This is a genomic window from Streptococcus sp. 596553 (assembly GCF_900411395.1).
In the GTDB taxonomy this organism is placed as follows: domain Bacteria; phylum Bacillota; class Bacilli; order Lactobacillales; family Streptococcaceae; genus Streptococcus; species Streptococcus mitis_BA.
The window spans coordinates 1-55,036 of the sequence record NZ_OXCQ01000003.1 but is presented as its reverse complement, the minus strand read 5'-3'; the positions used below and the strand labels follow the sequence as shown (position 1 = coordinate 55,036).

Here is a 55,036-nt window from a genome sequence, read left to right as displayed (position 1 = left end):
CTTTGGTTTGACAATATGGTCATTCCCAAAACAGTTAAAAACCAAGACGCAGCCTATGCCTTTATCAACTTTATGTTGAAACCTGAAAATGCTCTTAAAAATGCAGAGTATGTCGGTTATTCAACACCAAACCTACCAGCCAAGGAACTACTCCCAGAGGAGAAAAAAGAAGACAAGGCCTTCTATCCTGATGCTGAAACCATGAAACACCTAGAAGTTTATGAAAAATTTGACCATAAATGGACAGGAAAATATAGCGACCTCTTCCTACAGTTTAAAATGTATCGGAAGTAGGAGTAGAATGTCCGAAAACGAATCAGTCAAGCTGGTTCGTTTTTTATATAGAAGTCAGTTTTTACAGCCCTATATTTTCTATTTTATACTCAATGAAAATCAAAGAGCAAACTAGTAAACTAGTCGCAGGCTGTACTTGAGTACGACAAGGTGACGTTGACGTGGTTTGAAGAGATTTTCGAAGAGTATTAGTTGCTTATTTGTTTGCCTAGTAGTATACTAAGCTTAACATTACAGAAAGCGGTAACAAATAATGAAAATATCTACTTTTTTCAAAAAATTTTTTTGGCCAGCCTTTTTGACTATTCAGCAAACATATATACTATTTTATCTAAAGGATGGTTTGGATCGACAATACCTAACGACTGAGTCTATATATTTGGTGATAGGAAACTTTATATTTGCAAATATTTGCGTAGCTATATTTAGCAATTCGAAAACTTGGAATAAAAGTTGGGATAAAAAGAGTGATAATAGTAAGAAAAAATATATTCTGAAAAAGTAATCTGAGATGTAGGGAATTGGTTTGATTCAAGGGAGATGATTTCCAGTTGACGCAAGCTTAAAAAAACGATATAATAAGAAAGTTGAGAATTGATTTTCTCTTGTCTTAGTCCAGAGAAATGGCGGTGCTGCGAGCCATCTAAGCTAGGAAGTCATGCTACTCAATCATACAATTGCATAAGAACAAGAGAATGACAAGTTCATTGAATGAAGGTGGTACCGCGGTTTTTCGCCCTTCGTGATATGAGCTTGTCTTTTGATTTTTTGGAGGTGTTGATGAAAACATTTCTTGTCAAACAAAAGTTTCGTCTTGGAGGCGAACGCTTCGCTATCAAGGATGACAGGGGAGAAATCACCTATCAGGTAGAGGGATCATTTTTTAAGATTCCCAAAACTTTTACCATCTATGATGCTAATGGTGAACAAGTCAGTCAGATCAGTAAAGAAATCTTGACCTTGCTACCTCGTTTTGAGATTCAGCTTCGGGATGGCTCGAGTTTTGTCATTCGCAAGAAGTTGACCTTCTGGCGAGATAAGTATGAGTTTGATAATCTAGGCCTTCGTATCGAGGGCAATATCTGGGATTTGAATTTCAAATTGCTGGATGATCGCGATCAGCTGATTGCGGAAATTAAGAAAGAACTCTTCCATCTGACCTCTACCTATACCGTAACGGTTCTTGAGGACGCTTATGCAGACCTAGTCATTTCCCTCTGCGTCGCAATTGACTATGTGGAAATGCTGGAAAGCCAATCACATTAAACAAGTAAATAAGGAGACAATATGAAACAACTATCTAGTGCACAAGTACGCCAAATGTGGCTTGATTTCTGGGCAACCAAAGGTCACTCAGTAGAACCATCAGTGAGCTTGGTTCCTGTAAATGACCCAACTCTTTTGTGGATTAACTCTGGGGTAGCAACTCTTAAGAAATACTTTGATGGGACTATTATCCCAGAAAATCCACGTATTACCAATGCGCAAAAGGCTATCCGTACCAACGACATCGAAAACGTAGGGAAGACTGCACGTCACCATACCATGTTTGAAATGTTGGGGAACTTCTCTATCGGTGATTACTTCCGTGACGAAGCGATCACTTGGGCTTATGAGCTTTTGACAAGCCCTGAGTGGTTTGACTTCCCAGCTGAAAAACTTTACATGACTTACTATCCAGCTGATAAAGATTCATACAACCGCTGGATTGAAGTGGGAGTGGATCCAAGTCACTTGATTCCAATTGAGGACAACTTCTGGGAAATCGGTGCGGGACCTTCTGGACCAGATACAGAAATCTTCTTTGACCGTGGGGAAGCCTTTGACCCAGAAAATATCGGTCTTCGCCTGCTTGCAGAAGATATTGAAAACGACCGTTATATCGAAATCTGGAACATCGTTTTATCACAATTTAACGCAGACCCTGCTGTTCCTCGTAGCGAATACAAGGAATTGCCACACAAGAACATTGATACGGGAGCTGGTTTGGAGCGTTTGGTGGCCGTTATCCAAGGGGCTAAGACCAACTTTGAAACAGACCTCTTCATGCCAATCATTCGTGAAGTAGAGAAATTGTCTGGTAAGGTCTATGACCAAGATGGCGACAACATGAACTTCAAGGTCATCGCAGACCACATTCGTTCTTTGTCATTTGCCATCGGTGATGGTGCCCTTCCAGGAAATGAAGGTCGTGGTTATGTCCTTCGTCGTCTCCTTCGTCGTGCGTCTATGCATGGTCAAAAATTGGGTATAAACGAGCCTTTCCTTTACAAACTCGTTCCAACCGTTGGAAAAATCATGGAAAGCTACTACCCAGAAGTGCTTGAAAAACGTGACTTTATCGAAAAAATCGTTAAGAGCGAGGAAGAGTCATTTGCCCGTACCCTTCACTCAGGTCAACACTTTGCCCAAGGAATCGTAGCAGACTTGAAAGAAAAAGGTCAATCTGTCATTGCTGGTTCAGATGTCTTCAAACTCTATGATACTTATGGGTTCCCAGTTGAATTGACTGAAGAAATCGCTGAAGAAGCTGGTATGACTGTAGACCGTGAAGGTTTTGAAGCAGCCATGAAAGAACAGCAAGAACGCGCGCGTGCGTCAGCTGTCAAGGGTGGTTCAATGGGTATGCAAAATGAAACCCTCCAAAACATCACTGTAGAAAGTGTCTTCAACTACAATGCTAGCCAATTGTCTTCTAAATTGGTAGCTATCGTGGCTGACAATGCAGAAGTAGAAGCTGTATCTGAAGGAACTGCCTCTCTTATCTTTGCGGAAACTCCATTCTACGCTGAGATGGGTGGACAGGTGGCTGACCACGGACAAATCTTGGATGAGTCAGGTAAGGTCGTGGCTACTGTGACTAATGTTCAAAAAGCACCAAACGGACAAGCTCTTCACACTGTTGAAGTCCTTGCACTGCTTGCCTTGAACCAAGAATATACCTTGGCAATTGATACAAATCGTCGTCACCGTGTTATGAAAAACCACACTGCGACTCACTTGCTTCACGCTGCTCTTCACAATATCCTTGGAAATCATGCGACACAAGCAGGATCTCTTAACGAAGTTGAATTCCTTCGCTTTGACTTTACCCACTTCCAAGCAGTAACTGCAGAAGAATTGCGTGCTATTGAGCAGCAAGTCAATGAAAAAATCTGGGAAGCACTTGAAGTGAAGACAGTTGAAACAGATATTGACACTGCCAAGGAAATGGGAGCGATGGCCCTCTTTGGTGAGAAATACGGCAAGGAAGTCCGTGTTGTTACAATCGGTGACTACTCTATCGAGCTTTGTGGTGGTACCCACGTTGGCAACACTTCTGAAATTGGTCTCTTCAAGATAGTCAAAGAAGAAGGTATCGGATCAGGAACTCGCCGTATTTTAGCAGTGACTGGTAAGGAAGCCTTTGAAGCCTATCGTGAACAAGAAGACGCACTTAAAGCTGTCGCAGCAACCTTGAAAGCACCTCAAGTCAAGGAAGTACCTCATAAAGTAGAAGGACTTCAAGAACAACTTCGTCAATTGCAAAAAGAAAATGCTGAGTTGAAAGAAAAAGCCGCAGCTGCAGCTGCAGGCGACATCTTCAAGGATGTTAAGGAAGTCAACGGTCACCGTTACATTGCTAGTCAAGTGTCTGTATCAGATGCCGGTGCTCTTCGTACTTTTGCGGATAACTGGAAACAAAAAGACTACTCTGATCTTCTTGTCCTAGTTGCCGCTATCGGTGACAAAGTCAATGTCCTTGTAGCAAGCAAGACAAAAGACCTTCATGCAGGAAACCTTGTCAAAGAATTAGCACCAATCGTCGATGGACGTGGTGGTGGTAAACCAGACATGGCCATGGCAGGAGGAAGCAACCAAGCTAAAATCCAAGAATTGTTGGATGCCGTAGCAGGTAAATTGTAAACTCGATTATTAATTCTTTGATAATTTTAAAAATTAAGAGTTGAAAAGATATTGTTAAGAGAGTATTCTTATGAAAAGAAAAATTTATGTTGCTTTAAGTATATTTTTTGGTATGGGAACAATTGGATTTATATTTGATTCCAAAAAAATTATTGACCAACTAGGCTTCCAACAATTTATATCTCAAATTATTTTTAGTTCCGTATTTACTTTCCTTTTCTATTGGTTGTATATTAAAGATAGTAAAAAAGCTATAGCTGTTAATAGTAACAGAGATACAATAAATAAACCGATAGATGAAATATACTCATCGACCTCATCGATTGAAATACCAATAAGTGTAATAGAAGAAGAGCGCAATAAAATAAAATTAAATAAATTCAAAAGAAAAAATAATGAAATTATCAAGTTTATTGTTGCATTCTTTATTCCTTGGATTGGTTGGATTTATTTAATTTATAGGCTTGTTCGTTATAATATGAAAAAACATTACTTTTTAAGTGATGAATTTATTCGGAATAAAATACAAATCGATTCTTTTGTTACAGAATATAATGAAATAGCTAAATATGTTGAGAAGTTTGATGAGGTAAGCTTACAATCTATAAGTTTTGATAAATATAAGTATGCTCATGTAGCTAAAGGACAAAATACAAGTTTGTATAATATTCAACGTGATAGGAACGTTATTGATTATCAATCTAAATATGTTTATAATGCTTCACTACAAGTTGTTAGAAATGCAGAGTTAGAACCTTTTAAGTATTTATGTAAGTATTTTGATTTTAAGCCTAACGAAGAAAATCTACAGCGTATTCAAGAAATTGGTGAACAAGTATCACGATTTCTTAATGCTAAAGAGAATCTTGATAATAGATTGGCAAGAATTTTAAATAGTTTAAATCCTCCACAGTTTATTTTAAAGTATTATAAAGAAGAATTTTTATATTATATAAACATTGAAGTTCCCCAAATTAATTTTAATTTTCCTACCTATACTTTTCAATATGTTAGTGCAGGTGGTAATTCTAGTCAAGTTACTTCAATTACACTAAATGAGGAAATAATTGAATTATTAATTACTTATATGGATGAGCAAGTTAAGTATAAGAAAAGTGCTAAAGCTCAACGTGCATTAATGACTAAAAAATTACGTGAGTATGTCAAAGAAAGGGACTGTTATACTTGCCAATATTGCGGAGCATCTACTGCTCAACAAGATTTATTATTGCTAGAAGTGGACCATATTATTCCAGTTTCAAAGGGTGGAATGTCTACGGAAAGTAATTTACAAACATTATGTTGGAAATGTAATAGAACAAAATCAGATAAAGTTCTATAGATTTAGATGAAAATTGTAATGTTTGAGAACAGGATGTGTCAATTAGTGATATAATTTTTACAAAAATATAGGTGTTCAAAGATCTATCCATTTGGGTAGGTCTTTTTGTGAATGCAAAAAAGCCAAATCCGTTTGGACCTGGCTTGATTATTATGCACTATTAGATTGTATTGGCTGCCCAGACACTTACGGATCTAGCTGAGACTGGGAATTGTCCATAACCTTCCTCATCGATTGTAACTTGATCTTGGTGGTTTCCAAGTAAATCTATGAAAGTTTGGTTAGCCCATTCTTGGCCGACAAACATTGATTTGCTGTTTTCTTGGTCATTTGAGATAAGGACTGCGATTGGGGATTGATGTTCAGCACCTGAACGTACCCAACCGATACAGTTAGGATCATCAAAGTAGTCATTTTGTTCTCCATAGGCCAAATCTTTTCGGATGGCTAGGAGGCGGTCAAGGACCTCTTTGAAATCTTGTTGAGCATATTGTCCTGAAATCCCATAGTAGTCTCCGTAAAAGACACATGGAAGGCCATTTTGGCGTAACAGAATGAGGGCATAGGCTGCTGGTTTAAACCATTCTTCAACGGTAGACTCAAGAGCCTGACCTCGTTGTGTATCGTGGTTGTCGACAAAAGTCACAGCCTTGTCAGGCTTGAGTTCAACCAGGCTATCTGTGAAAATACCACGAAGGTCATAGTTGGAACCTGCTCGGCTAGCATCAAAGAGATTCTGGTGGAGACGAACATCGACAAGGTCAAAGCGTTCTTCCGTTTTTTCAAGATAGTCCAGATTGGCTTCCTTGTCTGGATTCCAAAATTCACCAAAAACATAGAAATCCTCACCGTATTTTTCCTTCATATCGCGGATAAAATTGCTCATGAAGAAAGAGTCAATGTGCTTAACGGCATCCAAACGGAAACCAGCAATACCAGTCGTCTCCATGAACCAGTCAGTCCAGTCATAGATATTTTTGATAACTTCAGGATGCTTAAAGTCTAGGTCGGCATACATGAGGTAGTCGTAGTTACCATTTTCGTTATCGACCAATTCCTCATTTGCCCAGCCCTTGTTGTCCCCTTGGATGAGATAAATCCCAGACTTACGGCGTTTTGCATCATAGTCAGTACCTGTGAAGTGGTACCAGTGCCAGTGGAAGTCATTGTAGGTATCGTGGCGACCATCGAAGGTAAAGCTAGTCCAGCCATTGATGGTGAAAGGTTCTCCAAGTTCGACTGTACGGTCTACAGGATCCACTTCGATGACCTGAAAGGCTTCCATGTGATCAGCCGCCGCCTTGTGATTGAGCACCACATCGGCCATAGGTTGAATTCCCTGTGCTTTTAGGGCTTGAATGGCTTGAAGATAGTCTTCTTTGAAACCATACTTGGTACGGACTGTCCCTTTTTGGTTGAACTCTCCTAGGTCGAATAAGTCATAGACCCCATAGCCTACATCTTTTTCATTGGTAGCCTTGAAAGCTGGTGGCATCCAGACATGGCTGATACCGAGATTAGCTAGGTGTGGAGCATCTTCAGCCAGACGCGTCCAGTGCTGACCGTCGTGGGGCAGATACCATTCAAAGTATTGCATGAGTGTTTGATTTTGCATGATGTTTCCTCTTACTTGTCAATCTTGTTCTTTATTCTATCATAAAGTATCTCTTGGCGCAAACGTTTGCGTAAGAATAGAAGGAAACTATTGTATCTACTTAAAATAAAGTGTTGATTTTTTTGTATCAAAGCGCTAGTATAATAGTATGTAATATAGATAAAGATAGGAGTCATCCCATGATTGAATTTCAAAATGTTAGTAAGTTGTATGGTGATAAAGAGGCTTTGAGCAATCTCAATTTGCAGATTGAAAATGGGGAGATTATGGGCTTGATTGGCCATAACGGTGCTGGAAAATCGACTACCATAAAATCCCTAGTCAGTATCATTTCGCCCAGCAGTGGTCGTATTTTGGTAGATGGTCAGGATTTATCGGAAAATCGCTTGGCTATTAAACGAAAGATTGGCTACGTTGCAGACTCGCCTGACTTATTTTTACGCTTAACGGCCAATGAATTTTGGGAATTGATTGCCTCATCCTATGATTTGAGCAGCTCTGACTTGGAGGCTAGTCTAGCTAGGCTATTGAACGTTTTTGATTTTGCTGAAAACTGCTATCAGGTTATTGAAACCCTTTCTCACGGAATGCGTCAGAAAGTCTTTGTCATCGGAGCACTCTTGTCCGATCCCGATATTTGGGTCTTGGACGAACCCTTGACAGGTTTGGATCCCCAGGCTGCCTTTGATTTGAAGCAAATGATGAAGGAGCATGCGCAAAAAGGCAAGACAGTCTTGTTTTCAACCCATGTCCTAGAGGTGGCAGAGCAAGTCTGTGATCGGATTGCCATTTTGAAAAAGGGGCATTTGATTTATTGTGGTAGCGTAGAGGACTTGAGAAAAGACCACCCAAACCAGTCTTTAGAAAGTATCTATCTTAGCCTTGCTGGTAGAAAAGAGGAGGTTGCGGATGCGTCTCAAGGTCATTAAAAAATTAGTTGATATCAATATCCTCTATTCATCTCAAGAAGCTAATCTGGCTAACCTACGAAAGAAGCAAGCTAAGAATCCTGAGAAAAAAGTAAATGTTTCCGCTAGAGTCCTAAGTTCTTACATTTTTTCTAGTCTCTTGATGCTTTTCATGTTTATAAATATAGCCTTTCGTTTTCCTTTTGAGGAAATACCAAGTTTTTTTAGTAGCATGGTTGCTATTTTACTGGTGCTTGCCTTTTCAACTTCTTTCACTGCATTTTACAATGTCTTTTATGAGAGTAAGGACTTGGCATCGTATAGGCCCTATGCCTTTAAAGAATCAGAGATTATAATTGCTAAAGGACTGTCTGTTCTCTTGCCAGCTCTAGCTGGAATTGTACCAATCCTAGCTTATTTTCTAGTCCTCTATATTAGGCTAGCTCCTTCTCTTTGGCTGGGCTTGCCTTTGATGCTGCTGTCCTTGGCCTTATTATTTGTCTCTGTTACTTTAGTGATGGTAGTGGCAGTACATTTCTTGGCTCAGACTAGGGTCTTCAGAAAGTATCAGTCTATTTTTTCGAATGTGATGATTGGGATAGGAGTTCTCATACCTTTAATATTTGTCCTCTTTCTACAGTCGACTTTTGGAAGTATTGTTGACAAAGTTAGAGACATTCCATTTCTCCTTTATCCTCTTCATATCTTTTACAAAATAGCAGTGGAGCCTTTTTCGACAGAAGCCATACTGGGTCTGCTCGCTTGGATAACTCTAACTGTCTTCTTACTTTACCTGACCAAAAAGAAGGTTCTTCCTCATTTTTATGACGTGATTCTGCTTAACAGTGAGGAGAAGGTCAAGAAAGAACGTCGCAGTAAGGAGAGAATTTCAACTACTAAAAAAGGATTTTTCCGTATGGTTTTACGCTACCACCTCACCCTCTTGGGACAGGGGACTGGCGTGATTACAGTGCTTTTTACAAGTGCTTTCCTTCCTTATCTCATGATGATTGGTCTGATTTCCAAAATCCGAGATTCTCAGATAGTTCCAGACATTCATCCTCCATACTGGTTACCCTTGTTTTTTGTAGGAGTGTTTATAGCAGTTGTCAATAACAATATCACCAGCCTGCATTCAATTGCCTTGTCCTTGGAGAGAGAAAATGTTGATTTTCTTAAGAGTTTACCCTTTGACTTTGCTCGTTATGTGAAAGTGAAATTTTGGATTATATTTGCTGTCCAGTCCTTTTTACCAGTCCTGACTTTACTTGGTCTTTCTCTATATCTAGGCTTGCCCATCCTTTCGATGATTTACCTTATTGTGGCCTGGATCTTTGCAAGTGTCATCCTTTCTTGCCACCATTACCTTAAGGACGTTAAAAATCTGTCAACCAATTGGAGTAACATTACGGACCTGGTGAACCGTTCAAATCGTATAGTAGCAATAGTTTTACTCTTAATTTATAGTGTTATCTTAATGGCCCTTGTAATAGGGAGCTTATTCTTGGTTCGGTCTCTCTCCCCTATCCTTGCCATTAGCTTGGGAGTAGGAGCTCTTATCCTCTTGCTTGGTCTTGCTATTTTTGGCTATCATTACTACCTGTCACGCATATTGGCAGAAATAGAAAAAAGATGAGATAGTTGGTCGCTTGCTTGATAAATTTAATTCGACAAACGCTTTTATAGTTTGTTATAATGTAGTTGTAAATGATTAAGATTGGTAATCAAAAAATAAAGAGGGGAATGTCATGAATAAGAAATATAACATAGTTCTATTTTTGTTGTTTATAGTTTATTTATTTGGATATTTTTCAATTTCAAAAACGTTAATTCCTATAATGTGTCTTTTTCAAGTATTTTTGATAGAAAATATATTTAGAGTTCGAAATAGGATTATGCAAATAGGTGAAATTATAATTATTGTTGCTTCTATGATATTATTTATTGATAGTATATTGAGTTTGTAACAAAAGGCTTCTCTATAAAATCAAATTTTCCAGATACCTGCTTAAGGTGATTTATCTTCTCTCTATGCCTTCTCATCTTTATTCTACTATCTACACCACTAAACTTGACAGTCATATATTGCAGGTACAACCTCTCTACCTATAATCTCACAGTTAATCTGAGGCTAGTTTCTTAGTTTGCTCTTTGATTTTCATTGATAAAAAGAAGTGCTCCTCCACGATGGAAGAGCATTTTTATTGTGATTTTGATTTAGTTTCTGCCGACTCTGGGTGGAGTTCTTGGTAACTTGGTGCCTTGAAAAGGTCAGTACTGGTTTTACCTTGTCGTTGGCTAAAGAGACTGGTTGATTGACTACCTTTTTCCTGCTCAATCTTTTGCAGAATTGGTAAAGAATTGAGGTAAGAAATACTTTCTGTATCAACTTTTCCAAGATGATCTTTTTGGTAGAAACGTATTAAATCGCCAGTTTGAATCTGGTCGCTGATTTTCAGCTGTTGACTAGCTGCTTGACGAACGTTTTCTAGTTCAGTCTGAGCTTGTTCATCAAGGTTGCTGATTTCAAGACCGCTTTCAGTATAGTAGGTTCGTCCGTCGTAGCTGGTATATTTTGGCGTGACGAAGGAATTTGCAGTTCGAAAGGCAACGATTTCTTGGTGGTCTGGTGATAGGAGGTCTTGTCCGACTTGAAGGAAGGAATTGGACCCAATACCAAGGAGGTGTTCGAGAGTCGGTAAAATATCGACTTGTCCACCGTAGGTATTGATAATTTGCCCCTTTTCATAACCAGGCATGACCACCATAAAAGGCACTCGCTGCAACATGGCATTATCGTAATTAGACCAGTTTTCAGAAGTCTTGCCAATCAATGGTGCCAGATCAGGATTGCGAGAGTTGGAAATGCCATAATGGTCTCCGTAAATGACGATGATGGATTTTTCATAGAGGCCACTTTCTTTGAGATAGTCAAAGAAGGCTTTGATGGCACTATCCAGATAGTTGGCGGTTTGGAAGTAGCCATTGATAGTTTCATCTTTGGTCTTAGCCAAGGGGAAACCAAGCTCATCGCCCGTCAGATTGCTAGCATAAGGATAGTGGTTGGACACCGTGATATACTTGGCATAAAAAGGTTGCTGTAAGTGTTCCAGATATTTGATAGAATCTTTCATCATGATTTTATCATTTAAACCATATTGGAAAGAATTGCTACTGTTTTGCTTGGTAAAATAGGAAGCATCAAAGAAGTATTGGTAGCCCCATTGTTTGTAGGTCGTATTTCGGTTCCAGAAGGTTCCAATATTACCGTGAAAGACAGCACTTGATTGGTAGCCATTTTTCGATAGGATAAAAGGCGCTGCCTGCTGGGTATTGGTACCACCGTAATTGACCATAAAGGAACCTTGGTCAAGTCCAAACAAACCAGTCTCCAGCATGGTTTCCGCATCTGAGGTCTTACCAGCCTTGACTTGGTTAAAGATATTCGAAAAGGCTAGGGTTGATTGCGAATGGTAGAGTGAATTAAGGAAGGGAGTGACTTCATGCTCAGTTCCATCTATGTTAAGTTTATAGTCAAGCAGGAACTGTTGGAAACTCTCCAAGTGGAGATAAAACACATTTTTTCCTTTGGCCAAGCCAAAATAGTCTGGATTGGGCTTAGCAGAATGTTCTTGAATATAATCTGTAATAGGTTGAAGATCAGTCTCAGAGGCCTTGGCACGTTCCTTGTTTGCACTGTAGGATTGGTTGGCGCTATAGCCTAAAAAGGCTGGCAAACTGAGGGCGCGGACAACATAATAATTCGAAAATCCTCTTGATAGGAGATCGGGACGTTCAATTTCAGCCAAGAAAAGATTAGCAGAAAAGAGCAGGGCTGAGAGTGCAGTGATAGCAACACTGGAGCGGAATTTGAAAGGTCTCCTATCCAGCTGGATGAATTTTTTAAAGAAAAGAAAAGCCATCAGTGGGAAATCCATAAAATAGATGAAATCCCAAGGACGCAGTAACTCTAGTTCCGCAGTACCGACAGACACCTTGCTAACCACCTTCATGGTATTAGCCGTGATAAAGTCGCTAAATTCTCGATAGTAAAAGACATTGGAATAAAGCCAAATAAACAAAAGGCTGTAAATAGCTATACTCAGACCATAAAAGATCTTGGTTGAGCGAGCATAGAGGGCTGAAGCTAGCAGGAGGAGCCCCAAAGGAAGGGGATTGAAAAAGGCGATAAAGGCAAGGTAATTTCCCTGCAACTTGCCCACTTGAATATCTAAATTAAAGTCAACGGCATAGGCTAATAAGGTTTTGAGCCAATATAGGATTAAAAGGGTTAGGACAAAACCCAGTCTGGTACCGATGGCTTTTTGGATTTTGTTAAAATTGCTTTTCACACATTTACTTCCTAATTTTTTATTAGTATTAGTATACCATTTTTTAAAAGAAGAGTAAAAAAGCAAGGGTAGTTTCTTTTTTGAGAATTGTCTAAAAGTTTGATATAATGGTAGTTATGAATAGAATAAGAGTCAGCAAAAGGGTTGAAAAGAAGCTCGCTAAGGGGCTAGTTTTACTAGAAGCCAGTGATCTTGAGAATGTCAATCTTAAGGATCAGGAAGTAGAAGTGCAGAGTCAGGAAGGAACCTTTCTTGGAACTGCCTACCTTTCGCAGCAAAACAAGGGCTTGGGCTGGTTTGTTAGTAAGGACAAGGTGGCCTTCAATCAAGCTTTCTTTGAAACGCTGTTTAGACAAGCTAAAGAAAAGAGAAGTGCCTACTATCAAGACGAATTGACAACTGCCTTTCGTCTCTTTAACCAAGAGGGAGATGGCTTTGGCGGTCTGACAGTGGACCTTTATGGCGACTATGCTGTCTTTTCTTGGTATAACTCTTATGTTTATCAGATTCGTCAGACCATCTCAGAAGCCTTTAGACAGGTTTTTCCTGAGGTCTTAGGGGCCTATGAGAAGATACGCTTTAAGGGTTTGGACTATGAATCAGCCCATGTTTATGGTCAAGAAGCACCTAAATTTTTCACTGTTTTGGAAAATGGTGTCCTGTATCAAGTCTTTATGAATGATGGCTTGATGACAGGGATTTTCCTAGACCAGCATGAGATTCGTGGTAGTCTAGTTGATGGGTTGGCTATGGGTAAATCCTTGCTCAACATGTTTTCTTATACAGCAGCCTTTTCAGTAGCTGCGGCCATGGGAGGAACAAGTCAGACAATTTCTGTTGACCTAGCCAAGCGTTCACGAGAATTGTCTCAAGCGCATTTTCAGGCAAATGGAATCAGCACCGACGACCATCGTTTTATAGTCATGGATGTCTTTGAGTATTTCAAGTATGCTAAGCGAAAAGGCTTGACTTACGATGTGATTGTCCTAGATCCGCCTAGCTTTGCTCGGAACAAAAAACAGACCTTCTCTGTGGCCAAGGATTATCACAAGTTGATTTCCCAGAGTCTGGAGATTTTAAATCCGGGAGGGATTATCATTGCCAGTACCAATGCTGCCAATGTATCCCGCCAGAAATTTACAGAACAAATTGATAAAGGCTTTGCAGGAAGAAGTTACCAGATTTTAAACAAATACGGTCTTCCAGCAGATTTCGCCTATAATAAAAAAGATGAAAGTAGTAATTACCTCAAGGTGATTAGTATGAAGGTTAGTAAATGAAATTAATCGTTTCAGTAATGCCAAGAAGTTTAGAGGAGGCCCAGGCTCTGGATGCCACGAGGTATCTGGATGCCGACATCATTGAATGGCGTGCCGACTATCTGCCTAAGGAAGCAATTTTGCAGGTGGCTCCAGCTATTTTTGAAAAATTCGCAGGCCGTGAGTTGGTTTTCACATTGCGAACTCGCTCTGAAGGGGGAGAAATCGACCTTTCTCCAGAAGAATATATCCATCTAATCAAGGAAGTGGCGCAACTCTATCAACCAGACTATATTGATTTTGAGTACTACAGCTACAAGGATGTTTTTGAGGAAATGCTGGACTTCCCAAATCTCATTTTGAGTTACCACAATTTCCAAGAAACACCTGAAAATATGATGGAAATTTTATCAGAGTTGACGAGCCTAAATCCAAAACTTGTCAAGGTTGCGGTGATGGCCCACACGGAGCAAGATGTCTTAGACTTGATGAACTATACACGAGGCTTTAAAACACTCAATCCTGAACAGGAATATGTGACCATTTCTATGGGCAAGGTGGGCAAGGTTTCTCGTATCACTGCGGATGTGACTGGTTCTAGCTGGTCCTTTGCTAGTCTAGATGAGGCTAGTGCTCCTGGTCAGATTTCCCTAGCTAACATGAAAAAAATCAGGGAGATTTTGGATGAAGCTTGATGGCTATACACGTTTAGCTGCCGTTGTTGCCAATCCTATTAAGCATTCTATTTCGCCTTTTATCCACAATAGGGCCTTTGAGGCGACAGCTACCAACGGTGCTTACGTGGCTTGGGAGATTGAAGCGGGTGACTTGGCAGAAACAGTGGCTAATATTCGTCGCTACCAGATGTTTGGCGTCAACCTGTCCATGCCCTATAAGGAGCAAGTGATTCCATATTTGGATGAGCTGAGTGACGAAGCGCGCTTGATTGGTGCGGTCAATACGGTTGTCAATGAGAATGGCAATTTAATTGGATATAATACAGATGGCAAGGGATTTTTTAAGAGCTTGCCTTCTTTTACAATTACAGGTAAGAAGATGATCCTGCTGGGTGCAGGTGGTGCGGCCAAGTCCATTTTGGCGCAAGCTATTTTGGACGGCGTCAGTCAGATTTCAGTCTTTGCTCGTTCAGTTTCTATGGAAAAAACAAGACCTTACCTAGACAAGTTACAGGAGAAAACAGGCTTTAAAGTGGACTTGTATGCTTTAGAAGATGTTTCTGAACTGCAAGAAAGGATTGCCGAGTCGGATTTACTGGTTAATGCCACTAGTGTGGGCATGGATGGTCAATCATCCCCAGTTCCTGAAAGCATCAATTTGCCAGAAACCATCTTGGTGGCAGATATCATTTACCAACCCTTTGAAACACCATTTTTGAAATGGGCCAGAAGTCAGGGTAATTCAGCCGTCAATGGTCTGGGAATGTTGCTCTATCAAGCTGCAGAAGCTTTTCAACTGTGGACAGGCAAGGAAATGCCGACAGAAGAAATTTGGCAGTCTTTAACAGAAAAATACCAATAAAGAAAAGGAGATTCTCCTATGAAAATCAGAATCGATATTCCTCATCATCCTTATGATATTCAGATTGAAAAAGGTTGTCTGGCTCAGGCTGGTCAATGGTTGCGAGAACTCTGGCAACCACAAAAGGTAGTCATTGTGACAGACAACCATGTAGCTTCTCTTTATGCAGAGAAGGTCAAGCTCAGCCTAGAAGATGCTGGTTTTCAGGTAGCAGTTTTTGACTTTTTAGAAGGGGAAGAAAGAAAGAATTTAACCACTGTCCAGAAAGTCTATGAATTTTTAGTCAAGCAAGGTCTGACTCGTAGCGATGGAATCGTGGCTCTTGGTGGCGGTGTCGTTGGGGACTTGGCTGGTTTTGTAGCCTCTACCTATATGCGGGGCATTCACTTTGTTCAGATTCCGACTAGTTTGACTGCCCAGGTGGATTCTTCAATCGGTGGAAAGACGGGCGTCAATACTCCATTTGCTAAAAATATGGTGGGTACCTTTGCCCAGCCAGATGGGGTTCTGATTGACCCACTTGTTCTTGAAACCCTCGGAAAAAGAGAGTTGATTGAAGGAATGGGTGAAGTTATCAAGTATGGCTTGATTGAGGATCCAGAACTTTGGGCTCTCTTGACGGAGCTGGATGGTTCTGTTGAGAGCATACTGGAATATGCAGAGACCTTGATTGAACATTCTTGTCAGGTTAAGCGCAAGATGGTAGTTGAGGATGAGTTGGACAATGGTGTTCGTCTTTACCTCAATTTTGGCCACACCATTGGTCACGCCATTGAAGCGACGGCCGGATATGGCAAGGTCATGCATGGTGAAGCTGTGGCCATGGGCATGGTTCAGATTTCCAAGGTAGCTGAGGAAAAAGGCCTTATGCCAGCTGGCATAACTCAGTCCATTACAGATATGTGTCAGAAATTTGGCTTGCCTGTTGACTATGAAAACTGGGATGTTGACAAGCTTTATCAGGCTTTGACTCATGATAAGAAGGCGCGTGGCAATACCTTGAAATTGGTCTTGGTGCCAGAGCTTGGTTCTGCAACCATCCACCCAGTTTCTCTGGAAGAGATGAAAGACTACTTGGTAAAATAAGGAGAACGTATGAGATATTTAACTGCAGGAGAATCACACGGCCCCCGTCTGACGGCTATTATTGAGGGAATTCCAGCTGGACTTCCTTTGACAGCTGAGGATATCAATGAGGACCTTAAACGTCGTCAGGGTGGCTACGGCCGCGGTGGTCGTATGAAGATTGAGAGCGACCAAGTTGTCTTTACTTCGGGTGTTCGCCATGGGAAGACGACAGGGGCTCCTATTACCATGGATGTCATCAATAAAGACCACCAAAAATGGCTGGATATCATGTCTGCGGAGGACATTGAAGACCGCCTTAAAAGCAAACGAAAAATCACCCATCCTCGTCCTGGTCACGCCGACTTGGTAGGGGGCATCAAGTACCGTTTTGACGATTTGCGTAATTCCTTGGAACGTTCATCTGCCCGTGAAACCACCATGCGGGTGGCAGTTGGGGCAGTAGCCAAACGCCTCTTGGCTGAGCTGGATATGGAGATTGCCAACCATGTCGTAGTCTTTGGTGGCAAGGAAATCGATGTTCCTGAAAATCTAACAGTCGCTGAGATTAAGGAAAGAGCTGCCCAGTCTGACGTTTCTATTGTCAACCAAGAAAGAGAACAGGAAATCAAGGATTATATTGACCAAATCAAACGTGACGGTGATACCATCGGTGGGGTTGTGGAGACAGTCGTTGGAGGTGTTCCAGTTGGTCTTGGTTCCTATGTCCAATGGGACAGAAAATTGGATGCACGATTAGCCCAAGCTGTTGTCTCTATAAATGCCTTTAAAGGGGTAGAATTTGGTCTTGGATTTGAGGCTGGTTATTGTAAAGGAAGCCAGGTCATGGATGAAATTCTCTGGTCTAAAGAAGACGGCTATACTCGCCGTACAAACAATCTAGGTGGCTTTGAAGGCGGTATGACTAATGGGCAACCGATTGTTGTTCGTGGCGTCATGAAGCCCATTCCTACTCTCTACAAACCACTCATGAGTGTGGATATCGAAACCCATGAACCCTACAAGGCAACTGTGGAGAGAAGTGATCCGACTGCTCTTCCAGCTGCAGGTGTAGTTATGGAAGCTGTTGTGGCAACGGTTTTAGCACAAGAAATCCTCGAAAAATTCTCATCAGACAATCTAGAGGAATTAAAAGAAGCAGTGGTCAAGCACCGAGACTATACAAAGAACTATTAAGGAGTTTCTATGGCAAAAACAGTCTATATCGCGGGCCTTGGATTGATTGGTGCCTCGATGGCCCTTGGTATCAAACGCGATCATCCAGATTATGAAATTTTAGGTTATAATCGCAGTCAAGCTTCGAGAGATATTGCCTTGAAAGAAGGCATGATTGACCGTGCAACGGATGATTTTGCTAGTTTTGCTCCTTTGGCAGATATCATCATTCTCAGCTTGCCAATCAAGCAAACCATTGCTTTCATTAAGGAGTTGGCCAACTTGGACTTAAAAGAAGGCGTGATTATCTCAGATGCTGGTTCGACCAAGTCAGCCATTGTAGATGCGGCGGAGAACTATTTAGCTGGTAAGCCTGTTCGCTTTGTCGGGGCCCATCCCATGGCTGGTAGTCACAAGACAGGGGCTGCTTCTGCGGATGTCAATCTTTTTGAAAATGCCTATTATATCTTTACACCTTCGAGGCTGACAAGTCCTGACACACTTGAGGAAATGAAGGACTTACTTTCAGGTCTTCATGCTCGTTTTATCGAGATTGATGCCAAGGAGCACGATCGAGTCACTTCTCAGATTAGCCATTTTCCTCATATTCTGGCTTCTAGTCTCATGGAACAGACCGTGGTCTATGCTCAAGAACATGAGATGGCAAGGCGTTTTGCTGCCGGTGGTTTTCGAGATATGACCCGAATTGCGGAAAGCGAGCCAGGTATGTGGACCTCCATTCTCTTGTCCAATCGTGAAACAATTTTAGATAGAATTGGGGATTTCAAGGAGCGTTTGGACGAGATTGGACAAGCTATCAGTAAGGGTGATGAAAACCAAATCTGGAACTTTTTCAACCAAGCGCGTGAGCAACGTCAGGCCATGGAAATTCATAAGCGTGGTGGTGTGGATAGTTCTTACGACCTCTATGTCGACGTTCCCGATGAAGAAGATGTCATCTTGAGGATTTTGGAACTACTACGTGGAACTTCCTTGGTCAATATTCATATCAACGAGGAAAACCGTGAGGATATTCACGGGATTCTACAAATTTCATTTAAAAATGCTCAAGACTTGGAAAGAGCTGAGCATCTAATAACAGAAAATACCGACTACACAGTCGTTGTCAAATAAGGAGAAAAATATGCCTAAAATAGAGCCTAGATTCATATTTGGTATTATCTTTATTTCTTTTATCTTACTTAGAGCTTACGCTGTTAAAAAAGATGTGAAAACTACTTCAGAAGCTAGTGTTGAGACAAAAAATGAACCATCCAACAATGAAAGAAGTATTTCATGATATTGTTAAATCGATTGAATCATCCTTATCTGATGATGAGATAAATAACTATTTTGATAATCTTATGTCAAATGAAATAAAAACAGGTTCTAATTTAGGAACTTTGAAGATAGAGTATATACCAGATAAGGAATTAAGCAATGGACATTCAAGAGGTCATATAAAAGTGATTGCACAATAATAAAGACCAGAGCGTGACTAGTAATTTTAAAAGAAATAAATAAGGAGAAAATCATGTCAAATATTTACGATAGTGCAAACGAACTCAGTCGCGGTCTACGCGAACTGCCAGAATATAAGGCTGTTAAAACAGCTAAAGATGCGATTGCAGCAGATGCTGAGGCAAGCAAAATCTTTACAGAATATGTTACTTTCCAAGAGGAAATTCAAAGATTAGCGCAGACAGGTCAAATGCCAGACGCTTCCTTCCAAGCTAAGATGGAAGGATTTGGCAAGCAGATTCAGGGGAACAGTCTCTTGTCAGAATTCTTTACCAAGCAACAACAATTGGCCATTTACCTTTCTGACATTGAAAAAATTGTTTTCGAACCAGTTTCAGAATTGCTAAAATAAGAAAATAACTATCATAAAGTCAGGAATTTTTAAGGAATTTCTGGCTTTTTATGATAAAATAGGTAAAAGTATTGCAAGTATGAGGTCCAGTATGAAACTAAAAACAAACATTCGCCACTTACATGGCAGTATCCGAGTTCCAGGTGACAAGTCTATCAGCCACCGTTCCATTATCTTTGGAAGTTTGGCTGAGGGTGAGACAAAGGTTTATGACATTTTAAGGGGCGAGGACGTGCTCTCAACTATTAAAGTTTTCCGTGACCTTGGTGTTGAGATTGAGGATAAAGATGGGGTTATTACCATTCAAGGTGTCGGTATGGACGGCCTAAAAGCTCCGCAAAATGCCCTTGATATGGGAAATTCTGGCACCTCGATTCGCCTGATTTCAGGTGTCCTTGCTGGTGCAGACTTTGAAGTAGAAATGTTTGGAGATGATAGTCTTTCCAAACGTCCTATGGATCGTGTGACGATTCCACTGAAAAAAATGGGCGTTAGTATTTCAGGGCAAACCGAGCGAGACCTGCCTCCCCTTCATTTAAAAGGGACGAAAAATCTAAGACCTATTCATTATGAGTTGCCAATTGCATCTGCCCAGGTTAAGTCAGCCTTGATGTTTGCGGCCTTGCAGGCTCAGGGGGAGTCAGTTATTATTGAAAAAGAGTGCACCCGTAATCATACTGAAGATATGCTGCAACAATTTGGTGGCCATTTAAGTGTGGACGGTAAGAAAATCACAGTCCAAGGGCCACAAAAATTGACAGGACAAAAGGTGGTCGTGCCAGGAGATATTTCCAGTGCAGCCTTTTGGTTGGTCGCAGGTTTGATTGTTCCGAATTCTCGTGTAGTGCTGCAGAATGTGGGTATCAACGAAACGCGCACCGGTATTATCGATGTCATTCGTGCCATGGGTGGAAAACTAGAAATAACTGAAATTGATCCAGTCGCTAAATCTGCTACCTTAACTGTTGAGTCTTCTGACTTGAAAGGAACAGAGATTGGTGGTGCCTTGATTCCACGCTTGATTGATGAATTGCCAATTATCGCCCTACTTGCGACCCAAGCCCAAGGTGTAACAGTTATCAAGGATGCTGAGGAACTTAAGGTCAAGGAAACAGACCGTATTCAGGTTGTGGCAGATGCCTTAAATAGTATGGGAGCAGATATTACTCCTACGGCAGATGGGATGATTATCAAAGGGAAATCAGCCCTTCACGGTGCTAGAGTCAATACGTTTGGAGACCACCGTATCGGTATGATGACAGCCATTGCGGCCCTTTTGGTGGCAGATGGAGAAGTGGAGCTTGACCGTGCAGAAGCTATCAATACCAGTTATCCTAGCTTCTTTGATGATTTGGAGAGCTTGATTCATGGCTAAGGTGTTATTAGGCTTTATGGGGGCTGGCAAATCGACTATTGCAAGAGGCTTGGACCCAGATTATCTCGATATGGATGCTCTGATAGAGAAGCGTTTAGGCATGTCCATTGCGGAATTTTTCGCGGAAAAGGGAGAAGAAGCCTTTCGTCAGATAGAATCAGAAGTCCTAGCTGATTTACTACAAAGAGACCAAGTTGTGTCAACTGGTGGAGGAGTAGTCATTTCTCAGCGAAATCGTGACTTACTAAAGACAAATTCTGATAATATCTACCTGAAAGCTGATTTTGAAAGCCTCTACCACCGTATCGCAGCTGATAAGGAAAATCAGCGTCCGCTTTTTCTAAATAATAGCAAGGAAGAACTTGCAGCTATTTTTCAAGAAAGACAGGCTTGGTATGAGGAAGTAGCTAGTCGGGTTTTGGATGTGACCGAGTTAAGCCCAGAGGAAATTATAGAGGAACTGAGATGAAAATTGCTTATCTAGGTCCCAAGGGATCATTTTCACACCATGTTGTGCAGACAGCTTTTCCTCATGAGGAATTGCAGGCCTTTGCCAATATTACAGATGTCATCAAGGCCTATGAGCAAGGCTTGGTGGACTATTCTGTGGTGCCAGTTGAAAATTCTATCGAGGGTAGTGTTCATGAAACCTTGGACTACCTTTTTCATCAGGCTCGCATTCAAGCAGTGGCAGAAATTGTTCAGCCTATTCATCAGCAGTTAATGGTGGTTCCGGGTCATACTAAGATTGAAAAGATTTTTTCTCATCCACAGGCCTTGGCTCAAGGAAAGAAATTCATCGATGAACAGTATCCAGAGGCTCAAATCGAGGTGACTGCTAGTACAGCCTATGCGGCTCGCTATATTTCCGAACATCCAGACCAGCCCTTTGCAGCAATTGCACCTAGAAGTTCTGCTGAAGAATATGGCTTAGAACTGATTGCCGAGGATATTCAGGAAATGGAAGCTAATTTCACACGTTTCTGGGTTCTGGGAGCTGAAGGTGCAGCTATTCCCTTGCAAGCACAAACTGAGAAAATGACTTTGGCCCTGACCTTACCTGACAACCTTCCAGGTGCACTCTACAAGGCTCTTTCGACCTTTGCTTGGCGAGGAATTGACCTGACAAAAATTGAAAGTCGGCCACTCAAGACAGCACTGGGTGAATACTTTTTCATTATCGATATGGACTATACTGATAAGGACTTGGTTCACTTTGCCCAAAAAGAACTAGAAGCCATCGGAATCCAGTATAAAGTTCTGGGTGCCTATCCTATTTATCCAATATCAGACCATGGAAAGGAGAGAAGATGAGTAAAGAAAATCCTCTCAGTCATCATGAAAAATTACGTTATGATTATTTGCTAAAAAATATTCACTATCTCAATGAGAGAGAAAAAAATGAGTTTGCCTATTTGCAAGAAAAGCTAACTCTTGCTAGGGTAAATAGTAGTTCCAGCTTGGAACAAGAAAGAGAAGAGCAGGTTGACTTACCAAGCTATGCAAACCGGAGTCGCTCACAATACAAATCACAAGCACTCTCTTCCCCTCCCAAAAAGAAAAGACGGAAGCTCCGTCTTAAACGCATTTTTATGGTGATTTTTTCACTTCTGGTCTGTGTGGCTTTAGCCATGGTATTCATGTTTTTGCGTGGTTACCAAGATGCTAGCGCAAAGAAAACTGCTGATGCCAAGGCAGCACAGGTTCAAGTCTTTAATGGTCAGGACACTAGAGATGGGGTTAATATTTTGATCATGGGGACGGATGGTCGAATCGGCCAAAACAGTGCTGAGACGCGGACGGACTCTATTATGGTATTAAATGTCGGGGGCTCAGATAAGAAAATGAAGCTAGTCAGCTTCATGCGTGATAATTTGGTTTATATAGACGGTTATAGCCAAGTCATTAACGGTAGAAAACAGACGGATAACAAGTTAAACGTAGCCTATGAGTTAGGAGAACAAGAGGGGCAAAAAGGGGCAGAAATGGTTCGCCAAGTCTTGAAAGATAATTTTGACTTGGATATTAAGTACTACGCCTTGGTCGATTTTCAGGCCTTTGCCACAGCGATTGACACGCTTTTCCCTGATGGGGTGACAATTGATGCTCAATTTTCAACATTGAATGGGCGTCCACTAACAGAAGCTACAGTCGGAGATGATTTACACGCTACTGAGACTGAGTCTCCAACCCAAACCATCAAAGTCGGAAAACAGCAGATGAATGGCTCGACCCTACTCAATTATGCTCGTTTCCGTGATGACGATGAGGCGGATTACGGCCGTACCAAAAGACAGCAGCAAGTTTTAACAGCAATTTTAGAGCAAATTAAAGATCCCACTAAACTTTTCACTGGTTCTGAAGCTCTTGGAAAGGTTTTTGCTATGACCTCAACCAACGCACCCTATACTTTCCTCCTAACAAACGGTTTATCTGTTTTGGATGGAGCAAAAAATGGTATTGAAAAATTGACGATTCCAGAACTGGGTGACTGGGTAGATGCCTATGATGTTTATGGAGGCTTGGGCTTGCTGGTTGATCAAAACAAATATCAAACCAAGCTCGCTCAAATGGGCCTGAGATAAGATAATACTCAATGAAAATCAAAGTGTAAACTAGGAAGCTAGCCGCAGGCTGCTAAAAACACAGTTTTGAGGTTGTAGATAAGACTGACGAAGTCAGTTACCTACACCTACGGCAAGGTGAAGCTGACGTGGTTTGAATAGTATAAGACAGAAAAATCAAAGTTTGATAGCTATTTATCTAGCAGTCAGGCTTTGATTTTTTTACAGTCTGCAATAGATTTTCACCCCCTATTTGTGGTATAATGAAACGATACGATAGAAAGAATAATGAACAATATGACTGATTTAAAAGCAATTCAGGCTCGTAGTCTGGAGATGGCTGAATATTTTGTGGCCTTTTGTAAAGAACATGATCTACTTTGTTACCTCTGTGGAGGGGGTGCTATTGGTGCCCTTCGAAACAAGGGCTTTATTCCTTGGGATGACGACCTAGACTTTTTTATGCCTCGTAAAGATTATGAGAAATTAGCAGAATTATGGCCTCGTTATGCAGATGAACGTTATTTCTTGTCAAAGAGTAACAAGGATTTTGTCGACCGCAATCTTTTTATTACCATTCGTGACAAGGAAACTACCTGTATCAAACCTTACCAGCAGGATTTAGAATTGCCACATGGTCTGGCCTTGGATGTGTTGCCTTTGGATTATTATCCTAAAAATCCAGCTGAGCGGAAAAAACAGGTTCGTTGGGCCTTGATTTATTCTCTTTTTTGTGCGCAAACTATTCCAGCAAAACATGGCGCACTTATGAAGTGGGGAAGCCGTATTTTACTGGGGTTGACTCCAAAATCTATTCGTTATCGCATTTGGAAAAAAGCTGAAAAAGAAATGACCAAGTATGGTCTAGCTGATAGTGATGGAATCACGGAATTATGCTCGGGTCCTGGTTACATGAGAAATAAGTACCTAATCGAATCTTTTGAGGATAATCTTTTCTTGCCATTTGAAGAGACAGAGATGCCCATTCCAGTTGGATATGATGCCTATCTCAGCACTGCTTTTGGAGACTACATGACACCTCCGCCAGCAGATAAGCAGCTACCACATCATGATGCTGTCATCGCTGATATGGATAAGTCTTATACAGAATACAAGGGAGAATATGGTGGCTAAGAAAAAAATCTTATTTTTTATGTGGTCTTTTTCTCTCGGAGGCGGTGCAGAAAAGATTCTGTCTACCATTGTTTCAAATCTGGATCCAGAAAAGTATGATATTGATATTCTTGAAATGGAGCACTTTGACAAGGGATACGAATCTGTTCCCAAGCATGTAGGCATTTTAAAATCTCTTCAAGATTATCGCCAAGCTAGATGGTTACGAGCTTTTTTGTGGAGAATGAGAATTTATTTTCCAAGACTGACTCGTCGTTTGCTTGTAGAAGATGATTATGATGTTGAAGTTTCCTTTACCATTATGAATCCACCACTGTTGTTCTCTAAAAGAAAAGAAGTCAAGAAAATCTCTTGGATTCATGGAAGTATCGAAGAATTTCTTAAGGATAGCTCCAAAAGAGAATCACATAGACGCCAGTTGGATGCTGCGAATACCATTGTAGGAATTTCAAAAAAGACCAGCAATTCTATCAAGGAAGTCTATCCAGATTATGCTTCTAAATTACAGACAGTCTACAATGGATATGATTTTAAGACTATTTTAGAAAAATCTCAAGAGAAGATCGATATCGAGATTGCTCCTCAAAGTATCTGTACCATCGGACGGATTGAGGAAAATAAGGGTTCTGACCGTGTGGTGGAAGTGATACGGTTATTGCACCAAGAGGGGAAAAACTATCATCTCTATTTTATCGGGGCTGGTGATATGGAAGAGGAACTGAAAAAACGAGTTAAAGAGTATGAGCTTGAAGACTATGTGCATTTCCTTGGTTATCAAAAAAATCCATACCAGTATTTGTCTCAGATGAAGATCCTCTTGTCTATGTCTAAACAAGAAGGTTTTCCTGGGGTGTATGTGGAGGCCTTGAGCCTTGGAATCCCTTTTGTCTCTACGGATGTTGGAGGTGCTGAGGAACTATCCCAAGAAGGAAGATTTGGACAAATCATTGAGAGCAATCAAGAGGCAGCTCAGGCAATTACGAACTATATGACTTCTGCCTCAAACTTTGATGTCGATGAGGCTAGTCAATTCATTCAACAATTTACAATTGCCAAACAAATCGAACAAGTAGAAAAACTATTAGAGGAGTAGCATGGAAACTGCATTAATTAGTGTCATTGTGCCAGTCTATAATGTGGCGCAGTACCTAGAAAAATCGATAGCTTCCATTCAGAAGCAGACCTATCAAAATCTGGAAATCATTCTTGTTGATGATGGTGCAACAGATGAAAGTGGTAGCTTGTGTGATTCAATCGCTGAACAAGATGATAGGGTGTCAGTGCTTCATAAAAAGAATGAAGGATTGTCACAAGCACGAAATGATGGAATGAAGCAGGCTCATGGGGATTATCTGATTTTTATTGATTCAGATGATTATATCCATCCAGAAATGATTCAGAGCTTATATGAGCAAATAATGCAAGAAGATGCCGATGTTTCGAGCTGTGGTGTCATGAATGTCTATGCTAATGATGAAAGCCCACAGTCAGCCAATCAGGATGACTATTTTGTCTGTGATTCCCAAACATTTCTGAGGGAATACCTCATAGGTGAAAAAATACCTGGGACTATTTGCAATAAGCTAATCAAGAGACAGATTGCAACTGCCCTATCCTTTCCAAAGGGATTGATTTACGAAGATGCCTATTACCATTTTGATTTAATCAAGTTGGCCAAGAAGTATGTGGTTAATACTAAACCCTATTATTACTATTTCCATAGAGGGGATAGTATTACAACCAAACCCTATGCAGAGAAGGATTTAGCCTATATTGATATCTACCAAAAGTTTTATAATGAAGTTGTGAAAAACTATCCTGACTTGAAAGAGGTCGCTTTTTTCAGATTGGCCTATGCCCACTTCTTTATTCTGGATAAGATGTTGCTAGATGATCAGTATAAACAGTTTGAAGCCTATTCCCAGATTCATCGTTTTTTAAAAGGCAGTGCCTTTGATATTTCTAGGAATTCAATTTTCCGTAAGGGGAGAAGAATTAGTGCTTTAGCCCTATTCATAAATATTTCCTTATACCGATTCTTATTACTGAAAAATATTGAAAAATCTAAAAAATTACATTAGAACGGGGGTGAACAAGTGATTGATGGAAAACGATTATTATTTAGTTTGACCATAGTCAGCTATGCCTTGACGCTAGTAAGTGGAATTGTGTATCTGTTTAATAATAACAATGTTAGCTTGCTTTCTACTTTATTGTTCTTACTGGTTAGTAGCTTAATTGCTTGTTGGAATGATATCAAGTATTACTTAATCCATTTTATTTTCTATTTAACTATTTTTGTCTTTCTGGTATCAAGACCGACCATTGATTATTTTAGGGATGGCGCCCTGGATACCTATCATCCCATAGCCTATCGTTTTGCCTTTATAGTTGTCATGGTTTCGATATTGGGATTGACCACAGGAGGTGTCCTGGCTCGTTACTTCATAGCTAGAAAGAAAATAAAAGTAGCAAATATAGGAAATTCTCTGAAAGAGGTTTATATCAAGCGGTTACGCTTTGTATCGCTAGGAGTTTTTCTTCTCACCTATCCTTTCTATTTCATTCGGTTATTCGAACGGCTCCTGTATCGCTTGCAGACTTCCTACTATGCCTACTATGCAAATTTTGAAAGTAAACTGCCTTATTTTACCTACATTTTGTCTACCTTTACGGTCTATGCAATGTGTATGTATCTGGCAACCAAGCCAAAGAAATTGCAGGCCACAGCAGTGCTTGTCTCCTTTATTGCAGCTAATACCATTCATTTGGCAATCGGGACACGAAATCCCTTTATTTTAAGTATTCTATTTGCTTTTGTTTATTACTTTATGCGGGAGCAAACAGAAAAGGGAAAATGGATTGGGTTTAAAGAAAAGTTAGCGATTTTTGTAGGTTCTCCTATTCTCATGTTAGCGATGGGAGTGCTCAATTATGTGCGGGATAATGTCCAGGTTTCCCATACAGGTTTCTGGGATATCCTGCTTGACTTTATCTATAAACAAGGGACTAGTTTTGGAGTTCTGGCTCGAGGTTTTCTATTTAACAGTAGCCTACCTTACAGAGATTTCCGTAATTTTACTTTTGGTCCTGTCCTTGATTATTTTGCAAGGGGAAGTTTGGGGGCCATTTTCGGAGGAAAAGCCTTTGAACATACAACCAATAGTGTGGAGCTAGCTATTGATAGTAATAGTTATGCCCACAATTTGTCCTATCTTGTTTTGAACAAGGAATATTTAAAAGGACATGGTATCGGAAGTAGCTATATTATGGAGTTGTATACCGACTATGGTATGATAGGAGTCTTTCTACTTAGTCTCTTGCTCGGTATGCTATTCATAGCCATGCTGCAAGTAGCCTATCGCTCAAGGACAATCTTATTTGCCTTGTCCCTACTCATCTTGAATAATTTATTCTTTATGCCAAGAAGTAGCTTTTCAGAAAGTTTCTTCAATCTATTTACAATGCAATTCTGGGGAATTGTTCTTGTGATTATATTTGTAGCAAAAATGCTTACAAAAGAGAACCAGTATCTACTCAACAAAGGAGAAAAAAATCATGTTTGAACATTATTCAGTAGCTGATTTATTTGCAAATCTTTACAAAAAACGAAAAGTAAATATTTTAGCTCTCATCGTTTTATTTGCTCTCATTGCTGTACCATTTACAATTAAAGCAGTTAGGAATAAAAACACTGTCAAAGATACAACAAGTTATTCAACTTATCTTAGCTATAAAATCACTCCTCCAGAAGATTCAGCTAAAACGATTTTGAATCATCAAATTGGTGGTTATAGTGATTTTTATGGGAAATTGATTGATGGGAATTTGAATGGAGCTTATCTTTTCAATGATGTAGAACCCAGTGAGTTGAAAAAAATTGCCAGTGAATTAGACACGACAGAAACAACCTTGAAAAATTCAACGAATGACTATTGGTGGAAAAAATTGACCGTCTACTATATGATTGACGATGCAGGGGTTGGTGTGAAAATTTTGACATCAAGTAAAGATGCCAATGACTTGTTAGAGCGAAAAATTGATGGATTGATTGAGAAATTTAAACACACTTATGCAAATGTGAAAATTGAAAAATTGGAAACCATCAACTCTAAAGAATTGAATGCAAATGGTGAAACAGCGCTTGGCTTAAATGTGAAGAATCTGATTCTTCGTTTAGTTGTTATTGGAGTGGTTTGTGTGATTTTGGTTGTGATGGGAAATGTGTTAGTTTATCTCTTTAATCCAACAATCAATAGAGCAGGTGATTTTTATCAGTATCAAATTGATTTTGTAACAGAGATTACAACAATTGCTAACCTAGCAGATGTTTTGTCATACAAAAATGCTGGACAGGAATTGACCATCGTTAGCTCAAATAAAGCTATCCTAGATAAATTGAAACAGAGTCAAGAGGCTTTAAAAGGAATGCATTTTGTCGATTTACAGGATGTATCATCTCTTTTGGAAAGAGATACAGTCCTTCTTGTTGAAGAATATGGAGTAACTCGTTATAAGAAATTTGAGCAAAGTCTTCAAATTCTCAGAAACTTAAATCGTTCTATCCTCGGTGTAGCAACCTTTAAACTATAAGCTTTCTGATGTATTAGGTCTTCAAAGTCGGCTAAGAGCCGATTTTGAAGGCTTTTTCTATCTGTCTGCAGAAATTTTCTTTTGGAGTCTCCTATAGAAATACCCTAGGGAAAATCTATCCGTATAGAGGAGCCTTCTTTTGATAAAATCGTAAAAATCTAGTATAATAGATAGAACTGAAAGTATGAGGTTACTAGCAATGAAAATGAAACAAATTAGTGATACAACTTTGAAAATCACGATGTCTTTAGAGGATTTGATGGATCGTGGAATGGAGATTGCTGACTTTCTTGTTCCTCAAGAAAAAACAGAAGAGTTCTTTTATGCTATCTTGGATGAGTTAGAGATGCCTGATAGCTTTCTGGATACAGGCATGTTGAGCTTCCGTGTGACTCCAAAACCTGATAAGGTAGATGTCTTTGTAACCAAATCAAAGATTGACCAAAATCTAGATTTTGAAGACTTATCGGATTTACCAGATATGGAAGAATTGGCTCAAATGTCTCCAGATGAATTTATCAAAACCTTGGAAAAAAGCATCGCAGAAAAGACTAAAGATGATATCGAAGCGATTCAATCTCTAGAGCAAGTTGAAGCCAAGGAAGAAGAGCAGGAACAGGCTGAACAAGAAGTTGAAAGTAAGAAAGAGCCTTACATCTATTACATCCTTTCTTTTGCTAAGTTGGCTGAGTTGGTGGCTTTTGCCAAGACAGTGACTTTTGAGATGGAAACTTCTGAACTCTACAAGATGAATGAGCGCTATTATTTGACTATTTTAGTGGATATTGAAAATCATCCAAGTCCATATCCAGCTTGGCTGTTGGCTCGTATGCGTGAGTTTGCGGACGATAGTGACATCAGTCGCTCGGTCTTGCAAGAGTATGGTCAAGTCTTGATGAATCACGATGCAGTACTTAATCTGCAAAAGATTGGATAATCATTTCTGGAAAGCTATTTCTAGATTTCGAGAAGAGCGAATCGTCTGATTCGTTTTTTCTTTTTATACTGAAATAGTGATTTACTATAATAGGAATTTTCACAAAATTCTGTTATAATGGCTATATCAGAAAATTTCGAGGAGACAAACATGACAGTTAAAATTGCTTTACTAGGATTTGGTACCGTTGCAAGTGGTGTGCCTTTCCTCCTAAAGGAAAATGGAGAAAAAATTAATCAATCAGCACATTCAGAGATTGAAGTTGCTAAGGTGTTGGTCAAGGATGAAGATGAAAAGAATCGCTTGCTTGCAGCAGAGAATGATTTTAATTTTGTAACCAATGTGGATGACATTTTGTCAGACCAAGACATTACGATTGTAGTGGAATTGATGGGGCGTATCGAACCAGCTAAGACCTTTATCACTCGTGCCTTGGAAGCTGGAAAGCACGTTGTTACTGCTAACAAGGACCTTTTGGCTGTCCATGGTGCAGAATTGTTAGAAATCGCTAAAGAGAATAATGTAGCACTTTACTATGAAGCAGCAGTAGCTGGTGGGATTCCAATTCTTCGCACTCTAGCAAATTCCTTGGCTTCTGATAAAATCACGCGTGTGCTTGGAGTAGTCAACGGAACTTCCAACTTCATGATGACCAAGATGGTGGAAGAAGGCTGGTCTTATGATGATGCTCTTGCGGAAGCGCAAAGACTTGGTTTTGCAGAAAGCGATCCGACAAATGATGTAGATGGGATTGATGCAGCCTACAAGATGGTTATTTTGAGCCAATTTGCCTTTGGTATGAAGGTTGCCTTTGACGATGTAGCCCACAAAGGAATCCGCAATATCACACCAGAAGATGTGGCTGTAGCCCAAGACCTTGGCTATGTAGTGAAATTGGTTGGTTCTATCGAGGAAACTCCTTCAGGTATTGCTGCAGAAGTGACTCCAACCTTCCTACCTAAAGCGCATCCACTTGCCAGTGTGAATGGGGTAATGAACGCTGTCTTTGTAGAATCTATCGGTATTGGTGAGTCTATGTATTACGGACCAGGTGCTGGTCAAAAACCAACTGCAACAAGTGTTGTAGCAGATATTGTCCGTATCGTTCGTCGTTTGAATGATGGTACCATTGGCAAAGACTTCAACGAATATAGCCGTGACTTGGTCTTGGCAAATCCTGAAGATGTCAAAGCTAATTACTACTTCTCAATCTTGGCTCCAGACTCAAAAGGTCAGGTCTTGAAATTGGCTGAAATCTTTAATGCCCAAGATATTTCCTTCAAGCAAATTCTCCAAGATGGAAAAGATGGTGACAAGGCGCGTGTTGTTATCATCACACACAAGATTAATAAAGCCCAGCTTGAAAATGTTTCAGTTGAATTGAAGAAGGTTTCAGAATTCGACCTCTTGAATAGCTTCAAGGTGCTAGGAGAATAAGATGAAGATTATTGTACCTGCAACCAGTGCCAATATCGGGCCGGGTTTTGACTCGGTCGGTGTAGCTGTAACCAAGTATCTTCAAATTGAGGTCTGCGAAGAACGAGATGAGTGGCTGATTGAACACCAGATTGGCAAATGGATTCCTCATGACGAGCGTAATCTCTTGCTCAAAATTGCTTTGCAAATTGTACCAGACTTGCAACCAAGACGCTTGAAAATGACCAGTGATGTTCCCTTGGCGCGTGGTTTGGGTTCTTCCAGTTCTGTTATTGTTGCTGGGATTGAACTAGCCAACCAACTGGGAAATCTCAACTTATCTGACCATGAAAAATTACAGTTGGCGACTAAGATTGAAGGACACCCTGACAATGTAGCTCCGGCCATTTATGGTAATCTCGTTATTGCAAGCTCTGTTGATGGACAAGTTTCTGCTATCGTAGCAGACTTCCCAGAATGTGATTTCCTAGCCTACATTCCAAACTATGAATTGCGTACTCGAGACAGCCGTGGCGTCTTACCTAAGAAATTGTCTTACAAGGAAGCTGTTGCAGCTAGTTCTATCGCCAATGTGGCGGTTGCAGCCTTGTTGGCAGGAGACATGGTGACCGCTGGGCAAGCAATCGAGGGAGACCTCTTCCACGAGCGCTATCGTCAGGACTTGGTGAGAGAATTTGCGACGATTAAGCAAGTGGCCAAAGAAAATGGTGCCTATGCAACCTACCTCTCTGGTGCTGGGCCGACAGTTATGGTCTTGGCTTCTCATGATAAAATGCCAAAGATTAAGGCAGAATTGGAAAGGCAACCCTTCAAAGGAAAACTTCATGACTTGAAGGTTGATACCCAAGGTGTCCGTGTCGAAGCAAAATAAAGAATAGAAGATAGGATGGGGAAACTCTCGATAAGAGGGCTTCCTATCCTTTTTTTGAAAAGAAGTTTATACTCAATGAAAATCAAAGAGCAAACTAGGAAGCTAGCCGCAGGTTGCTCAAAGCACTGCTTTGAGGTTGTAGATAAGACTGACGAAGTCAGCTCAAAACAGTGTTTTGAAGTTGTAGATGAAGCGACGCTGACGTGGTTTGAAGAGATTTTCGAAGAGTATTAGTTAAAAACTTGATAAAGGAGAAATAAAGATGACAGAAATTTATCTAGCAGGCGGTTGTTTTTGGGGCTTAGAGGAGTATTTTTCACGTATTTCTGGAGTGCTAGCAACCAGTGTCGGCTACGCTAATGGGCAAGTCGAAACGACAAATTACCAGCTACTCAAGGAAACAGACCATGCAGAAACAGTTCAAGTGATTTATGATGAGAAGACAGTGTCACTTAGAGAGATTTTACTTTATTATTTCCGTGTCATCGACCCTTTATCCATCAATCAACAAGGGAATGACCGTGGACGTCAGTATCGGACCGGAATTTATTACCAGGACGAAGCAGACTTGCCAGCTATCTACACAGTGGTGCAGGAGCAGGAGCGCATGCTGGGTCGAAAGATTGCAGTGGAAGTGGAGAAACTACGCCACTACATTCTGGCTGAAGACTACCACCAAGACTATCTTAAGAAAAATCCTTCAGGTTACTGTCATATCGATGTGACCGATGCTGAGAAGCCATTGATTGATGCCTCTAACTATGAAAAGCCTAGTCAAGAAGTGTTAAAGAAAAGCTTAACCGAAGAGTCCTATCGTGTTACCCAAGAAGCTGCCACAGAGGCTCCATTTACCAATGCCTATGACCAAACCTTTGAAGAGGGAATTTATGTAGACATCACGACAGGTGAGCCACTCTTTTTTGCCAAGGATAAGTTTGCCTCAGGTTGTGGTTGGCCAAGTTTTAGCCGTCCGATTTCCAAGGAATTGATTCATTATTACAAGGATCTCAGTCATGGAATGGAGCGAATCGAGGTTCGTTCTCGGTCAGGCAATGCTCACCTAGGTCATGTTTTCACAGATGGACCTCGGGAGTTAGGCGGCCTCCGTTACTGTATCAATTCTGCTTCTTTACGCTTTGTGGCCAAGGATGAGATGGAAAAAGCAGGATATGGATATCTATTGCCTTACTTAAACAAATAAAACAGAGAGGGTGGGTGCTTCCCACTTTCTTCATTTTCAGAATAAGAATAGAAGGGATTTATGAAACACTTACTATCTTACTTTAAACCCTACATCAAGGAATCCATTTTAGCACCCTTGTTCAAGCTACTAGAAGCTGTGTTTGAGCTCTTAGTTCCTATGGTGATTGCTGGGATTGTTGACCAATCCTTGCCCCAAAGAAATCAAGGTCATCTATGGATGCAGATTGGCCTGCTCCTTATCTTTGCAGTAATTGGTGTTGTAGTGGCCTTAATAGCCCAGTTCTACTCAGCTAAGGCTGCGGTTGGATTTGCCAAAGGACTGATAGATGACCTTTATCGTCATATTCTATCTTTACCTAAGGACAGCAGAGACCATTTGACAACTTCTAGCTTGGTCACTCGCTTGACTTCGGATACCTACCAGATTCAGACTGGGATCAATCAATTCCTGCGTCTCTTTTTACGAGCGCCTATTATCGTTTTTGGTGCCATTTTTATGGCTTATCGAATCTCAGCTGAGCTGACTTTCTGGTTCTTGGTCATGGTTGTCATTTTGACCATCGTCATTGTAGGACTCTCTAGACTGGTTAATCCTCTCTACAGTAGTCTTAGAAAGAAAACGGACCAACTGGTTCAGGAAACACGCCAGCAATTACAAGGGATGCGGGTTATTCGTGCTTTTGGTCAAGAAAAACGAGAGTTACAAATTTTTCAAACCCTTAACCAAGTCTATGCTAGATTACAAGAAAAGACAGGTTTCTGGTCTAGTTTATTAACACCTCTGACCTATCTGATTGTTAATGGAACTCTTCTCGTTATTATCTGGCAAGGCTATATTTCTATTCAAGGAGGATTGCTAAGTCAAGGTGCTCTCATTGCCCTTATTAATTATCTCCTACAGATCTTGGTGGAATTGGTCAAGCTCGCCATGCTGATCAATTCTCTAAACCAGTCTTACATCTCTGCTAAGCGAATCGAGGAAGTCTTTGCTGAAGCTCCAGAGGATATCCATTCAGAATTAGAGAAAAAGCAAGTTACCAGTGATCAGATTATACAAGTTCAAGAACTGACCTTTACCTATCCTGATGCGGCCCAGCCTTCTTTGAGAGACATTTCCTTTGATATGCAGCAAGGGCAAATCCTTGGTATTATTGGGGGAACAGGTTCTGGTAAATCAAGCTTAGTACAACTCATCCTTGGACTTTATCCAGCAGACAAGGGGAGCATAGACCTTTATCGAGATGGATTTAGTCCTCGTAATCTTGAGCAGTGGCGGTCTTGGATTGCCTATGTGCCCCAAAAAGTCGAACTCTTTAAGGGAACTATTCGTTCCAACTTGACTCTAGGTTTCAATCAAGAAGTAAGAGACCAAGAACTCTGGCAAGCCTTGGAAATCGCGCAAGCCAAGGATTTTGTCAGTGAAAAGGAAGGACTCTTGGATGCCCTAGTTGAGGCAGGAGGTCGAAATTTCTCAGGTGGACAAAAACAACGGTTGTCTATCGCACGAGCAGTCTTGCACCAGGCACCGTTTCTCATCTTAGATGATGCTACCTCGGCACTGGACACTATCACTGAGTCCAAACTCTTGAAAGCTATTCGAGAAAATTTGCCAAATACGAACTTAATTTTGATTTCTCAACGAACATCGACTTTACAGATGGCAGACCAGATTCTCCTCTTAGAAAAAGGTGATCTCCTAGCTATCGGCAAGCACGAGGACTTGATGAAATCTAGTCAAGTCTATCGTGAAATCAATGCATCCCAACATGGAAAGGAGGACTAGCATGAGACGACAAACTGCAAACCAGACTCTCAAACGTTTGGCCAAAGATTTAGCAAGCCATCCCTTCCTCCTTTTTCTAGCCTTTCTAGGAACTATTGCCCAAGTTGGTTTATCAATTTACCTACCTATTCTGATTGGGCAGGTCATCGACCAAGTCCTAGTGGCTGGTTCTTCACCAGTTTTTTGGCAGATCTTTATTCAAATGATCTTGGTGGTCATAGGAAATACCCTTGTGCAGTGGGCCAATCCTCTCCTCTATAATCGCCTAATTTTCTCTTATACCAGAGACTTACGAGAGCGAATCATCCATAAGCTCCATCGTTTACCGATTGCCTTTGTGGATCGGCAAGGCAGTGGGGAGATGGTCAGTCGGGTGACAACAGACATAGAACAGTTGGCAGCTGGCTTGATCATGATCTTTAACCAATTCTTCATTGGTGTCTTGATGATTTTAGTCAGCATTCTAGCCATGATTCAAATTCATCTCCTCATGACTCTTTTGGTCTTGCTGTTGACGCCACTGTCTATGGTAATCTCACGCTTTATTGCCAAACGCTCCTATCATCACTTCCAAAAGCAAACAGAGACGAGGGGAATTCAGACTCAGTTGATTGAAGAATCGTTGAGCCAGCAGACCATTATCCAGTCCTTTAATGCTCAAGAAGATTTTATCCAAAGACTGCACGAGGCGAATGCCAACTATGCAGGTTATTCGCAGTCAGCTATCTTTTATTCTTCAACGGTCAATCCTTCGACTCGCTTTGTCAATGCGCTTATTTATGCCCTTCTAGCTGGAGTGGGAGCTTATCGTATCATGATGGGTTCCACCTTGACCATTGGGCGTTTAGTGACTTTTTTGAACTATGTTCAACAGTACACCAAGCCTTTTAACGATATTTCTTCAGTGCTAGCTGAGTTGCAAAGTGCTCTGGCTTGTGCAGAGCGCGTCTATGCTGTCTTAGAAAGTCCTGAGGTTGCTGAAACAGGCAAGGAAGTCTTGACCAGTGACCAAGTTAAGGGAGCTATTTCCTTTAAACATGTCTCTTTTGGTTACCATCCTGAAAAGATTTTGATTAAGGACTTATCTATCGCTATTCCAGCTGGTAGCAAGGTTGCCATTGTTGGTCCGACAGGTGCTGGCAAATCAACCCTTATCAATCTCCTCATGCGTTTTTATCCCATTAATTCAGGAGATATCTTGCTGGATGGGAAATCCATTTATGACTATAGTCGTGCCTCTTTACGCCAGCAGTTTGGCATGGTGCTCCAAGAAACCTGGCTCAAGCAAGGGACTATTCATGACAATATTGCCTTTGGAAATCCTAAAGCCAGTAGGGAGCAGGTGATTACTGCTGCCAAAGCAGCCAATGCGGACTTTTTCATCCAACAGTTGCCACAGGGATACGATACCAAGTTGGAAAATGCAGGAGAATCTCTCTCTGTTGGGCAAGCCCAGCTCCTGACCATCGCCCGAGTCTTTCTGGCTATTCCAAAGATTCTTATCTTAGACGAAGCAACTTCATCCATCGATACGCGGACAGAAGTGCTGGTACAGGATGCCTTTGCTAAACTCATGAAGGGGCGTACAAGCTTTATCATTGCTCACCGTTTGTCAACTATTCAGGATGCAGATTTGATTCTTGTCTTGGTGGATGGCGATATTGTGGAGCATGGCAATCATCAGGACCTCATGGCTAGAAAAGGCAAGTATTACCAAATGCAGCAAGCTGCAGCTTTTAGCTCTGAATAAGCCATTCTCTTTTGAAAGTTTATGGACGAAAAAAGTTGCCTTCGGGTGACTTTTTTGTTACAATAGCTAGAAAAATTGTTCACTGTAAATTGTCTTTTAGAAAAGGAGCCTAGAATGAAAGTCTTTCAGCATGTAAATATCGTGACTTGTGACAAAGATTTCCATGTTTATCTAGATGGAATCTTAGCTGTTAAGGATTCTCAAATAGTCTATGTCGGTCAAGAGCAGTCAGAGATTTTAGAGCAAGCTGAGCAGATTATAGACTATCAGGGGGCCTGGATTATGCCTGGTTTGGTCAATTGTCACACCCATTCTGCTATGACAGGATTGAGAGGAATTCGAGATGATAGCAATCTCCATGAATGGCTTAATGACTATATCTGGCCAGCAGAAGCAGGATTTACTCCCGACATGACTACAAGAGCGGTTAAAGAAGCTATGATAGAGATGCTCCAGTCGGGAACAACAACCTTTAACGATATGTATAATCCCAATGGTGTGGATATTGAACGGATTTATCAGGCAGTGAAAACTTCCAAGATGCGTTGTTATTTCTCACCGACTCTTTTTTCTTCAGAGGCAGAGACAACTGCTGAGACCATAAGCAGAACTCGAGCAATCATTGAGGAAATTATTGGATATAAAAATCCAAATTTCAAGGTGATGGTAGCCCCACATTCTCCCTACAGCTGTGATAGAGACTTGCTGGAAGAAAGTTTAGACATGGCAAAAGAGCTTGCTATTCCAATCCATATCCACGTGGCGGAGACCAAGGAGGAGTCAGGAATTATCCTGAAACGATACGGCAAACGCCCCCTCGCCTTTCTTGAAGAACTGGGTTACTTAGATCATCCGTCTGTCTTTGCTCACGGGGTCGAATTAAACGAGAGAGAAATTGAACGCTTGGCAACTTCTCAAGTGTCTATTGCCCACAATCCTATTAGTAACCTCAAACTGGCATCAGGGATTGCTCCTATCATTCAACTGCAAAAAGCAGGAGTAGCAGTCGGAATTGCGACGGATTCGGTTGCCTCCAATAACAATCTAGATATGTTTGAGGAAGGACGGACTGCAGCCCTTCTTCAGAAGATGAAAAGTGGGGATGCCAGCCAATTCCCTATTGAAACAGCTCTCAAGGCACTAACAATCGAAGGGGCTAAGGTCCTAGGAATGGAAAATCAGATAGGAAGTCTAGAAGTCGGCAAGAAGGCAGATTTTCTCGTTATTCAACCACAAGGCAAAATTCATCTCCAACCTCAGGAAAATATGCTTTCTCACCTCGTCTATGCTGTTAAATCCAGTGACGTTGATGATGTTTATATCGCTGGAGAACAGGTTGTTAAGCAAGGCCAAGTCCTAACAGTAGAACTTTAAAAGAAAAATCACGAAAAAAGTTTGCAAAAGTCTTGCATTCTTTTTTTGACTATGCTATACTTATATACAGTTTGAAAAAACTGCCTAAGACAGTAGGGGAGTTCGACTCATAAATATCCTACCGAGGACAAAACGTATCATGTAAAAAGAAGCGTATTGTACTTTCGTGTCTAGGTTTGGGCGCGTTTTTCTTTTGAAAAATTTCCCCAAGCAAAATAATAACGGAGGTGAACACACTAATGAGTGAAGCAATTATTGCTAAAAAAGCGGAACTAGTTGACGTAGTAGCTGAAAAAATGAAAGCTGCTGCATCTATCGTCGTTGTAGACGCTCGTGGTTTGACAGTTGAGCAAGATACAGTTCTTCGTCGTGAGCTTCGTGGAAGCGAAGTTGAGTATAAAGTGATTAAAAACTCAATCTTGCGTCGTGCAGCTGAAAAAGCTGGTCTTGAAGATCTTGCATCTGTATTTGTTGGACCATCTGCAGTAGCATTTTCTAACGAAGATGTTATCGCACCAGCGAAAATCTTGAACGACTTTTCTAAAAACGCTGAAGCACTTGAAATCAAAGGTGGTGCAATCGAAGGCGCTGTCGCATCTAAAGAAGAGATTCTTGCTCTTGCAACTCTTCCAAACCGCGAAGGACTTCTTTCTATGCTCCTTTCTGTACTTCAAGCGCCAGTGCGCAACGTTGCTCTTGCAGTCAAAGCGGTTGCAGACAACAAAGAAGACGCAGCTTAATCTTAAGCTACGCAGCGTAGCCTAGCTACGAAAATCTATTATAAATTTAAAACATATTTGGAGGAAATAACAATGGCATTGAACATTGAAAACATTATTGCTGAAATTAAAGAAGCTTCAATCCTTGAATTGAACGACCTTGTAAAAGCTATCGAAGAAGAATTTGGTGTAACTGCAGCTGCTCCTGTAGCTGTTGCTGCAGCTGGTGCTGCTGACGCTGGTGCTGCTAAAGATTCATTCGACGTTGAACTGACATCTGCAGGCGACAAAAAAGTTGGCGTTATCAAAGTTGTACGTGAAATCACAGGTCTTGGACTTAAAGAAGCTAAAGAACTTGTTGACGGTGCACCAGCACTTGTTAAAGAAGGCGTTGCAACTGCAGAAGCTGAAGAAATCAAAGCTAAATTGGAAGAAGCTGGAGCTTCAGTTACTCTTAAATAATAGAGCGACTACATTAGTAGCTTAAAAACATGATTAAACCGCTATTCTTAGGACTAGCGGTTTTTCTGTTTGTCTAGCAGGGGGCAAAAAAGGGGCAAAACTATTTATAAATTTTATCTAGTACATCAACAACTTTCGACTTGATGTTCTTGGTTACGTGAGTATAGATTTCCATTGTGGTCTTTCCGTTATCTTTATGCCCAACTCTTTGCGTGATGGCTTTTAAGGGGATATTATTTTCAGCAAGCGTACTGATTAGTGTATGACGTAGGATATGCGGGTGAAGTGGCTTATTGATTGGCTTCTTTAAAGTGGCGTTTGCATTTTTCATGAGCTTGCCGATACTTGATTTATGAATGGGAATTCCATTGGCTGATACAAATATAAATCCCATATCTTTATAGTTTGGGTTTGTATTCTTTCTTATCTTATGTAGCTCAATGAATTCTTCAATGATTTCAATTTCTTTTTTTGTTAGGTCAACTACTCTGATAGATGATAAGGTCTTAGGTGTGGTTTTAACACCCTCTGAACCTTTACGGGTTGGGTCTAAAGTTCCGTTGATAGTGATAGTACGGTTTTTCTTATCGTAGTTTTCAAATTTAAGTGCACCAGCCTCACCGACTCGGCAACCATTTAAAGCCATAAATTCAGCCATACGAGCGACGTGATAGCCCCGATTATAGCTTTTCATAGCTTTTAAAAGCCTTTTTAATTCGCTTTGCTCAAGGAACTTATCTTCAATCTTTTCCATATTTTCATATGCGACAACCTTTTTAGGAAGTCTCACACGCTGGATAGGATTGCTATCTACCAGTTCCATATCAAGCGCATACTTAAAGACCATGCTTAGTACTGACTTTTGCTTTTTGAGTTTGATATGATTTTCTTCCGAGTCAGTAAAGTACTGTTGAGTGTACTTCGCAGTGATATTTTTTATTTTCACGTCAGGCGCAAAAGTATCTTTTACTTCATCTACAGCATAGACCATGGTCTTTATGGTAGAAGGCTTGATTGACTTTTTATGAAGTTCCCACCAATCACTTAGTACGTCTGTAAAAAGCATATCTGTAGTAGTAAGATTTTGTAGTTTTTCTGCTATTTTCTCATCCAGCTGCTTCTGAGCTTCTTTCTTAGCTCTTGCTGAACCCGAATCAAGAGTGACAGATACCCTTTTCCATTTCTCGGTATACGGGTCTCTGTATCGTTCAAAGAATTTATATTTTCCGTTGGAAAGTTCTTCCATCCACATTGATTTTCACCTCATTTCTTGATAAAATAGGTATAGTAAAGCAGGCTTTTTAATGCCTTTTACTATCCAGGATATCCTCACGCTCAGACTCGCCAAAGTTTGAGAGCGTGGGGATTTTTTAGTTTTTAAAAAGGGAAGTAACTGTTAAGTTACTTCCCCTGGCACGCTAAGGTGCAAAGTTTAAAAATATGAGGGTAAACCTCTAAGTAACTTAATTATATCATGAAAATAAATTTATTCCAATCCGATGCCGACTTTAGCAGTCAATAAATAAGCACCATTTTCTTGTTTGCTAAATGTCAAAGTAATGCTTCGGAGTTTTGTACCTGCTGAAGAATATGAAATTGTTCTGCTTTCATGATCATTAACAGTAGTAGTGTTTATGCTATTTGGTTCTCCATGAACGCTAACAATATCATCGTAGTTAGTTCCGCCAGCACCATAGTTCATGATGTCACCCATTTGAAGAGCGTCAAACTGTTCTTTTGTCCAGTTAAATTTAGCATCTTCTTCTTTTTGAGATGATTCGATAGAAGAACTTACTGAACTTACAGTCTCTTCCACACTCTTAGCAGCATTATTCAAAGCACGGGCATACATCAATTGCGTAGCAATAACAATAACCATTGACACAACTGCTAAGACTGTACCGATGATAGCCAACATTTTTGGCCTTTTTCTGTTGATAGCTAGGCCTATCAAGCCCAATATAAGCGCTAAAATAGCAATAACAAATGATAGGTTGTTAATGATAGGCATCCAAGACCCAAATAGAGCAATTGCTCCGAAAATAATAGCCAAAATACCTAAAACTTTGCGTTCTTCATTCATAATGAAACCTCTCTCAGCTTTTAATGTGGATCAGTTATTGCACATTTTTTTATTTCCGTTTTACGTAACTATTTCCAAAATAGGAATAGATGTTAAATAAAAAATTAAAAGCCCAACTCATAAGAGCAGGGCTAGAATTGTCCTCTTGGGACAGTATCATCTATTTTGTCGTCAAGCGACTTTATGATTTAATTCTAACCCTAATTTTAAAAAAAGTCAATTTTTTATTTAATATAAATCTAGTCCAAGAACTTCTTTTATCTTGTCTAATAGTTTTTTATGGTCGTTTGTATCTAGCTTGTAAGCTGGTCTATAAACTTTATCATATAACTCTTTTCCTGCTGCATCTAGCATTACTTGTCCATCGCTATCAGTCTTTTTCTTTGTTTTATAGACGATTTTCCGTTTGTCGATTTCTTGGATTTTTCGGACATAAGCATAAGCTTTTGGCTTGGAAGGAGTGTTTTGATATTTACTATTTTCAATCGTGATACCACCACGATATTTCTTTCCTGATTTTTTACCAGTTAAAGGTGCTACTAGGAGTGTCCCATCGGCTTTGTCAGGAGTTGTTAAGATGATAGCGTAGTGTTTTCCGTAAAATTCATTCCCACCTTTTTGTGGGAAGTTGATTAGATAAACTTCGCCTTGTTGAAATTTCATATAATGCTCCAGATAATAAAATAAGGTGTACCTCTTAGAAGTACACCAGACAGTTTTGTCCTTGACGAACAAGGCTTTATAAATAAATATCGTATCCTTGACGAACAAGGCTTTTGACATTATTAGTGTACTTCTTTTTTTAATTTTTGTCAAGTAGTTGTTTCCAAAATGGAAACAGTTGATTTTTACTATTGTTCGTTGTAAAATAGTGGTGAAAGGTGGTGCGATAATATGTTTTCTTTTTTTACTCACATCAATCAAAAGCGTCAAAAGATGGAGCAATCTAAAAAAGAAATGGAATTGCGCCACAATGAATTTGCTGATAGAGTCCGCATGGATATTAAAACAGGCGAGAAAGAACTCGATTTAAAAAGAGAGTGTTTTAATCAGCGTTACGGACATCTATTTAGTCCTCGAAATAAATAGCAATAGGTCTTACTAGGTGGTCATCCTTATCTATCATCCCAAAAGAACCGAGTATAATATTTAAAATAGTTGTTGGAGCGTATTTTAACATCAAGTTACTATCTTCCATATGTGAGAAGTCGCTAGGTATTTGTTCGTCAAAAGTTGATGAGCAGATGCCTAGCATTTTTATTTTTCTCTTTCCATGTTGCATAAAACTCAGTTGGACACTTTGAACTCTAAGAAATTCAAGAGGAAGTATACTGAATGTATTGCTGATTTTGATTAGGTTTGTTTCAGGTAATAATTTTTTCAAGTACACCGACATGTGTTTTATCATTTCAAAAATATTCCAACCGTTTGTCGATAAAGGTTCTTGGATTTCTTTAGCTCTACGCAGATGTTTTTCTTTTCCTTTTTCTTTTATTTTTCCATATTCTGACTTCAGCGATCTAAATTCATCGTATCCAGGGAGTAAGAATTCTATTTCTTCTAAATCGCTTGTATTTGCTAATTGCTCAAAGTTAAAAACAGTTAACTCTCCAGATGTAGAAATTAGATCACCATCTTGGTAATCGCTATGTTTTATAAGATTTTTCGCCTCAAGACCAGTGATAAGCAAATCTAATGAATAATCATCAAGAGCGGTTTCTACTAGATTTTTATTTGACTTAGAAAATACAAAATTGTAACTATCAACATTAGTATTAGAATAGCTTCCTGTTGCTTTTAATAGAGCAGAGAGGCCAACGTCACTGGATGTGGTTGTTTGCTCTGTACTTCCTTCAGTTCTAGCGTCGCTTTCTCCATCTTCATTCACTAATTTTGTTATCAGACCAGAGTTTTGTTGAGCCAACAATGAGTTGACAAGTTTGGTATCTAAATAAATTATTTCTTTCATTATTTTCCTCCTTTTTAATTTACTAATGCTAAATACTCTTCTTTAACCATGATTTCATTTGTCATGGTTTTTAGATTGTAGTAAGACATGAATTTGAGGTAATCAAACTCTGTGGGGTCGTCTAAGTTTTCTAGTGCATCTTTTACGAGATGATGGATCATATTCCTATCAGCTTCGTTTTCACAGCGTAGACGGGCGTTCTGGTACTCTGAGCGTGTGTGGTCTTTGTGTCCAAGTTCGTGTAGGGCGACTTGGATTTGTTGTTCAGGAGTCAAGTTGTGGTCAATAGCGAGTACGTTTGTGTCTGGATTGTAGAAACCGCTACTGTGCCAGTTTGAACCGTCGAAGAGACAAAGTTCTACTTGATATTCTTCGCAGAGTTTAGCGAGTGTCATAGTTCTCCTTCGTTATTTATAAACATCTCTGCGGTGGGCGATTTCCACGGCTAGGACGACTAGTTTATCGTCTTGGATATCACAGATGATGCGGTAATTCTCTACTCTGTATCGCCAGTAACCTGCAAGGTTGGCTTTTAATGCTTTTCCATGTTGTCGTGGATTGGTCGTGTTTTCAATGTTTTTAGCAAGCCAGGATAGGATTTGTTTTCTGGTTGGGGTATCTAGTTTTTTAAGTTGCTTGAGAGCTTTTTTATCAATATCTAGCCGATACATTAAGCAATATCCTCTCGAGTTAGTCCTAGTTCATCCAAGACCTCATCCATGGTATAAGTAACTGGGTCGGCTAAATACTCCATATAGGCTTGGTCGGCTGCTCGTGCGTCTTCGATATCTTCCATGAGTGCCATGAAGTCGTCAAAATCCATGGTCGTTGTGTCGATGCCGTGTTTGTTTAGGTAGTCCGTGATGTAGGAATTTTTTTCTGTGAAGTTGATAGTGATAGTCATTAGCGTTCTCCTTTGCTTTTGAAGTGGGCGGATAGGACGGATGTGATGAAGTCGATATCATCTTCATTTAGTGGTTTCCCGTCAAATAACATGGTGTTGGCTGCTGCTTTGCGTAAGTCTATGATTTGTCCGTTTACTTGAGCAAATTCATCACTCCCGGCAATAGCAGGGTTATCCGTTCGTCCGAGCAGGTAGTCGGTGGATACGTTGAAGTAGTCGGCGATTTGTTGTAGCCGTTCGGCAGAAGGTTGATTCCTCTTCAACCCATACAAAGAATTTTTGCCTAGTTTTAGTTTATCTTCTAAAGTATTTAGCGAAATCCCTTGTTTTTCACATAAATCTTTTACGATTTCAAAAGTAGAAAACATTGATTTATCAGCCTTTCTAAGACATGACAAAAAATATTTTATAAAATACGCAAAAATTAGTTGACATTATTTTGCGTTTACGCTAAAATAGTTTTTGTAAGTTAATGAGTTAGTAAAAAACGAAGTTAAAACTTATCTAAAAATAAATAGCTTTAGCGAGCGAGTAAGTTGATAGATATAAGGTTTTATCAAGGTTTTTAATTATGCTTTCATTTTAGCAGATACGCTAAAAGCTGTCAAGCGTTTTATAAAATAATTTACTAGCTCTTTAACTTTGTTCCTTGACAATTGAATAGAGCATGTGAGATAATATAGAGGAATTGAAAAGTAGTTCCAATGGAACACAAATCCCCTAGTACCGCAAATACCAGGGGATTTTTTTGTGGGCTGGACACTAACGTTTGTCCTTGTCCTGCTTGCTATCCAGCCAGTCGCTGATCAATTTAGTTGCTAAATTGACTAAGAGCGGGGCAAGGATAAGTGTGAAAAGTAATTCCAATGGGACTCACCTCCTTTCAGAGGCTATATCGTTAGTACCGTCACTATTATATCACATGCTCTATCAGTTAGATAGGGCATTTTTTATTTTCAAAAAGGAGGAGGTCGCATGAGCCAACAACATCTTAAATGGATTGAGCTTGTAAAAGAGCGAATTGAAAAACGTGGGTGGTCGCAGACGGACCTGGCTACCGTCGTAGGTGTTAGTCCGTCAGCCATCACGCAACTTTTCAAAGATGGTAAAGGAAGTGATGACTTGAAGCTTCGCATTAACAAGAAGTTGCGAATCAGCGAGTCGTGGGAGAAATTTGAGGAGTAGGAGAATGGAAGAAGTAATTACAATAAGTAAACGTGAATTACAAGAAATGATTGCTGAGGCAGTCGCAAATAAAATAGTTAAGGTTAGAAAAGATTTTGGTCAAGTCGCTATCACTGATGAAGATATTCGTATCGTAAATAACAATCATCCTAAAGTCCTTGATTTACTTCAAAATCCTTATAAGAGAGAAATAGGTAGTGCAATCTATCCAATCATAACAGGAATCCGTTGGGATAGTAATATTGGTAGTGACTCTAAAATATTTTTAACAAACAGGTTGATGAATAAAAGAGGAATTTACTATCATTCGAAACAAAATCTTTATACCTCCCTTATCCATGAACAATTGAAATCTCTTGTTTTATCTCTACATGGTGCAACAGTAATAAAAGATTTGACAGATGATGAGTTTCAAAACGCTTTGGAAACATATAAAGAATTTAAAAATTTCTTTTTGGATAGGTACAACGTCCGTCTAACAAAATTAAAACAGGAATTTCCAGAATTATAAAACAAAAAAGTACCTGACAAAGTCAGATACTAAACGGAAAGATTTGAGGAATAGGAGGAATGATATGAACGAACTCATCAACGTAACTCTGAATGACAATCATGAGCCGATTGTATCTGGTCGTCAGTTGCATGAGGCATTGGGAGTTAAAACAGCATACAAAGACTGGTTCCCACGCATGACCGAATATGGATTTACAGAGGGTGAAGACTTTAGCTCATTTTTGAGCAAAAGTACTGGAGGTAGACCTAGTCAAGACCACATCATCAAACTAGACATGGCTAAAGAAATCGCCATGATCCAGCGAACGGACAAAGGGAAAGAAGTCAGACAGTATTTCATTCAAGTAGAAAAAGACTTCAACAGTCCTGAAAAGATTATGGCAAGAGCCTTGCTCATGGCGGATAAGAAAGTCCACAAGCTAGAGGCTCAGATTGAGGCTGACCGTCCTAAGGTGTTATTTGCAGACGCAGTAAGTGCAAGCCACACATCTATCTTGGTTGGAGAACTTGCCAAACTCATTAGTCAAAACGGCTACAAAATAGGTGCCAATCGCCTCTTTGCTTGGATGCGTGAAAATGGCTACCTGATTAAGCGCAAAGGCTCAGACTGGAACATGCCAACCCAACGTAGTATGGACTTGAAACTCTTTGAAATCAAGGAAACAAACGTGCAACACGCAGATGGACATATCAGTGTGAACAAGACACCAAAGGTCACAGGCAAAGGACAGCAGTATTTTATCAACAAGTTCCTTAATCAGGAATGTCTAACAGGTTAGAAAAGGACGAAAGTGATTGAAATAAGCGAAGAGAAAGGAGATTGTATGACGGACTTTAAAAATTTAGATTGCCAATTCATCTTTCAGGAATCCAACTGATGACTACACAGCTGTTAGTAATAGCTTTATCAACGATCCTGCATTAGATTTTACAGCGGTTGGCATCATGATGGTAGTGCTGGCCAATCACCCGAACTGGCAAGTCTATCCAGAAGAAATAGCTAAGCGGAAAGGTGTTAGTCGTCCAACTATTAGTAAATATTTCAAAATCTTGGAAGATGCTGGATATTTACGTCAAGTTAGGCGAAAACCTCCAGGTCGTGGAGGAAGTCATGTATTTCGATTTTTTTCTGATAGAAAAATATCTGATTTCCAGTTTGATATTATGTCGCAACGACTCGATAAAGCGATTAGTGATTCAACTTTTGAGATGTAAGTTTTTTTCATGTCAAACTTTTTCATGTCAAACTTTTTCATGTCAAATTTTTTACACTAATAAATATTAACTAACAACAAGTATTAAATAACAATAAATATTAATTAACAACAAGTCCTACTTCTCTTAATAAATAAAAGAGAGGGTAGAAAAAATAAATACAAAAAAGCACCTGACGGCAATCAGGCGCATACTAAAAAAACTAACTAAATTATAACACGAAAGAGAGGAAATTGCATGCCGAAAACAGAAATTACTTATAAGCCAGTTGATGTGAACGAAAAAGCTACGCATGGTGATTACAAACATCTTTGTCAGAGGTGGGAAGGGTTGACTCCCGGGACTGCAAAAGTCTGGGCAGGTGAAATGCGAGAACATCCAGACTTCAAGCAGTTCATCGATAACCCAACTCATAAGATTGTATTTATCGATTACGAAGGATTTCGCATGTTCGTCAAATGGAAAAGTCGTAATCGCTATCGTACGAAGAAAGAAACTTTATCAGAAATGCTTGAGAATATCAAGAAAGAAAAACAATTTGGGGTATAGGAGAGAAGAAATGTTTGAACCACCATTAATTAATCAGCTTTTAGGAACTGGCGCAGTGATTTTGGGATTTATCAGCGCAGGAATCCTAGTTCATCAGTTGGAGAAGCAAAAAGAGGAAGAAAAACGACTTCAAGAAGAGTATGATACGCAAGTGATTAGAACTTGTAATGAATTGCTTGAAATGGGTCGTGAGATTGAAAGAGAACAAATCCGCAAGAACATTCGCAGAGATTTTCCAGGCTTCACATTTGACAACGAACCGCCTCAAGGCTTGCGTCCTGAACCGTTAGCCTTGCCAGAGCCACGGAGAGCACGCTATGCAAAGTATTTGGGATAGAGCGAAGGAGACGCTAATGACTAGAATTGAACTTGAAAACCGTGTATGGCTTTCGGCCAATCATGAAGAAAAAAACGAATTGCTGGACCTTGGGCTAACCTCCAAGGCCAGATATGTGAAACGAGTGCTTGAACTTGGAAAGGTGTATGCTCATGTTTGATTATGACAGAGACATAATGCAACCACCTGAAGAACGAGAAGAACTTGACTCTAGCGAGTATGTGGATATCGGATGCGGTAGACGTCGATATGTGGGTGATGAAATATGATTGAAGAACTACTTGCAGAAATAGACAACTGGCGAGCTGATTATATGCATCTTGGAATTGAGCTTGGAGAAATCATCAACGACCAACAGGATATTATTTTGAAATTGCAAAACGAAAACAGACACTTAAAGCGTGAAAATTGGAATTTGAAGAAGACGAAAAGGAGAAAGAAATGAAAAAACGATTGTATTACAAAAAATGGAAACAAGAACTTAGAGAGGAAATAAAAGCAGAAACTGACGGCGAGTATCTAACCGAGAAAATTGTTAGAAAAATGAGTATTAACGACATGTTACATTATTTTCGAAAATTAGCATTAGAAGAAGCTGGATACTGTGGAACAATGTTTAATTACTAAAAGAAGGATGGGAATAAAATGACAAACGAACTAACACATAAACAATTTTTTAACTCACCAGCAGTAAAACAGAAATTTTCTGAGGTGGTAAACGGCAATGGTCAGCAATTCGTGGCCAGTCTACTTAGCATCGTGACAAATAACAACCTACTAGCTAAGGCTACTAACGAAAGCATCATGACCGCTGCTATGAAAGCTGCAGTCCTAAACCTACCAATTGAGCCGAGCCTTGGTTATGCGTACATCGTTCCTTACAAGAACCAAGCGCAGTTTCAAGTTGGGTATAAAGGCTTAATCCAGCTTGCACAACGAAGTGGACAAGTCACACGCTTGAACGCTGGGGAGGTCTATGAAAGCCAGTATAAAGGGTTTAACCCACTTACTGAAGACCTTGAAGTGGATATGTCTGCTATTCCAAAGGAGAATGAAAAAGTTGTCGGGTACTTTGCTTTTATGCGACTTGCAAACGGCTTTGAGAAGACCGTATTTTGGACAAAAGAACGAGTTCAGGCGCATGGCAAGAAATACAGTCAGTCATTCTCTAGTAAATATAGCCCATGGCAGTCTGACTTCGATGCCATGGCTAGAAAAACAGTCTTGAAGCACATGCTTTCAACCTATGCACCACTTTCAACCGAATTGCAGGAAGCAATCGTGGCAGATAACGAAGATAGCACAGTTTCAAACAAGAATGAAATCAAAGACGTCACTCAAGAACCAGTTGCTGAAACATTGGACAGCATTCTAGGAGCTCATAGCACGCCCACAGAGGGCGACAACGTAGTAGAGGGAGAATTTACCGCAGACACCAAAACACCCCCAAAAACGGCTGAAAAAACGGCAAATCCTGAAGAGTTAGCTTCTACCGAATACCCAGCAGATGAAATTCCAGATTTTGACGAAGAAACAGGCGAAGTTTTGGAAGAGATTAGTTTCTTTGAGGGAAACACGACCAACATTAAGGAGTAGGCTATGGAAGAACTAACACAAGAGAACTACTACCAGGATACAAGCTACTTGACCAACTCACGCTTTAAACGGTATCAGCAATGCCAGGCTAAGGCTTTTGCTTTGGACAGTGGGCAATGGGTAGAAGAGAGGGACGAGACCCCTCTCCTACTCGGAAACTACGTTCATAGTTACTTTGAAAGCGAAGAAGCACATCAGCAGTTCATGGATGAAAATGGTGACAAGCTACTTGCTAAGACAGGCAAGAACAAGGGAAATCTAAAATCTGACTTTGTGATTGGTGATAAGATGATTGCAAGCCTAAAGGACGATGATGGATTTAATCATTTGTATCACGGTTATCCGTCAGATGAGGTTCAAAAAGAGTTGATTGTCTATGGAGAAATCGAGGGCGTACCAGTAAAAGGAAAGCTGGATAGCGTGAATCTAAGTCGTGGCTATTTCGTGGATTTGAAAACCATGAAGTCCATCTACGCTGAAGAATGGAGCGTAGAACTTAAAAAGAAAGTTCCTGCAGCAGTTAACAATATTCTGAACTTTGGATATCATGGACAACTTGGTCTATATCGTGAATTGCTGAAACAAATGACTGGGAATGATTTTAGACCATACATTGTAGCGGTCAGCAAGGAAAACGTTCCAGATCGTGACATTTTGAAAATCGATGATGAATGGCTTGAAGAAGGTTTAGACAAAATCAAGTCTGAAATTGTCGAAGTTTGGGATGTTATCCAAGGTCAGAAAGAACCTAAAAAATGTGGTCATTGCGATTATTGCAGGAGTCTGAAAAAACTGAATGCAGTAGTTAGCTTGAATGACTTGATTGAAAGTGATTATTAAGTTTGGAAAAGTGAGGAAAGAATGAAAATCTATATTGAACAAGATGACGTAAAATTGAGTTTTGAGAGAGCGCAGGAACTTGACTATCAAACCTTATTCAAAGCCTATCAAATGGTTACAGGGTCTGATGAAATTCTTGAGGATTTAAGTCAGAAAGAGCCCGGGGATACAAAGACAGTTTTTAAAATTGATGCTGAAAAAATAGCTGAAATAGATTCTGTCAATATCAAAGAAGCCACAGATAGATTGTCAGCAAAATTTAGCGGAAGTCCAGCGGTTTCGCAGAAACCAAGCGAGAAGGTAGATGTTGATTTACAATGCCCATTTTGCGGATGCACGAAGCGGTGGAAAGTCCCGTCTTACTTTAAATTCATGAATTGTCCTGACTGCCAAGGCTCAATTTTCTTATCTTGGGCGACAGGAGTTAAAGGGGAATTGGATGAAAATGGATTTTATTTCAGAGGGGACATCCCGATGAAATTTAAGGAGCAGACAGATGAATTCGAGGACATGTTTGCTGTTAGAGAATCAAAATAACCAAAACCAATTATTTCCATTTTGGAAACAACTCAAAAACCAACAAGCCGGGCATTCTTGTAAAACTGCGAACTAGAAAATGCGTCAGTGACACTTATGTGACTTTGGACGAATGACGCAAAGAATTTCACTCACGCTTGCCTTGCTCACAATTTGGCAGGCGTGGGGGTTTGGTCAGAAATATGAAACTTGAAAAAGGCGATTACGTGAAAGTTTTTAAAAATGGAGAATTTTTTAAAATTGTACAAATTAAAAATATTTACAGTGACTGTATCGAAACCAGCCACGGTATTTACAATCGAACCACACTTGCTAGCAGGTTGGATAAAGAGTGTCTAATATCTGGCACGGTATCGTGGGAGGATAAAAATGGAATGGATCAACTGGACAGAAATCTGTCCTGAAACAAAGTCTGAAATCATCGAAAAAATAGAAAATGATGGCTACACTTATCCACACTATGACAAGAAAAATAATGGTGTCAAATACGTCATCTCTACACTGGACATCAAACGAGACTGTCTAAGAGTCGGAGTGCCATTTGAAGATGTGTACCCTTTGCAAACAACACTTTTTTAAAAGGAGAAAATAAATGCTAAACAAAATCGATATTCCAGGAACAGATAACACACTTGAAATCGTGGACAAGACCATCACGATCACCAATAAAATTGAATATGATATGCAGATGCATTTTAGAAATACAGATGCAGATGCTTCTCTTGATACAAGTGGCGACGTGTTTGAGCCTCTCTACTGGTTAGATATTAAGGTGACACCGAAAATGCCGACAGAGTATCATACGAGCCTTGGAATCAAGAGAGAAAAGCGCCACTTGGCCGAACTTCAGAAGTTCTTTGAGTTTATTGAGAGTAATAAACGAAACCTATTTGATCTCTGTGGATTCAAGGGAGAACTGCAATGAAATCTCTGACATTATCGTTAGACATTTCAACTACTGCGACAGGATGGGCCGTATTTCACGGATCTGACCTTGTCCAGAGTGGTGTCTTAAAGCATAAAAGCAAATCGTTCTTTGAACGTGGGCGGTTCATGGCTAGTGAATTGCGAGCGATTCAATCGAGAGTGCTCCAGAAATACAACTGCCATTTTGAATCAATTGTGGTCGAGAAGAACTCAGTCATGGGGCCAAATCAGCAGTCTATGATCAGTATTGGAATTGTTACAGGTATCACTCTTGGCCGGTTGATTGCTGACAATGTGTACTTCGTGAACGTGTCGACCTGGCGCAAGTACTGGAAGTTTAGTTACAAGGACCGAAGTAAAAAATCAATGAAGCTGCAGGCCATTGCTAAAGTGTCCGATGAATTCGACCTGAACGTCAAAGACGATGAAGCTGACGCTATCCTGATTGGTTCATATTTTGTAAACCATGGCCAAGAATTTGGAAATTTGGAAAGCCACAAGGTGAGTTGAGGAGTTGGAAGATGAATAAGCAGGAATTGATTAAAGAATTTGAAGAAACCGGGATTCATGGTTTGAATATGTTTGGAACTGTAGTCAAAGGCATTCCGACCGAAACTGCAATTGATCTAATCAAACAACTAGACGAACCTCGACCAGTCAAAGTTTCGCAGTTTGTGGCGGATGTGATTGAAGGAGCAAGAGAACAAAGCCCAGAACTAGAGGATGCGTTGCATTATGCTTGTAGCAATGGAAGCCATGAATTTACAGAATGGTATCAAAAGAAATCCAACAGAGATCTCTTCGCCCGTGCATGGCTGGATGGATACGAGGTCGAGAAAGAGAAACGGTATATTGTTAGTCTGAAGAATGGGCAACCCTTGGTTAAATCGCAATCAGGGAACACTCTTTATTTCAACCAAAATATAACAGCTGGAAATTATAAATTTACTCGCAAACAACTCGAAGAAGCGGGGTACGGCTGGGTATTCGATTGCCCAGGGATTGAGATTAAGGAGGTGGAGTGATGAATATCAAGAATTACAAATATGATTTTTCTAGTGGCAGAATATGCTACACAATTGATGTTGATGGCTATGAACAAGCCATGGAACACACAAAGACAGAATACGGAAGTGTACAAAGAAATGATATTGATGATTTCTTAAGTACGGTTGAGGAATACGACTTTCAAGAAGCTGAGATGATTGAAGCATTCGTTGATTTTCAAAATGATTTGCTCTTATATAGAATTGGTTTTGAATTGAAAAATGAGGTGGTAAATTGAAACGACCAAACAGATACCCGTACACTAAAAATCAATGGGTTGAAGAAACTGTCAATCACTATACATATAAAAGTGATATTTGCTATACAAGTCACATTTTAGAAAATAGACTTACTGGAGAAACTAAGAGCAAGGAAGTTGAGTGATGGGAGATATACGAATACTAGACGCTTGTTGTGGCAGTCGTATGTTTTGGTTTGATAAAAATGAGAGTCATACAACTTTCATGGACATCAGACAAGAAAAAATTGAAATACATGGGAAAAAGGTAAACGTAAACCCTGACGTTGTCGGAGATTTTCGTGATATGCCATTCGATGATGAAACATTTAATCTAGTAGTATTCGATCCGCCACATTTGAAATGGGCAGGTCAAAACTCAATTATGCGATCACAATATGGCCAGCTGGATAAAGTTACCTGGCCGGAAGATTTAGCCAAGGGTTTTGAAGAATGCATGAGAGTTCTAAAAGTTGGAGGTACTCTAGTTTTTAAATGGTCTGATTGTCAAATCAACGTTAAAGAGGTTCTTAAATCTGTACCTTTTAAACCATTGTTTGGACAACAAAGAGGTACTACGCATTGGATGACGTTTATGAAATTTGAGGAGGTCACAGATTGAAACGATTCATAGCTATCTGGATTCTGGTATCTGCTGGACTAAACATCTGGCAGATGGACAGGATTGCAGAACTAGAAAAGAAAAAGCCGATGGTTATCTACAAGGCGGATAACGCAGGCGCTGAGATTTTCGGTAAAGTCGTCGAGAAAGGACGACACGGCAAGCTGTACACGCTGACCATTCGTGACTACGGGGTGTTCGTGGTGACTAAAGAGCAGTGGGATAAAGTGAAAGTAGGGGATGGGGTGATGTTATGATACCAAAATTTAGAGCGTATGATAGTGGCTCATTAAGTCGCATGTATCAACCAGACGAAGTGATGGCTGGAAATGGTGATATCTGGATTATTGATGAGGATTCTGCTGCTGGTGAATGGATTGTGAATAATGATATTCACCTCATGCAATCAACAGGACTCAAAGATAAGAACGGAAAAGAGATTTTTGAGGGGGATGTAGTCAAAATGTCTAAGGATGTCTATTCTGAGCTAACTTATTACGAAGTTGCAAGGCATTATGGCGGAGCCTATCGTCTTGAATCAAAACAACACGGATGTGAATTGTGGTTACGCCATACTGATTGTGAGGTTGTAGGCAACATCTACGAAAACAAGGAGTTGCTAGATGCCTGACGTAGAATGGATTATGGAGAATTGCCATATGATGCGTGACAATGGTATCTGGGCAGGAGAGAAGCAGATTTCCTACGCTAGTCCAGATGGGCAATATACGTATTACGTAAACAAGCGTAAAGATGGCACTTATTATTTACATGGAGCGTCTAAACATTATGGCAGGACGTAGATGGACAGAAGATGAGGTTGATTATCTGGAGTGGTACGTCTTGTCCAGAGAAGAGCATGATTTAACACAGGCTTGCAAGTTTTTGGATAGAAGTTACCAAGCAGTTCGGTCAAAATTAGCCAAACTCCAGAAATACAATC

68 protein-coding genes, 1 pseudogene and 1 other annotated feature (1 of these 70 cut by a window edge) are annotated in these 55,036 nt (G+C 40.1%); of the genes and pseudogenes, 58 read left to right on the top strand and 11 right to left on the bottom strand.

What is annotated here, in order from left to right; genetic code table 11:
- From DSY56_RS04560 to DSY56_RS12280, 5 genes are all read left to right on the top strand, one after another.
- Positions 1-294: the 3' end of an ABC transporter substrate-binding protein gene (locus tag DSY56_RS04560; protein WP_112444112.1), read on the top strand. 777 nt of this gene lie to the left of the window's left edge; only the last 294 of its 1,071 coding nucleotides appear in the window; its start codon lies beyond the left edge, outside the window; it ends in the stop codon at positions 292-294.
- Positions 295-547: 253 nt separating this feature from the next.
- Positions 548-799 carry a hypothetical protein gene (locus DSY56_RS12285; protein WP_112444110.1) on the top strand — a complete coding sequence of 84 codons (252 nt, stop codon included), beginning with the start codon at positions 548-550 and terminating at the stop codon, positions 797-799.
- A gap of 275 nt (positions 800-1,074) precedes the next feature.
- Entirely contained in the window at positions 1,075-1,560 is a 486-nt protein-coding gene (locus DSY56_RS04550) for an LURP-one-related/scramblase family protein (protein ID WP_023939760.1), read from the top strand.
- Positions 1,561-1,581: 21 nt separating this feature from the next.
- Entirely contained in the window at positions 1,582-4,200 is a 2,619-nt protein-coding gene (gene alaS / locus DSY56_RS04545) for an alanine--tRNA ligase (RefSeq protein ID WP_112444107.1), read from the top strand.
- A gap of 70 nt (positions 4,201-4,270) precedes the next feature.
- Positions 4,271-5,542: an HNH endonuclease gene (locus DSY56_RS12280; RefSeq protein ID WP_112444105.1), complete on the top strand. Its 1,272-nt coding sequence runs from the start codon at positions 4,271-4,273 to the stop codon at positions 5,540-5,542.
- Between the two features lie 160 nt (positions 5,543-5,702).
- Here DSY56_RS12280 and DSY56_RS04535 read toward each other — a convergent pair whose 3' ends face one another.
- Positions 5,703-7,157 carry an alpha-amylase gene (locus tag DSY56_RS04535; RefSeq protein ID WP_112444103.1) on the bottom strand — a complete coding sequence of 485 codons (1,455 nt, stop codon included), beginning with the start codon at positions 7,155-7,157 and terminating at the stop codon, positions 5,703-5,705.
- A 179-nt stretch (positions 7,158-7,336) separates the two neighbouring features.
- Here DSY56_RS04535 and DSY56_RS04530 point away from each other — a divergent pair, with 179 nt between their 5' ends.
- Complete coding sequence (locus DSY56_RS04530; RefSeq protein WP_112444101.1) at positions 7,337-8,086, top strand: ABC transporter ATP-binding protein; 750 nt, start codon at positions 7,337-7,339, stop codon at positions 8,084-8,086.
- On the top strand, positions 8,067-9,701 hold the full coding sequence (locus DSY56_RS04525) for a hypothetical protein (RefSeq protein ID WP_112444099.1): 1,635 nt from the start codon (positions 8,067-8,069) through the stop codon (positions 9,699-9,701). The genes DSY56_RS04530 and DSY56_RS04525 overlap by 20 nt, the downstream gene beginning before the upstream one ends.
- Before the next feature lie 565 nt (positions 9,702-10,266).
- On the opposite strand, the gene DSY56_RS04515 is transcribed toward DSY56_RS04525, so the two are convergent.
- Entirely contained in the window at positions 10,267-12,417 is a 2,151-nt protein-coding gene (locus DSY56_RS04515; RefSeq protein WP_112444095.1) for an LTA synthase family protein, read from the bottom strand.
- Positions 12,418-12,533: 116 nt separating this feature from the next.
- On the opposite strand from DSY56_RS04515, the gene DSY56_RS04510 reads away from it, so the two are divergent.
- The 28 genes from DSY56_RS04510 to rplL all read left to right on the top strand — a co-directional run bounded on the left by DSY56_RS04510 (position 12,534) and on the right by rplL (position 39,531).
- Positions 12,534-13,697, top strand: a complete 1,164-nt coding sequence (locus tag DSY56_RS04510) for a class I SAM-dependent rRNA methyltransferase (protein ID WP_200832367.1) — start codon at positions 12,534-12,536, stop codon at positions 13,695-13,697.
- Complete coding sequence (aroD, locus tag DSY56_RS04505) at positions 13,694-14,371, top strand: type I 3-dehydroquinate dehydratase (protein ID WP_000767758.1); 678 nt, start codon at positions 13,694-13,696, stop codon at positions 14,369-14,371. The genes DSY56_RS04510 and aroD overlap by 4 nt, the downstream gene beginning before the upstream one ends.
- Complete coding sequence (locus DSY56_RS04500; RefSeq protein ID WP_112444091.1) at positions 14,361-15,215, top strand: shikimate dehydrogenase; 855 nt, start codon at positions 14,361-14,363, stop codon at positions 15,213-15,215. The genes aroD and DSY56_RS04500 overlap by 11 nt, the downstream gene beginning before the upstream one ends.
- A gap of 18 nt (positions 15,216-15,233) precedes the next feature.
- Positions 15,234-16,301 carry a 3-dehydroquinate synthase gene (gene aroB, locus DSY56_RS04495; protein ID WP_000702138.1) on the top strand — a complete coding sequence of 356 codons (1,068 nt, stop codon included), beginning with the start codon at positions 15,234-15,236 and terminating at the stop codon, positions 16,299-16,301.
- Positions 16,302-16,310: 9 nt separating this feature from the next.
- Positions 16,311-17,477, top strand: a complete 1,167-nt coding sequence (aroC, locus tag DSY56_RS04490; protein WP_112444089.1) for a chorismate synthase — start codon at positions 16,311-16,313, stop codon at positions 17,475-17,477.
- A 9-nt stretch (positions 17,478-17,486) separates the two neighbouring features.
- The gene (locus DSY56_RS04485; protein WP_112444086.1) at positions 17,487-18,590 is read left to right on the top strand and encodes a prephenate dehydrogenase; all 1,104 of its coding nucleotides are present in this window, start codon (positions 17,487-17,489) and stop codon (positions 18,588-18,590) included.
- Between the two features lie 10 nt (positions 18,591-18,600).
- Positions 18,601-18,756, top strand: coding sequence for a hypothetical protein (locus tag DSY56_RS12010; RefSeq protein WP_200832365.1), 156 nt, complete (start codon positions 18,601-18,603; stop codon positions 18,754-18,756).
- Complete coding sequence (locus DSY56_RS04480; RefSeq protein WP_234990549.1) at positions 18,737-18,937, top strand: hypothetical protein; 201 nt, start codon at positions 18,737-18,739, stop codon at positions 18,935-18,937. The genes DSY56_RS12010 and DSY56_RS04480 overlap by 20 nt, the downstream gene beginning before the upstream one ends.
- A gap of 53 nt (positions 18,938-18,990) precedes the next feature.
- Positions 18,991-19,329: a YlbF/YmcA family competence regulator gene (locus tag DSY56_RS04475; RefSeq protein WP_107945031.1), complete on the top strand. Its 339-nt coding sequence runs from the start codon at positions 18,991-18,993 to the stop codon at positions 19,327-19,329.
- A gap of 91 nt (positions 19,330-19,420) precedes the next feature.
- Positions 19,421-20,704: a 3-phosphoshikimate 1-carboxyvinyltransferase gene (gene aroA / locus DSY56_RS04470; protein WP_112444084.1), complete on the top strand. Its 1,284-nt coding sequence runs from the start codon at positions 19,421-19,423 to the stop codon at positions 20,702-20,704.
- A complete protein-coding gene (locus DSY56_RS04465; RefSeq protein WP_112444082.1) occupies positions 20,697-21,173 on the top strand; it encodes a shikimate kinase in 477 nt (158 codons plus the stop codon). The genes aroA and DSY56_RS04465 overlap by 8 nt, the downstream gene beginning before the upstream one ends.
- Positions 21,170-22,018 carry a prephenate dehydratase gene (pheA, locus tag DSY56_RS04460; protein WP_112444080.1) on the top strand — a complete coding sequence of 283 codons (849 nt, stop codon included), beginning with the start codon at positions 21,170-21,172 and terminating at the stop codon, positions 22,016-22,018. Before DSY56_RS04465 ends, pheA begins: the two co-directional genes overlap by 4 nt.
- Positions 22,015-23,289: a polyisoprenyl-teichoic acid--peptidoglycan teichoic acid transferase Psr gene (gene psr / locus DSY56_RS04455; protein ID WP_112444078.1), complete on the top strand. Its 1,275-nt coding sequence runs from the start codon at positions 22,015-22,017 to the stop codon at positions 23,287-23,289. Before pheA ends, psr begins: the two co-directional genes overlap by 4 nt.
- Before the next feature lie 267 nt (positions 23,290-23,556).
- Entirely contained in the window at positions 23,557-24,402 is an 846-nt protein-coding gene (locus DSY56_RS04450; RefSeq protein ID WP_112444077.1) for a LicD family protein, read from the top strand.
- Entirely contained in the window at positions 24,392-25,495 is a 1,104-nt protein-coding gene (locus DSY56_RS04445) for a glycosyltransferase (protein ID WP_173214124.1), read from the top strand. The genes DSY56_RS04450 and DSY56_RS04445 overlap by 11 nt, the downstream gene beginning before the upstream one ends.
- Position 25,496: 1 nt before the next feature.
- A complete protein-coding gene (locus DSY56_RS04440) occupies positions 25,497-26,483 on the top strand; it encodes a glycosyltransferase family 2 protein (RefSeq protein WP_112444073.1) in 987 nt (328 codons plus the stop codon).
- A 15-nt stretch (positions 26,484-26,498) separates the two neighbouring features.
- Complete coding sequence (locus tag DSY56_RS04435; RefSeq protein WP_112444071.1) at positions 26,499-27,968, top strand: O-antigen polysaccharide polymerase Wzy family protein; 1,470 nt, start codon at positions 26,499-26,501, stop codon at positions 27,966-27,968.
- Entirely contained in the window at positions 27,961-28,995 is a 1,035-nt protein-coding gene (locus tag DSY56_RS04430; RefSeq protein ID WP_112444069.1) for a prephenate dehydratase, read from the top strand. Before DSY56_RS04435 ends, DSY56_RS04430 begins: the two co-directional genes overlap by 8 nt.
- A 199-nt stretch (positions 28,996-29,194) precedes the next feature.
- The gene (mecA, locus tag DSY56_RS04425; RefSeq protein WP_112444067.1) at positions 29,195-29,932 is read left to right on the top strand and encodes an adaptor protein MecA; all 738 of its coding nucleotides are present in this window, start codon (positions 29,195-29,197) and stop codon (positions 29,930-29,932) included.
- A 150-nt stretch (positions 29,933-30,082) separates the two neighbouring features.
- Positions 30,083-31,369, top strand: coding sequence for a homoserine dehydrogenase (locus tag DSY56_RS04420; RefSeq protein WP_112444064.1), 1,287 nt, complete (start codon positions 30,083-30,085; stop codon positions 31,367-31,369).
- 1 nt (position 31,370) lies between these two features.
- Positions 31,371-32,240: a homoserine kinase gene (gene thrB, locus DSY56_RS04415; protein WP_112444062.1), complete on the top strand. Its 870-nt coding sequence runs from the start codon at positions 31,371-31,373 to the stop codon at positions 32,238-32,240.
- A gap of 75 nt (positions 32,241-32,315) precedes the next feature.
- Positions 32,316-32,474: a chlorohydrolase gene (locus DSY56_RS12275; protein ID WP_234990548.1), complete on the top strand. Its 159-nt coding sequence runs from the start codon at positions 32,316-32,318 to the stop codon at positions 32,472-32,474.
- 28 nt (positions 32,475-32,502) lie between these two features.
- The gene (gene msrB, locus DSY56_RS04405) at positions 32,503-33,441 is read left to right on the top strand and encodes a peptide-methionine (R)-S-oxide reductase MsrB (RefSeq protein WP_112444058.1); all 939 of its coding nucleotides are present in this window, start codon (positions 32,503-32,505) and stop codon (positions 33,439-33,441) included.
- Positions 33,442-33,501: 60 nt separating this feature from the next.
- On the top strand, positions 33,502-35,226 hold the full coding sequence (locus DSY56_RS04400) for an ABC transporter ATP-binding protein (RefSeq protein WP_112444056.1): 1,725 nt from the start codon (positions 33,502-33,504) through the stop codon (positions 35,224-35,226).
- Position 35,227: 1 nt separating this feature from the next.
- Entirely contained in the window at positions 35,228-36,976 is a 1,749-nt protein-coding gene (locus DSY56_RS04395) for an ABC transporter ATP-binding protein (RefSeq protein WP_112444054.1), read from the top strand.
- Between the two features lie 114 nt (positions 36,977-37,090).
- Positions 37,091-38,350 carry a TRZ/ATZ family protein gene (locus DSY56_RS04390; protein WP_112444052.1) on the top strand — a complete coding sequence of 420 codons (1,260 nt, stop codon included), beginning with the start codon at positions 37,091-37,093 and terminating at the stop codon, positions 38,348-38,350.
- A 65-nt stretch (positions 38,351-38,415) separates the two neighbouring features.
- Positions 38,416-38,551, top strand: a sequence feature (ribosomal protein L10 leader region).
- A 38-nt stretch (positions 38,552-38,589) separates the two neighbouring features.
- Positions 38,590-39,090, top strand: coding sequence for a 50S ribosomal protein L10 (gene rplJ / locus DSY56_RS04380; protein ID WP_001287277.1), 501 nt, complete (start codon positions 38,590-38,592; stop codon positions 39,088-39,090).
- 72 nt (positions 39,091-39,162) lie between these two features.
- Positions 39,163-39,531 (top strand): 50S ribosomal protein L7/L12, encoded by a 369-nt coding sequence (gene rplL, locus DSY56_RS04375; RefSeq protein ID WP_001196965.1) that lies wholly within the window; start codon positions 39,163-39,165, stop codon positions 39,529-39,531.
- Positions 39,532-39,631: 100 nt separating this feature from the next.
- Here the strand turns inward: rplL and DSY56_RS04370 are convergent, their stop codons facing one another.
- From DSY56_RS04370 to DSY56_RS04360, 3 genes are all read right to left on the bottom strand, one after another.
- Positions 39,632-40,783 (bottom strand): tyrosine-type recombinase/integrase, encoded by a 1,152-nt coding sequence (locus DSY56_RS04370; RefSeq protein WP_112444050.1) that lies wholly within the window; start codon positions 40,781-40,783, stop codon positions 39,632-39,634.
- 234 nt (positions 40,784-41,017) lie between these two features.
- Positions 41,018-41,614 carry a CD20-like domain-containing protein gene (locus DSY56_RS04365; RefSeq protein WP_112444048.1) on the bottom strand — a complete coding sequence of 199 codons (597 nt, stop codon included), beginning with the start codon at positions 41,612-41,614 and terminating at the stop codon, positions 41,018-41,020.
- 228 nt (positions 41,615-41,842) lie between these two features.
- Entirely contained in the window at positions 41,843-42,277 is a 435-nt protein-coding gene (locus DSY56_RS04360; RefSeq protein WP_033676018.1) for a type II toxin-antitoxin system PemK/MazF family toxin, read from the bottom strand.
- Positions 42,278-42,508: 231 nt separating this feature from the next.
- On the opposite strand from DSY56_RS04360, the gene DSY56_RS04355 reads away from it, so the two are divergent.
- Positions 42,509-42,703 (top strand): hypothetical protein, encoded by a 195-nt coding sequence (locus DSY56_RS04355; RefSeq protein WP_112444046.1) that lies wholly within the window; start codon positions 42,509-42,511, stop codon positions 42,701-42,703.
- Here the strand turns inward: DSY56_RS04355 and DSY56_RS04350 are convergent.
- From DSY56_RS04350 to DSY56_RS11815, 6 genes are all read right to left on the bottom strand, one after another.
- Positions 42,684-43,583, bottom strand: a complete 900-nt coding sequence (locus tag DSY56_RS04350) for a DUF6414 family protein (RefSeq protein WP_112444045.1) — start codon at positions 43,581-43,583, stop codon at positions 42,684-42,686. The two genes, DSY56_RS04355 and DSY56_RS04350, sit on opposite strands and share 20 nt — an antisense overlap.
- Positions 43,584-43,597: 14 nt before the next feature.
- A complete protein-coding gene (locus DSY56_RS04345) occupies positions 43,598-43,978 on the bottom strand; it encodes an ImmA/IrrE family metallo-endopeptidase (protein WP_061468462.1) in 381 nt (126 codons plus the stop codon).
- 12 nt (positions 43,979-43,990) lie between these two features.
- Entirely contained in the window at positions 43,991-44,254 is a 264-nt protein-coding gene (locus tag DSY56_RS04340; RefSeq protein ID WP_000285962.1) for a type II toxin-antitoxin system RelE family toxin, read from the bottom strand.
- Positions 44,254-44,487, bottom strand: coding sequence for a hypothetical protein (locus tag DSY56_RS04335; RefSeq protein WP_049512785.1), 234 nt, complete (start codon positions 44,485-44,487; stop codon positions 44,254-44,256). The genes DSY56_RS04340 and DSY56_RS04335 overlap by 1 nt, the downstream gene beginning before the upstream one ends.
- Positions 44,487-44,855: a helix-turn-helix domain-containing protein gene (locus tag DSY56_RS04330; protein ID WP_000493079.1), complete on the bottom strand. Its 369-nt coding sequence runs from the start codon at positions 44,853-44,855 to the stop codon at positions 44,487-44,489. The genes DSY56_RS04335 and DSY56_RS04330 overlap by 1 nt, the downstream gene beginning before the upstream one ends.
- A 394-nt stretch (positions 44,856-45,249) precedes the next feature.
- Complete coding sequence (locus DSY56_RS11815; protein WP_157769339.1) at positions 45,250-45,354, bottom strand: type I toxin-antitoxin system Fst family toxin; 105 nt, start codon at positions 45,352-45,354, stop codon at positions 45,250-45,252.
- A gap of 108 nt (positions 45,355-45,462) precedes the next feature.
- Here DSY56_RS11815 and DSY56_RS04325 point away from each other — a divergent pair, with 108 nt between their 5' ends.
- From DSY56_RS04325 to DSY56_RS04225, 22 genes and pseudogenes are all read left to right on the top strand, one after another.
- Positions 45,463-45,672, top strand: coding sequence for a helix-turn-helix domain-containing protein (locus tag DSY56_RS04325; RefSeq protein ID WP_112444043.1), 210 nt, complete (start codon positions 45,463-45,465; stop codon positions 45,670-45,672).
- 4 nt (positions 45,673-45,676) lie between these two features.
- Positions 45,677-46,183: a hypothetical protein gene (locus DSY56_RS04320; protein WP_112444041.1), complete on the top strand. Its 507-nt coding sequence runs from the start codon at positions 45,677-45,679 to the stop codon at positions 46,181-46,183.
- A 64-nt stretch (positions 46,184-46,247) separates the two neighbouring features.
- Positions 46,248-46,964: a phage antirepressor KilAC domain-containing protein gene (locus DSY56_RS04315; protein WP_112444039.1), complete on the top strand. Its 717-nt coding sequence runs from the start codon at positions 46,248-46,250 to the stop codon at positions 46,962-46,964.
- 169 nt (positions 46,965-47,133) lie between these two features.
- Positions 47,134-47,400, top strand: coding sequence for a helix-turn-helix domain-containing protein (locus tag DSY56_RS04310; RefSeq protein WP_234990553.1), 267 nt, complete (start codon positions 47,134-47,136; stop codon positions 47,398-47,400).
- 237 nt (positions 47,401-47,637) lie between these two features.
- A complete protein-coding gene (locus DSY56_RS04305) occupies positions 47,638-47,949 on the top strand; it encodes an excisionase (protein ID WP_112444035.1) in 312 nt (103 codons plus the stop codon).
- A 10-nt stretch (positions 47,950-47,959) separates the two neighbouring features.
- The gene (locus DSY56_RS04300) at positions 47,960-48,286 is read left to right on the top strand and encodes a hypothetical protein (protein ID WP_112444033.1); all 327 of its coding nucleotides are present in this window, start codon (positions 47,960-47,962) and stop codon (positions 48,284-48,286) included.
- A 16-nt stretch (positions 48,287-48,302) separates the two neighbouring features.
- Complete coding sequence (locus DSY56_RS12005; protein WP_200832363.1) at positions 48,303-48,446, top strand: hypothetical protein; 144 nt, start codon at positions 48,303-48,305, stop codon at positions 48,444-48,446.
- A 105-nt stretch (positions 48,447-48,551) separates the two neighbouring features.
- A complete protein-coding gene (locus DSY56_RS04295; protein ID WP_112444031.1) occupies positions 48,552-48,731 on the top strand; it encodes a hypothetical protein in 180 nt (59 codons plus the stop codon).
- Positions 48,728-48,913 (top strand): hypothetical protein, encoded by a 186-nt coding sequence (locus DSY56_RS04290; RefSeq protein ID WP_112444030.1) that lies wholly within the window; start codon positions 48,728-48,730, stop codon positions 48,911-48,913. The genes DSY56_RS04295 and DSY56_RS04290 overlap by 4 nt, the downstream gene beginning before the upstream one ends.
- Before the next feature lie 18 nt (positions 48,914-48,931).
- The gene (locus DSY56_RS04285) at positions 48,932-49,882 is read left to right on the top strand and encodes a recombinase RecT (protein WP_112444027.1); all 951 of its coding nucleotides are present in this window, start codon (positions 48,932-48,934) and stop codon (positions 49,880-49,882) included.
- Positions 49,883-49,885: 3 nt separating this feature from the next.
- Positions 49,886-50,722 (top strand): PD-(D/E)XK nuclease-like domain-containing protein, encoded by an 837-nt coding sequence (locus DSY56_RS04280; RefSeq protein WP_112444025.1) that lies wholly within the window; start codon positions 49,886-49,888, stop codon positions 50,720-50,722.
- Between the two features lie 21 nt (positions 50,723-50,743).
- Positions 50,744-51,259 (top strand): hypothetical protein, encoded by a 516-nt coding sequence (locus DSY56_RS04275; protein WP_112444023.1) that lies wholly within the window; start codon positions 50,744-50,746, stop codon positions 51,257-51,259.
- A gap of 369 nt (positions 51,260-51,628) precedes the next feature.
- A complete protein-coding gene (locus DSY56_RS04270) occupies positions 51,629-51,838 on the top strand; it encodes a hypothetical protein (RefSeq protein ID WP_000454802.1) in 210 nt (69 codons plus the stop codon).
- A 13-nt stretch (positions 51,839-51,851) separates the two neighbouring features.
- Positions 51,852-52,184 carry a hypothetical protein gene (locus DSY56_RS04265; RefSeq protein ID WP_112444021.1) on the top strand — a complete coding sequence of 111 codons (333 nt, stop codon included), beginning with the start codon at positions 51,852-51,854 and terminating at the stop codon, positions 52,182-52,184.
- Positions 52,181-52,696: a hypothetical protein gene (locus DSY56_RS04260; RefSeq protein ID WP_112444018.1), complete on the top strand. Its 516-nt coding sequence runs from the start codon at positions 52,181-52,183 to the stop codon at positions 52,694-52,696. The genes DSY56_RS04265 and DSY56_RS04260 overlap by 4 nt, the downstream gene beginning before the upstream one ends.
- Before the next feature lie 11 nt (positions 52,697-52,707).
- On the top strand, positions 52,708-53,211 hold the full coding sequence (locus DSY56_RS04255) for a DUF1642 domain-containing protein (protein ID WP_112444016.1): 504 nt from the start codon (positions 52,708-52,710) through the stop codon (positions 53,209-53,211).
- Entirely contained in the window at positions 53,211-53,471 is a 261-nt protein-coding gene (locus DSY56_RS04250; protein WP_112444014.1) for a hypothetical protein, read from the top strand. The genes DSY56_RS04255 and DSY56_RS04250 overlap by 1 nt, the downstream gene beginning before the upstream one ends.
- Positions 53,472-53,616: 145 nt before the next feature.
- On the top strand, positions 53,617-54,093 hold the full coding sequence (locus tag DSY56_RS04245; RefSeq protein ID WP_112444012.1) for a class I SAM-dependent methyltransferase: 477 nt from the start codon (positions 53,617-53,619) through the stop codon (positions 54,091-54,093).
- Positions 54,090-54,350 (top strand): DUF1372 family protein, encoded by a 261-nt coding sequence (locus tag DSY56_RS04240; protein ID WP_112444010.1) that lies wholly within the window; start codon positions 54,090-54,092, stop codon positions 54,348-54,350. Before DSY56_RS04245 ends, DSY56_RS04240 begins: the two co-directional genes overlap by 4 nt.
- Complete coding sequence (locus DSY56_RS04235) at positions 54,347-54,724, top strand: YopX family protein (RefSeq protein ID WP_112444008.1); 378 nt, start codon at positions 54,347-54,349, stop codon at positions 54,722-54,724. Before DSY56_RS04240 ends, DSY56_RS04235 begins: the two co-directional genes overlap by 4 nt.
- Positions 54,717-54,896, top strand: coding sequence for a hypothetical protein (locus tag DSY56_RS04230; protein ID WP_112444006.1), 180 nt, complete (start codon positions 54,717-54,719; stop codon positions 54,894-54,896). The genes DSY56_RS04235 and DSY56_RS04230 overlap by 8 nt, the downstream gene beginning before the upstream one ends.
- Positions 54,847-55,036: pseudogene (locus DSY56_RS04225) on the top strand (hypothetical protein); the annotation flags it as partial. The gene DSY56_RS04230 and the pseudogene DSY56_RS04225, both read left to right, overlap by 50 nt.

What these genes read in the sequence shown, in the direction of transcription:
- DSY56_RS12275 (WP_234990548.1), top strand. Translation starts at nt 32,316, where the DNA reads ATGAAAATCAAAGAGCAAACTAGGAAGCTAGCCGCAGGTTGCTCAAAG.
- DSY56_RS04420 (WP_112444064.1), top strand. Translation starts at nt 30,083, where the DNA reads ATGACAGTTAAAATTGCTTTACTAGGATTTGGTACCGTTGCAAGTGGT.
- DSY56_RS04265 (WP_112444021.1), top strand. Translation starts at nt 51,852, where the DNA reads ATGCTAAACAAAATCGATATTCCAGGAACAGATAACACACTTGAAATC.
- DSY56_RS04350 (WP_112444045.1), bottom strand. Translation starts at nt 43,583, where the DNA reads ATGAAAGAAATAATTTATTTAGATACCAAACTTGTCAACTCATTGTTG.
- DSY56_RS04255 (WP_112444016.1), top strand. Translation starts at nt 52,708, where the DNA reads ATGAATAAGCAGGAATTGATTAAAGAATTTGAAGAAACCGGGATTCAT.
- aroD (WP_000767758.1), top strand. Translation starts at nt 13,694, where the DNA reads ATGAAATTAATCGTTTCAGTAATGCCAAGAAGTTTAGAGGAGGCCCAG.
- DSY56_RS04320 (WP_112444041.1), top strand. Translation starts at nt 45,677, where the DNA reads ATGGAAGAAGTAATTACAATAAGTAAACGTGAATTACAAGAAATGATT.
- DSY56_RS04310 (WP_234990553.1), top strand. Translation starts at nt 47,134, where the DNA reads ATGGTAGTGCTGGCCAATCACCCGAACTGGCAAGTCTATCCAGAAGAA.
- DSY56_RS04325 (WP_112444043.1), top strand. Translation starts at nt 45,463, where the DNA reads ATGAGCCAACAACATCTTAAATGGATTGAGCTTGTAAAAGAGCGAATT.
- DSY56_RS04295 (WP_112444031.1), top strand. Translation starts at nt 48,552, where the DNA reads ATGATTGAAGAACTACTTGCAGAAATAGACAACTGGCGAGCTGATTAT.
- DSY56_RS04305 (WP_112444035.1), top strand. Translation starts at nt 47,638, where the DNA reads ATGCCGAAAACAGAAATTACTTATAAGCCAGTTGATGTGAACGAAAAA.
- DSY56_RS04230 (WP_112444006.1), top strand. Translation starts at nt 54,717, where the DNA reads ATGCCTGACGTAGAATGGATTATGGAGAATTGCCATATGATGCGTGAC.
- DSY56_RS04440 (WP_112444073.1), top strand. Translation starts at nt 25,497, where the DNA reads ATGGAAACTGCATTAATTAGTGTCATTGTGCCAGTCTATAATGTGGCG.
- DSY56_RS04340 (WP_000285962.1), bottom strand. Translation starts at nt 44,254, where the DNA reads ATGTATCGGCTAGATATTGATAAAAAAGCTCTCAAGCAACTTAAAAAA.
- DSY56_RS04445 (WP_173214124.1), top strand. Translation starts at nt 24,392, where the DNA reads ATGGTGGCTAAGAAAAAAATCTTATTTTTTATGTGGTCTTTTTCTCTC.
- DSY56_RS04330 (WP_000493079.1), bottom strand. Translation starts at nt 44,855, where the DNA reads ATGTTTTCTACTTTTGAAATCGTAAAAGATTTATGTGAAAAACAAGGG.
- DSY56_RS04250 (WP_112444014.1), top strand. Translation starts at nt 53,211, where the DNA reads ATGAATATCAAGAATTACAAATATGATTTTTCTAGTGGCAGAATATGC.
- DSY56_RS04355 (WP_112444046.1), top strand. Translation starts at nt 42,509, where the DNA reads ATGTTTTCTTTTTTTACTCACATCAATCAAAAGCGTCAAAAGATGGAG.
- DSY56_RS04530 (WP_112444101.1), top strand. Translation starts at nt 7,337, where the DNA reads ATGATTGAATTTCAAAATGTTAGTAAGTTGTATGGTGATAAAGAGGCT.
- DSY56_RS12010 (WP_200832365.1), top strand. Translation starts at nt 18,601, where the DNA reads ATGCCTAAAATAGAGCCTAGATTCATATTTGGTATTATCTTTATTTCT.
- msrB (WP_112444058.1), top strand. Translation starts at nt 32,503, where the DNA reads ATGACAGAAATTTATCTAGCAGGCGGTTGTTTTTGGGGCTTAGAGGAG.
- DSY56_RS04395 (WP_112444054.1), top strand. Translation starts at nt 35,228, where the DNA reads ATGAGACGACAAACTGCAAACCAGACTCTCAAACGTTTGGCCAAAGAT.
- DSY56_RS12285 (WP_112444110.1), top strand. Translation starts at nt 548, where the DNA reads ATGAAAATATCTACTTTTTTCAAAAAATTTTTTTGGCCAGCCTTTTTG.
- DSY56_RS04270 (WP_000454802.1), top strand. Translation starts at nt 51,629, where the DNA reads ATGGAATGGATCAACTGGACAGAAATCTGTCCTGAAACAAAGTCTGAA.
- DSY56_RS04400 (WP_112444056.1), top strand. Translation starts at nt 33,502, where the DNA reads ATGAAACACTTACTATCTTACTTTAAACCCTACATCAAGGAATCCATT.
- DSY56_RS04370 (WP_112444050.1), bottom strand. Translation starts at nt 40,783, where the DNA reads ATGTGGATGGAAGAACTTTCCAACGGAAAATATAAATTCTTTGAACGA.
- DSY56_RS04260 (WP_112444018.1), top strand. Translation starts at nt 52,181, where the DNA reads ATGAAATCTCTGACATTATCGTTAGACATTTCAACTACTGCGACAGGA.
- DSY56_RS12005 (WP_200832363.1), top strand. Translation starts at nt 48,303, where the DNA reads ATGACTAGAATTGAACTTGAAAACCGTGTATGGCTTTCGGCCAATCAT.
- DSY56_RS04485 (WP_112444086.1), top strand. Translation starts at nt 17,487, where the DNA reads ATGGCAAAAACAGTCTATATCGCGGGCCTTGGATTGATTGGTGCCTCG.
- aroC (WP_112444089.1), top strand. Translation starts at nt 16,311, where the DNA reads ATGAGATATTTAACTGCAGGAGAATCACACGGCCCCCGTCTGACGGCT.
- DSY56_RS04465 (WP_112444082.1), top strand. Translation starts at nt 20,697, where the DNA reads ATGGCTAAGGTGTTATTAGGCTTTATGGGGGCTGGCAAATCGACTATT.
- pheA (WP_112444080.1), top strand. Translation starts at nt 21,170, where the DNA reads ATGAAAATTGCTTATCTAGGTCCCAAGGGATCATTTTCACACCATGTT.
- DSY56_RS04525 (WP_112444099.1), top strand. Translation starts at nt 8,067, where the DNA reads ATGCGTCTCAAGGTCATTAAAAAATTAGTTGATATCAATATCCTCTAT.
- rplJ (WP_001287277.1), top strand. Translation starts at nt 38,590, where the DNA reads ATGAGTGAAGCAATTATTGCTAAAAAAGCGGAACTAGTTGACGTAGTA.
- aroA (WP_112444084.1), top strand. Translation starts at nt 19,421, where the DNA reads ATGAAACTAAAAACAAACATTCGCCACTTACATGGCAGTATCCGAGTT.
- DSY56_RS04275 (WP_112444023.1), top strand. Translation starts at nt 50,744, where the DNA reads ATGAAAATCTATATTGAACAAGATGACGTAAAATTGAGTTTTGAGAGA.
- alaS (WP_112444107.1), top strand. Translation starts at nt 1,582, where the DNA reads ATGAAACAACTATCTAGTGCACAAGTACGCCAAATGTGGCTTGATTTC.
- DSY56_RS04285 (WP_112444027.1), top strand. Translation starts at nt 48,932, where the DNA reads ATGACAAACGAACTAACACATAAACAATTTTTTAACTCACCAGCAGTA.
- DSY56_RS04535 (WP_112444103.1), bottom strand. Translation starts at nt 7,157, where the DNA reads ATGCAAAATCAAACACTCATGCAATACTTTGAATGGTATCTGCCCCAC.
- DSY56_RS04510 (WP_200832367.1), top strand. Translation starts at nt 12,534, where the DNA reads ATGAATAGAATAAGAGTCAGCAAAAGGGTTGAAAAGAAGCTCGCTAAG.
- DSY56_RS04360 (WP_033676018.1), bottom strand. Translation starts at nt 42,277, where the DNA reads ATGAAATTTCAACAAGGCGAAGTTTATCTAATCAACTTCCCACAAAAA.
- DSY56_RS04315 (WP_112444039.1), top strand. Translation starts at nt 46,248, where the DNA reads ATGAACGAACTCATCAACGTAACTCTGAATGACAATCATGAGCCGATT.
- mecA (WP_112444067.1), top strand. Translation starts at nt 29,195, where the DNA reads ATGAAAATGAAACAAATTAGTGATACAACTTTGAAAATCACGATGTCT.
- DSY56_RS04235 (WP_112444008.1), top strand. Translation starts at nt 54,347, where the DNA reads ATGATACCAAAATTTAGAGCGTATGATAGTGGCTCATTAAGTCGCATG.
- psr (WP_112444078.1), top strand. Translation starts at nt 22,015, where the DNA reads ATGAGTAAAGAAAATCCTCTCAGTCATCATGAAAAATTACGTTATGAT.
- DSY56_RS04430 (WP_112444069.1), top strand. Translation starts at nt 27,961, where the DNA reads ATGTTTGAACATTATTCAGTAGCTGATTTATTTGCAAATCTTTACAAA.
- rplL (WP_001196965.1), top strand. Translation starts at nt 39,163, where the DNA reads ATGGCATTGAACATTGAAAACATTATTGCTGAAATTAAAGAAGCTTCA.
- thrB (WP_112444062.1), top strand. Translation starts at nt 31,371, where the DNA reads ATGAAGATTATTGTACCTGCAACCAGTGCCAATATCGGGCCGGGTTTT.
- DSY56_RS04550 (WP_023939760.1), top strand. Translation starts at nt 1,075, where the DNA reads ATGAAAACATTTCTTGTCAAACAAAAGTTTCGTCTTGGAGGCGAACGC.
- DSY56_RS04500 (WP_112444091.1), top strand. Translation starts at nt 14,361, where the DNA reads ATGAAGCTTGATGGCTATACACGTTTAGCTGCCGTTGTTGCCAATCCT.
- DSY56_RS04345 (WP_061468462.1), bottom strand. Translation starts at nt 43,978, where the DNA reads ATGACACTCGCTAAACTCTGCGAAGAATATCAAGTAGAACTTTGTCTC.
- DSY56_RS04365 (WP_112444048.1), bottom strand. Translation starts at nt 41,614, where the DNA reads ATGAATGAAGAACGCAAAGTTTTAGGTATTTTGGCTATTATTTTCGGA.
- DSY56_RS04280 (WP_112444025.1), top strand. Translation starts at nt 49,886, where the DNA reads ATGGAAGAACTAACACAAGAGAACTACTACCAGGATACAAGCTACTTG.
- DSY56_RS04450 (WP_112444077.1), top strand. Translation starts at nt 23,557, where the DNA reads ATGAACAATATGACTGATTTAAAAGCAATTCAGGCTCGTAGTCTGGAG.
- DSY56_RS04245 (WP_112444012.1), top strand. Translation starts at nt 53,617, where the DNA reads ATGGGAGATATACGAATACTAGACGCTTGTTGTGGCAGTCGTATGTTT.
- DSY56_RS04475 (WP_107945031.1), top strand. Translation starts at nt 18,991, where the DNA reads ATGTCAAATATTTACGATAGTGCAAACGAACTCAGTCGCGGTCTACGC.
- DSY56_RS04300 (WP_112444033.1), top strand. Translation starts at nt 47,960, where the DNA reads ATGTTTGAACCACCATTAATTAATCAGCTTTTAGGAACTGGCGCAGTG.
- DSY56_RS04390 (WP_112444052.1), top strand. Translation starts at nt 37,091, where the DNA reads ATGAAAGTCTTTCAGCATGTAAATATCGTGACTTGTGACAAAGATTTC.
- DSY56_RS12280 (WP_112444105.1), top strand. Translation starts at nt 4,271, where the DNA reads ATGAAAAGAAAAATTTATGTTGCTTTAAGTATATTTTTTGGTATGGGA.
- DSY56_RS04480 (WP_234990549.1), top strand. Translation starts at nt 18,737, where the DNA reads ATGAAAGAAGTATTTCATGATATTGTTAAATCGATTGAATCATCCTTA.
- aroB (WP_000702138.1), top strand. Translation starts at nt 15,234, where the DNA reads ATGAAAATCAGAATCGATATTCCTCATCATCCTTATGATATTCAGATT.
- DSY56_RS04335 (WP_049512785.1), bottom strand. Translation starts at nt 44,487, where the DNA reads ATGACTATCACTATCAACTTCACAGAAAAAAATTCCTACATCACGGAC.
- DSY56_RS04290 (WP_112444030.1), top strand. Translation starts at nt 48,728, where the DNA reads ATGAAAAAACGATTGTATTACAAAAAATGGAAACAAGAACTTAGAGAG.